The organism is Anaeromyxobacter oryzisoli, assembly GCF_022690765.1.
GTDB lineage: Bacteria > Myxococcota > Myxococcia > Myxococcales > Anaeromyxobacteraceae > Anaeromyxobacter > Anaeromyxobacter oryzisoli.
The window spans coordinates 1-57671 of the sequence record NZ_JALCZA010000017.1 but is presented as its reverse complement, the minus strand read 5'-3'; the positions used below and the strand labels follow the sequence as shown (position 1 = coordinate 57671).

The window sequence follows — 57671 nt, the reverse complement described above, 5'->3', positions numbered from 1 at the left end:
AAGGAGGCCGACGGCATCGTCCAGGCGCTCACCGCGGAGGCGGAGGCCGGGACGCGGCTCGTGGTCTGCGTGGACGACGCGTACTACGGGATGCTCTTCGACGAGGACGCCACGAACGAGTCGCTCTTCGGGCGGCTCGCGCAGGCCTCGAACAACCTCCTCGCGGTGAAGGTCGACGGCGCCACGAAGGAGGAGTTCGTCTGGGGGCTCCGCGTCGGGTTCATCACGTTCGGCGTCAAGAACGGCACCGCCGCGGCGTACAAGGCGCTCGAGGACAAGGCCGCCGGCATCATCCGGTCCTACATCTCGAACGTCTCGAACCCCGGCCAGTCCGTGGTGCTGAAGGCGCTCGGCGACCCCGAGTTCCGCAAGCAGCAGGCGGAGAAGATCGCGGTGCTCCGCGCCCGCGCCGCCGTCGTCGCGAAGGAGTGCCGCCGGCCCGAGTACGCCGACTGCTGGGACGTCTACCCGTTCAACAGCGGCTACTTCATGTGCCTGCGGCTCAAGGACGCCGACGCGGACACCGTGCGCGTGCGGCTCCTCGACGAGCACGGCGTCGGCACCATCGCGCTCGGCAAGCGCGAGCTCCGGATCGCCTTCTCCTGCCTCGCCGAGCCGCAGATCCCCGGCGTCTTCAGCGCGGCGGCGAAGGCCGTCCGGTCCGTGCGCGGCAAGTAGCCCCGCGGAACGTCACGCGGCACCCTGCGGCCCGGCGAGCGCGCTCTCGCCGGGCCGCTCGGCGTTTTTGCCGGGCCTCGAAGTCGGCGCGCGGTCCGCGGGGCCCGTCAGCGGTTGATCGCGTACACGCCGAGCTGCGGGGCGTGAATCTGATCCGTATTCACGCACACGATGACCGGGCCGAACGTCGGACCGGCGGCGAGAGAGTCGCCTTGGCACCAGAACCTATCGCTGAACGCGGAGTTCGTGGCGCCCACCTCGCTCCAGCCGGTGTCGGTTCGAAGCGCCGCATTGGTCATCCCGGGAGTGACGAACGCGGCCCAGAGTCCACCAGGGCCGGTGGCGAGCTCGGGGGCGTCGGGGAGATAGCCGGTCCCGGGCGACTCGTCGGCTCCCCAGCCGCTCGCGTCGAGGAGGCGCGCGTGGAGCGCGCGCGCGTCGTCCATCCAGGCGACGGCGAGGCGTCCATCCGGCGCGATGGCGATCGCGCGCCGGGAGGAGCCCTCAGGGCTGCTCAGGGTCGCCGGCGCCGCGCCGCCGGCGAGCGTCCAGGTCATGCCGTCCCAGCGCTTGACGATCAGGTCCATGCTAGGGAACACGGCGCTCTCCTGGAAGGCCACGACCGGACGATCGGCGGCGTCGAGCACGAGCGACGGCGTCCTGACGTTCTGGGCCGCGCTCTGGTTCAAGGAGCCGGCGCCGACCGCCTCCCAGGCCGCGCCGTTCCAGCGGCGGACGAGGAGCTGAAGCCCCTGGCCCACCGCGCCCGGCGCCGTGAAGGCGACGACCGGGTTCCCGCCGGACTCGATGGCGACCGCGAGCTCGAGGGCGCTGGCGCTGCCCGGGACGGTGCCTCCCAGCGGAGCGGACCAGCCGGCGGTCGCGCTCCAGGTGCGCACGACTGCGTGGTCTCCGGTGGTGCTCGTCTGCACGAACGCGCTCGCGACCGCGTTCCCGTTCGCCGCGATGCGGGGCCTCGTCGCCTGCAGGGTCGCGTCGACGTTCAGGAGGCCAAGATCATCCCAGGCCGTGCCGTCCCATCGCTTCGCGCGGAGCTGCTCGACGGACGTCGCGTCGGGCCAGGTCCACGCGACGACGACGTTCCCCGCGCCGTCAACGGCCACGTCGGCGCTGACAGCGGATGACGTCTGGGGGCTGGTGAGGTCCTGGGTGAGCGGCCACCACGCGCCGTACCGGACGGAGTAAGGGCTGGCGAGCCCCAGCGGACGGTTCCCGGAGAGGTCGGTGAGCTCCGTCACCCAGAGGAGACCCTCGAGAGGCGCGACCACGCCGGGGAACCGGAGCGTGAGCGTCTTCCCGTCGGGCGAGAGCTCTGGCACCGCGTCGTACCGCCGGAGCCCGAAGCCCTCGGCGATCGAGAATCCCGCGGGCGCGATCCGCATCGGCTCGTCGAACTCGAACCAGATCGGCTCCTGCACCCCGATGTCCTGCATTTGGCGCGGTCCGTACGCGACGAGGTGCGGGGAGGTGCCGTCGCGCTGGACAGTCTTGCAGAACCCTGCGTCGCAGATCTGCAGGGCGTGATCGCAGTCCGAGTCCGACACGCACGCGGCAGCGGAACCGGAACCATTCGTCGTCCCGCCGCTCCCGCTGGTGCTCCCGCCGCCACCACACGCCGCTGCCGCGAGCGCGAGGCCCGCCACGATCCAGATCGAGCGCATCGAGTCCCTCCTGGTCCGATGTCCGACGTACTCTCTCGGTAAACGCAGCGGATGGTCAAGGGCCGCGCACAGCGAACCGGCGCACGCGGCATCGGCGGCCGGTCCGCCGATGAGCGATCCACCAGGGTTACCCTAGGTGTCAGATGACTCATGGTGTGCGTCATTGCGCCGCACGTATACGAACAGTGTTGGCGACGGACGGTCCAGGTTGGCACGGTGCCACGCCGACACGGCAGGACAAGAGCGAACCCGACCGCGAGGCGGGGGAGCAAAAGCCCGGACCCCAGCGGTCCTAGGGCCTACCGAATGCCGGTGAGTGCAGCGCGTGCACCCTCCGGACGTGTTTCGAGGAGGGGCAGTGCGCACTCGTTCATCCCACGCGGCCCGCGCGGCGCTCGGGCTCTTGCTGCTGGCCGGCTGCGGCTCCTCGGCGAGCGGTCCCTCGCCGTATGCGCTCCAGGCTCGGCTCGGGACCTACGACGACGGCTCGGGCCGGCTCGGCACGGCGCTGGTGGCGACCCTCAGGGACGCGAACGGAGCGGGCCCGAGCGCGCCCTGGGACCTGACGCTGCGGAACCCCCAGGGCACCACGGTGGCCACGCTCCAGTCCACGGCCGGCACGGGCGCCTACCTGGCCTCGTGGTACGTGGACGAGGCGCCCAGCCCCGGCGAGTACGAGCTGGTCGCCGCGAGCGGTTCGGCCGTGGTGCGCACGAGCGTCTTCATCGCGGCGGGGGCCACCGGTCTGCCGGTCCCCGCGCCCGTCCTCGCGACCGACGGCTCACGCCTGGACTGGGCCCCCGTGCCCGGAGCGGTCGCCTATCTGTGTCGCGCGTACACCGGGGGTACGCTGCAGCTCGAGCAGATCGGAACCGCTACCGGCTGCGATCTGTCTGGACTGGCACCGGGCGCGTACGCCGTCTCGGTGCTCGCCCTGTCGGCCGACCTCGCTGCGCTCGCGTCGAGTACGGCGGCGGCTCCGGCGCTGCCGCCGACGATCGATGTGTCGGAGTCGCGCCTCGGGGTGGCGCGCTCGGACGGCGCGGCTGCCGTCGTGCTCCGCTCCGTGGGCGGCGCCTACGACGACGGCGTCGGTCCTCGATCCCTGGCGGTCTGGCTCTCGATCGCCAGCGCCGACGGCTCGGCCACGACGTCGACCTGGGATCTCCAGATCATCGGACCGAACCTGCCCGCGAGCGATCCGCTCACGCTCACGTATCACGCCAACTTCCCCCGAACGCTCGCGTGGGCGCCTGGCATACCCGCAGCACAGGGCACGTACACCGTGACGGCGCAGTCGGGAGGAGCTGTCGCCGTCGGGACGTTCACGGTGGGCGCTCCCGCGTGGCTCGACCAGCCACTTGGGCTCGTGGCGACCGCGGGTGCTCAGGGATCTGCGTCCGCCACCTGGAGCGCGGTCGTTGGTGCGCGGGCCTACCTGCTCAGCGCGTACGACTCGGTCAGCGGTGCGCTCGTCGCGAGCGCATGGTTCAGCGGGACGGACGGCGCGTTTCCGCAGGGGACGTTCACGCCGGGCAGCGCGTACGACGTGTACCTGGCCGCCAGCGACGCCGATCTGGTGCTCGGGACGGTCCCGACCCAGGTGTCGGTCGCGGAGAACGTCTTCGATTTCTCGCGGTTCGTCGCTTTGTGAAGGGGAGGGGAATGTCCATCATGCAGCGCCAGGCTCGAGCTTTCGTCCCCGTCGCCCTCCTCGCCGCTTCGCTCACCGCTTGCAGCGAGCGGTCGAGCGCCGTCAACGAACGGCCCACCATCCGCCTCTCGCCGATGTCGGTGACCGCAACCGGGCTCGACGCCAAGCGCCTCGTCGATCGCGACACGACCGAGGCGGTGCCCGTGGCCACCGCGACGTCGGTCGCGCTCCACTTCGGCCACCCAGTCGAGATCCGCAAGGTGAAGGTCCACGGCGCAACCGCCGTGCGCGTCGTCCTCGCCGGGCTCTCCCTTGGCGCCGCGGACGAGGCGGGGTGGGCCTCCGGGACGCTGCCCACACCGGTCACCACGAGCGATCTCGAGCTGACCCTCGAGCCCACCGGAGCGCCCGCGCGGCTCGACGAGGTCGAGGTCTGGGGCGCCGGTCGGGATGTCGGTTCGCGCGAGCCGGATGCGCTCGCGCGCCAGTCGCGCGCAGCGGATGCGCCTGCGTTCGAGAACGTCTGGGTGCTGCGGGCGAGCCCGGACACGGCGAAGCTCGTGCCGCCGGGTGCAGGCGACGGGAGCCCCTGCCTCCGTGCGCGGCTGCCGGAGGCGGACCCGCGGCAGGCCCGGCGCGCGTACCTCGTCTACGAGGCGAACGTCCCGCGGGCCGTCGCGCTGCAGCATGCCTTCGGTGGCGGCGCGCCGTCGAGCGGCATGTGGCTCGGCAACACCTCGGACGTCAGGACGCTGGTGACCGAGATCGATCCGGAGCGGCTCAGGGGAGCCGATGACGTCCTGCTCTGCCTGCCGGACGAGGCCGGTGGCTCGGCGGACGTGACCGGGCTCCGGGTCCTCTTTCTCCTCGACGACGGGAGCAGCCCGTTCGATCGCGACGCGGTGCTCCGGTACGGCGAAGCGCTCGACGGCCGCAAGGACACGGTGGGTGGGGTCCGGGGCACCGCAGAGGTCGGCCTCGACCGCGTGGTGGACGTCGAGTCGGCTCAGCTCGATCTCGGCCACGTCCCCACTCGCATCGAGCGCCTCGCCCGAAACGACGGCGCCGTGTGGCACGAGGAGCCCGGCTTCGACGCGAGCCAGCCCTCGATCGCGCTCCCGCTCCTCGGGCGAGCGACGGCGCTTCGTGTGGACTTCCCGGCCCCGTCCCGGGCCGACGTCCCGAGCGCGTCGATCGCCGAGCTGTCGGTCCTGGGGAGTGGCGTCGGCTCACGCGCTGGCGCTCCGCGCATCGTGATCACGTATCCGCCCATCTCGCTGCGCGACGGGAACGAGGTCGGCGAGCGGTTCGGGCCGAAGGCGTTCGTGGCCGGGTGGGCCGAGTCCGCCGCGGGCCGCGGCACCGTCGAGATCGACGGCGCGCGCGTGGACACGGACGGCGCCTTCTCGCTGCCGCTCAGCCGCGATCTGGCGGCGACCGGGAGCTGGCCCATCACCGTGCGGGCGCGCTTCCCCGACGGCAGCGAGGTCACCCGAACCCTCCAACTCGATGACGATCGCGAGCGCGAGCTCCTCGGCGAGGCAGCGGAGTCCACCTCCACCTCTCGCCGCTTCGGCAACGAGAACCAGACCGGCTCGGGCGTGTTCGACCCGGTCGCCGGCGGCAAGGTTTCGCTCGGAACGGACGTCTCGGTCGAGGGGCCGGCGGGAGCGGTGAGCGGCAGGACCACGATCGGCATCACGCGCAAGGGACCGGAGGTCATGCCGCACCTCGACGCGGGCATGATCAACGTCACCGCCCCGGCTCACTCCGCATATCGGTTCACGCCGAAGGGGCAGAAATTCGCGCAGCCGGTGAGGGTCACCATCCCGTACGACGCGGAGCTCCTGCCGGAGGGCGTCGCCCCGGAGGAGGTCCAGACCTACTACTTCGACGAAGAGAAGGATCGCTGGCTCACGCTGCCGCGGCGTGAAGTGCGTCGAGACACGCGCCAGATCGTGAGCGAGACGACGCACTTCACCTTCATGATCAACGCCGTGATGGTCCTGCCGGATCATCCGGGCCCGGTCTCGTTCAACCCGAACTCGATCAAGGATCTGAAGGCGGCCGACCCGAGCGCCGGGATCGATCTCATCGAGGCGCCGCAGGGGAACGGACAAGGTACGGCGCGCGTCTCGTTTCCGATCCGGCTGCCTAGGGCGCGCGGGGCGTACCAGCCCTCGCTGGCGCTCTCCTACGACTCCGGAAACGGCAATGGCTGGCTGGGAGTCGGCTGGGATCTGCCCGTGTCGCGGGTCCAGATCGACGGACGGTACGGCGTGGCGGAGTACAACGGGGAGGAGCGGTATCTCCTCGACGGCGAGCCGATCGTGCCGGTGGACCGGTCGCAATCGAGCTCGATGACGATCTCCACGCAGGTCCTCTCCTCGGCGCCGACCTCTTGCCTCGACGGCTCCGTCGCTCGTTTGTACCGCGCGCGCGTCGAGCGCGATTTTCGTCGTATCCTGCGCTGCGGCGGCGATCCGGCGCACTACTGGTTCCAGGTCGAGGACAAGGCGGGTACGCTGTTCGTCTACGGTCGAGGCGAGAACGCCCGCCTGACGAGCTACATCCCGCGTATCACGACCACGCCCGGCGCGGCTCCGGCGTACGACATCGCCGAGTGGGCGCTCGAGCGGGTCGTCGATGCGAACGGGAACCTGACGCAGTTCGGGTACCAGCTCGACAGCCGCGCCCCCGGTGACGAATTTCACAAGGAGAGCTACCGGCAGATCTACCTGCGGTCCATCACGTACACCGGTACCGTCGCGGATCGGCGGACCTCGAGCGCGCTCGCGCTGGGGCAGCCCGGACCGTATGTCGTCGAGTTCCATCACGAGCAGGGGTGGCGCCCCGACGAGATCGTGTCCGCTCGCGCTGGGTTCAAGACGGTGATGCGGCGACGGCTCGGATCCATCGAGGTGCGGCTCACCTCCGGAACGCCCTCCGGGCTCGTCCGGCGCTACGACCTGCACTACGTTCCGGGTGACCTGGGAAAGTCGCTGCTCAAGAAGATCGTCGTCCTGGGCGCTGACGAAAAGGTCTTCTACTCGCACTCCTTCGAGTACGTGAGCAAGGCGCCAGACCGCGACGGCGTGACGTTGTTCGGCTCGCCCATCCCGTGGGTGCCCGAGACCGATGCCGACTGGGGAATCGGCGGCACGCAGGAGAAGGCGTTCGGGTTTCATGGCTTCGTGGGGCTCGGCCTCAGTGCGATCAAGTCCAAGGGCACCGTCGGCGTGGGCTTCGGGTACGGGAAGCGCTACGGCGACACGCTCGTCTCGATGGTGGACCTGAACGGCGACGGGCTGCCGGACCGGATCTACGACGGCAAGCCCAACCACGGGTCCGATCGTTTTCTGTTCAACCAGGGGGCGGGACACGCCCTGAGCGCGGTCGCGCCCGCGGGCGATCCCGCGGCAGGCAGTGCCATCGCGGCCAACCTCTTCGGCAAGCGACTCGGGAAGGACACCGGGAGCTCGTTCGATGCGTCGCTCCAGGCGTTCTACGGGCGCGGCTCGCTCAACTTCGGGGCGAGCTACTCGATGTCGAAGTCGAGCGACTTCGTGATCGACGCGAACGGGGACGGGCTGCCGGACATCGTGAACGGCGGGACGGTGAGCTTCAACCAGCCGCGCTCCGCGTCGTGCGCGCCCGGCACGCCCGAGAGCCAGTGCTGCCCGGCCTCGGGCTTCTGCTTCCTGCCGTCGATGCCCGTGCCGGCGCTCCAGGACCTCGGCGACTCCGCCTCGCTCGTGAGCGACGACGCCACCCTCGCGGACGCGAACCAGGCGATGGCGGAGGTCCTCACGCCCGAGGACGCGGTCATCGAGTGGACGGCGCCGATCGAGGGCAACGTGGACGTCACGGCCGACCTCGCCTTCGTGAACCCGCCTGGGCAGGGCGGGAGGCGAGATGGCGTGCGCCTGCGCGTGTACCGATACGATCCGTTCGCGTCGAAGCCCGCACCGGAGCTCCAAGGGACGTACCTGAAGCCGCCGGATGACGCCACGGCGACGCCAGTGCGGCTCGCGAACGTGTCGGTGCACCCGGGGACGATCGTCTACTTCGTCCTCTCCACGCTCGCCGACTTCCCGATGAACGACGCCGCCGGCAACGTCGCGCCGCTCGAGCGGGTCCGCTTCGCGCCGGTCATCACCTACCGGGGCGCGAACGCCAAGGATCGCTCCCTGAAGGACGTGACGGGCGCCGACCTGTACCGATTCGACGCGGACAAGGATTTCGTGCTCGCGGGGAATCCGCAGGGCGCGGTGACGGTGCCGCGTTCCGGGCGCGTGAAGCTCGAGATGACCCTCAGCAAGCTCGAGACCTCCGACGGCGTTCGGCTCTGCGTCCAGTATCAGCCGCCGCCCGAGGGTGACGAGCAGCCGACGCCGTTCACCCGCTGCAGCTCGACGGACGCGGTCTACGTGAAGCTCGATCCGAGCAAGAAGAGCACGGACGAGACGCTCGCCGCGCAAGAGCTGACCGTCGCGGCGGGAGGAAAGCTCTACTTCCGCATCGACACCGACGTCGCGATCGATCCCAGGGCGGTCAAGTGGAGCGTTCACGGTTCGTACTCGTGCGTGCAGGGGCAGCAGGCGAGCTCGGCCTGCGTTCTCCCGGATCCGCTGGAGAGCTCGAGCCTGTCCTTCCAGGCCGTTCCGTTCTTCCCGCTCCACGAGGCGCTCGACGCGACCATCGGTGGAGCGTGGAAACCCCTCGGCTCGGTGCTGAAGCCGTTCGCCGCGCGCGTTCCGGGCAAGCTGCAGATCACCTCGGCGGCGCAGTACGCGAACCGAAGCACCCCCATCTTCTTCACGGTCCGCACCCTCGAGAAGAGCCTGTTGAAAATGGTGGGGAATCACGGGACGCGCGATCCGAACGGGGCGATCCTGAATCCGAAGTCGCTCGAGGTGGACCTCGACGCGGGCGAGCAGGTCTTCCTCGAGGCCCACACGGAGTCGCTCGAGTCGCTTCAGCCGATCACGATCCTCGGCGTGTCCTCGGCGCCGATCTGGACCCTCACCTGCAAGTTCGTTCCCAAAGACCCCAAGGTCCCCGCCGAGGACTGCTCCAAGTACAAGCTCTTCACCACGGACCGGACCGTCGAGGGGTTCGACGGCGGGAACCAGCCGGCGCTGTCCGGCGGCTTTCACGGTTGGCGATACGGTGCGTGGAACGGCAAGGACGGTGAGGAGTTCCAGCCCTGGGTGTACCGGGGCATGACGAAGGCCGAATCGCAGGCGGGCTGGAACAAGGACGACGGAGAGGCGACGGTCGGAAGACGGCAGAAGGACAAGATGAAGGGCGAGAAGGATACGCAGCGCGTTCGGCTGCGGCTCCTGGGGCTCGTCGTCCCGAGCGTCACCGGGACCCGGCTGCAGCCGGACCAGGATGCGCTCGAGTCCGAAGGGAACGTGTTCGTCACGCAGGACGGGAATACCTACTTCGCCGGCGGCGTGGTGCACGCGGGCCGCAAGGGGCAGAGCGCGTCGAACCAGATCAAGGACCCCGGCGCGAGCACACCGACGGACCTCTCCTTCCAGATCGGTCAGATCGGCCGGTCCAGCACCGCGGTCACCGTCTCGGCTGGCGTGGGCTTCGGGCTCCCGTTGGTCAGTGTAGGTGGGTCGCTGAGCGCGGGGCTCTCGGGCCAGAAGATCGACGTGCTCGACATGAACGGCGACGGCATCCTGGATGTCGTGGCCTCCCCCGGGCTCCCGAGCATCGCGGACCCGGCGTTCTGGAGCCCCGACAAGCTCGTGAATGGGCGGAGCCTCGGCGACGTCCGGGTGACGAGCCCGGTCACGCTCGCGACCGCTCGCAAGGTGCAGATGGATGGGTACCCACAGCTCAGCTATGACGTCTCGGGGCAGGTGAACCTTGGCGTCTCGCCGCCGATGCGGGACCTCGATCCAGTCGGCAACACCAAGGCGATGGTGTCCCGGTTCCCGGGGTTCGGGGGCGGGCTCGCGTTCTCGGCGGGGAACGTCGTCGAGCAGCTCGTGGACATCAACGGCGACGGGCTTCCGGACGCGGTCCGCCGCAGCACCACGGGCTGCCCGAGCGGGCTCGGGGTCCACCTCAACATGGGAACCTCCTTCGCCGCGGCGGAGGACTGCGTCAAGGCGGATGCCGCGGGGCTCCCGTCCAGCGGGCTCCTCGCGGCCATCGAGACGACCGGCGACACGACCGACACGGACACGAGCGGCGGCACGGCGCTGGTGTCCGACATGGGCAAGCTCCCCGGGCTCCGGCAGAGCACCACCGTGACGCTCCAGGGGACGAGCGGCGCCGACCTGTCTGCGGTCACGAAGCTCGAGGGCGGGCACGACATGTCCGAGGCGTTCGGCGTGTCGGTCGCGGTGGAGACGAGCCTCACGACGACGAACGTGGCGCTCGTCGACGTGACGGGTGATGGGCTCCCGGACTACGTGTACAAGGCGAACGCAGGGAACGACTTCTACGTTCGGGTGAACCGCGGCTTCGACTTCGCCATCGCGCGGAAGTGGCAGCCGGAGAATCCGTGGCCCACCGCCGGCTACTGTCCGCGCGAGCTCCAGGCTTACTGCCCGGCGAGGAAGCCGAGGGTGCACCTCGGGAAGATCCTCACGGACGTGCTGGATGTGGTCGCGCCCTCGGCGACCGAGGGGGTGGACCCCATCGAGGCGACCGGCTCGCACAGCGTCCGCCCCTCGACGAGCTTCTCGTTCGACTTCGCCTTTCCCATCGTGATCGTCGAGCCGTGGATGCACATCGGCGTGGGCTTCAGTGCGACGCCGAAGAAGGTCGGGGGCTTCGAGCTGGGCCTCCAGGACATCGACGGCGACGGGCTTCCGGATCACGTCCTCAAGACTTCCGACAACAAGCCGGTCTGGGCGCGGCTGAACCAGCTCGGTCAGTCGAATCTGCTGAAGAGCGTGGTGCGGCCGCTCGGCGGGAAGATCGACATCTCGTACGAGCAGCGCGTCGGCAACACCGTGGAGATGCCGCAGAGCCGCTGGGTGATGACGAGCGTTACCGTTCGCGACGGTCGGGCTGCGAAGCCGGGCGAGACCGGTCACGACCTGACGACCACGTTCGCCTACGCGCACGGTCGATACGACCGGATCGAGCGCGAGTTCCTGGGCTTCGAGAAGGTGACCCGCACGAACCCCGACGGCACATCGGTCGAGCAGATCTTCGACAACGAGACCGTCGTGACGAAGGGGCTGCTCAGGTCGGAGCGGCTCCTCGGTCCCGAGCGACCGGGTAGCGACCGGCAGGTTTGGGTCGAGACCGTGAACACCTGGTCGAAGCCGGTCCAGCTGAGCGTGCCCGCCGAGGGCTGCCTGCGCACGAAGCCCATCCTGCTCGACCCGGACACCTACTGCGGCTCGTTCTTCACGAAGCTCGAGGCGGTCCAGAAGTCGTTCTACGAGGGTGGGGCGCAGCCAGGGATCGTCACCCGGCAGGAGCTCGAGTACGACTGGAAGGGGGACGTCGTCGCGTTCCGCGACCTCGGGGACCTCGCCGATCCGTCCGACGACCTCTCCGCCTCCATCCTGTACGACGACACGAAGGCGATGGATCTCTACTCGATCTCTCGCCCGAGGACGGTCGAGGTCCGGGACCGGAGCGGGAAGCTGCTCCGCGCTCGTACGGCGGACTACGACGCGAACGGCAACCTGAAGACGTTCACGGCGGACCTTGGGAACGGACGATCAGCGATCACCGAGCTCTTCTGGAACACCTCGGGGCCCGCCCGCGGCTTGCTCGAGTGGGTGAAGGGCGCCGACAACGGGCAAGGGCAGCGCTATCAAACCTGGTACGGCTACGACGAGGTGGCGAGCACCTACGTCACCTCCATCCGCGACTCCCACGGGTACGCGTCGAGCGCCAAGTACGACCCGCGGTTCGGCGAGGTCATCAGGACCACCGACGTGAACGGGCGGGTGACCTTGCGCAGCCTGGACGCGTTCGGGCGACTGGAGCGGCTCGCGGCCCCCCGGGACACGCTCGACGCGCCGACCGTCTGGATCACCTATGCGCCGGACGCGAAGATCCCATACGCGTGGACGCATAATCGCTTGCCACGGAAGGAGGGGGATCGCCGCGGGGCGGTGGACACCGTCGTCGTGATGGACGGCCTCGGGCGCGTCATCCAGACCAAGAAGACCGCGGAGATCGCGACCTCCGAGACGACCAAGGGCGTGGGCTGGTCCGTCACCGGCCACCAGGTCTTCGACGTGATGGGCCGCGTTCACCTCCAGGGCCAGACCTTCGCGAGCTTCAGCTCTCGCCCGGAGTACGTGGAAGGCACGCCGCGGAACCCGACCCGGCTCCTGTACGACGACCTCGGCCGGATGATCGAGACCGTGGAGCCGGATGGCTCGTTGACCCGCGTCGCGTACGGGTTCGGCACGCCCGCCGGCGCGGCCGTCCGCCGGTTCCAGACGACCACCTGGGATGCCGAAGGGCGGGCGAAGGCGGCGTACAAGGACGCCTCCGATCGCGTCGTCGCGGTGGAGGAGCGGATCGAGGGGCGCACGCCGACGACCCAGTACGAGTACAGCCCGGTGGGCGATCTCCTCCGCGTCGTCGACGCGGCCGGGAACGTCACCCGGCTCGAGTACGACCTCCTCGGCCGCCGCACCAGGCTCGCGAACCCGGACGCGGGAGACGTCCGGTTCGAACTCGCGCCGGCGGGGAACGTGGTGCGCAAGTACGACCCGAACCTGGACGCCACGCGCGGTACGCAGCGGTGGATCCAATACGTGTACGACTTCGACCAGCTCGCGGGCGTCTCGTACCCGGACTCGAGCCGCGACGTCGCGTACACCTACGGCAAGCCCGGCGTGGACGAGGGCAAGAACGGGGTCGGCCGCGTCATCGAGGTGAAGGACGACGCGGGGCGCGAGCTGCGCACCTACGGCGAGCTCGGCGAGCTGGCCTCGACGACCCGGATCCTGCGCCCGCTCCGCCCCGGCGACCGGGAGCGGACGTTCAAGACGTCGTTCACCTACGACGCGTTCGGCCGGATGCTGACCATCACCTATCCGGACGACGAGCGGGTCGAGTACGAGTACGACGCGGGCGGCCTCCTCGAGAAGGCGACGGGCCACCGCGGCGCGGGCGCGGCGGTGCCCGGGGACGAGGTCTACCTCGCGTCGATGATGTACGACGAGTTCGGGCAGCGCGTTCGGATGGTGCTCGGGAACGGCGTCGTCTCGAGCTACACGTACGAGCCGCTCACCCGTCGGCTGCACACGCTCACCACGAACACCCCGCTCCAGCGGAAGCTCCAGGCGATCACCTACGGCTACGACCGCGTCGGCAACGTGAAGACGATGGTGAACGCGCTCGGCGAGCCGGTCGGCGATCGCTCCGGGGAAGTCCGGTTCGAGTACGGGTACGACGAGCTCTACCGGCTCACCTGGGCGAACGGCGAGGCGAAGTCGCGGCCGCACACCATCGATCGGTTCACGACGCGCTACGCCTACTCGGACGTCCACAACATGACGTCCAACGTGCAGGTCCACGAGATCCTGCACGGCGGGGCGGAGGTGTCGAACGACCGGCCGCCCAAGACGAACCACGAGTTCGCCTACGCCTACGATCCGGCGCACCCGCACCAGGCGACGAAGATCGGCGACACCTTCCTGGTCTACGACGGGAACGGGAACACCGTCCGCGAGTGCCGCGACCAGGGGGACCCGACCTGCCAGACGAGCTCCGACAAGCTGCGCCGCTACGTCTGGACCGAGGAGAACCGGCTCGACCAGGTGATCGACGGCGGCGGCCGGAACATCACCCGGTTCGTCTACGACGCCGCGGGCGATCGCGTCGTGAAGCTCGGCCGGGGCGGGGAGAGCATCACCATCGGCCAGTTCTGGTCGCTCAAGGGACGTCGCGCCGCGACGAAGCACATCTTCGCCGGGGCGACGCGCCTCGCGTCGAAGCTGCTCCCGCCGCCGGGGTGGGACGACCGGACCGCCGCCTCGGGCAACGTGTCAGCAACGACGGCTACCGCCACGAGCGTCACGAACACGAGCGGCTGCGACCCATCCGACTACCAGCCGCAGAAGTGCCCGGTGCTTCCGGGGGGCGAGCCGCAGATCAATCACCAGTACGACGACACCCGGGTCCGGCCGGAGACCTACTACTACCACCCCGACCACCTCGGCTCGACGAGCTGGGTCACCGACCAGCACGCCCGCGTGCACGAGCACGTCGAGTACTTCCCCTACGGCGAGGTTTGGCGCGATCCGCGGAGCGACGCGGACGGCGGGCCGGTGAAGGGGCAGCGGTTCCTCTTCACGGGGAAGGAGCTGGATGAGGAGACGGGGCTCGTTTACTTCGGGGCGCGGTACTACGACCCGGTTCACGGCCGCTGGATTAGCACCGATCCCGTCGTTCAAATGCTTCATCGGCTCGAGACAGATCCATCCCGTGCGTTTGAACTTGGTTTGTACTCGTACGCTGGAAATCGGCCGATTATCGGAAAGGATCCGGACGGCCGAGCAGTCTTCCTTCTCGCTGCATGCTTCTTCGGCGGGTGCGAATCGCTCGGTGCTGCTGTAGTGAGCGCAGCCGCTTGGACTGCGGCGATCGGGGCGACTGCATGGGCAGCGTACAGAGTCGCGCACGCGCGGCCACCGCCACAGATCCAGGCGAGCGACAACGCGAAGCCAAGCGACCGCGCGCCAGGCCCGAAACGCACGGGACCGCTTGTCGACGTCATACCCCCAACAGCGACCGATACCTCAACGCACCAGCGCCGGCGCGACCCAAACGTGATGAGGTTGCAACTCCAGACGGGGCACGAGGATCTTCCAGTCGGTAGCACCCTCGCGAACACAGAGGCAGTCGGTGTGACCAAGGCTCAGGCCTGGGGCGCGTTGGCAGACATGGCGGAGAAGACGACGGAGCGCAACCCCGGCCTGGGCAAGAGTAAGGAGTTTTCGGCAGCGGTAGTGAGGATCAGCGAGAAAATTAAGGCTGTGCAAGGCGGCGTTGGAAAGGCTGGCGACACTTCCCTGAGAGAGGAATTCACGTACCGTGGAGTGGAATATCGAATTGATCTGGAAAATATCAAAGGACATAACCTCAGGCAGTGAGTGGACTTGATATGAGCCTGATTGTGAAGGATGTCGTAGATGGCGTTCGAACTGCCGGAGCCGAGACTCCGCTTGACACGATTACCTGCCTGGGGCTTTTGCTGGAACGCGCTTCTATGAGCAGGTACGACGACCCGAGCTATGCGCAACTCGGCCTCCCGCCGGACTGGCTTGCGGTGAGACTCACGCGCTCCGAATTCGATGACATCATCGATGTGCTCGCTGATGTGCTGGACGCGTATCCGACTCTCGCCTCGACCGCCGCGTGGGCGCTCGGGAAGTCGTTCTCGGATCGTGCCACCCCGCGCCTGATTTCTGCGTTGGAGAGGTACTGGTCATCCGAAGATCACGTCGCACATCAGCTGCTGATCGCCCTGGAGAATCACGGCCTAGAGCGTGCTGAGAGCCTTGTCGAGCAGATTGCGCAGACCGGTTTAGACGAGTCGCGAGAGCTCGCCATCAGACTCAAGGCGAAGATCCAGAGGCGACGGGCAATCAGATCAGAGGGGGAATGATGCATCGGCGCCTGCATCCGAACCCGAGCCTCGGATGGTGCGAAACTGCTGGGCAAGAGTGCCCGCGAGACGCGATGAGCGCGAAGCACGGCGCGACGAGAGCTGTTGGAATGTCCAGCGCGCACCAAACGCCTGCGACGGCGTGCACGATTCTTCGCCGCCTCAACCGCGAGAGCTGGTTGGAGCGGAATCGTGGACAGAGTTGATGAAGCGCTACCCACGATGCGGTATCGAATGAACACGAGCCACGAACCGGGGCGCTTCATGAGCGCGGATCGTCAAAAGGCAAACATGAACCGGAGGCTGTTAATTGCGATGGGCCTCGCCGGAATACTGGGCGCGTTTGCTGTAGGCCGTGCAACTGCGCCCTCTGGCCTGCTTCTCCGCGCGGACGCGGCGGACGCCATTTCGGCGCGATTCGACGGCGGCACCCTCGGCGCCGATGACGTTCGCCCGGCGGTGGCGGGCATCGCCGATCCGGCCCAGCGCCGCGCCGCGGTCGAGCAAATGGTCCGCACCCGGCTGCTCGCGCTCGACGCCGAGGAGGCCCGCCTCCACCGCAGTCCGGAGTTCCTGCGCCGCTACGCCGACGAGCTTGCGCGGCTGCAGCTCGAGAAGGCGTTCGAGGAGCCGTTCAAGAAGCAGCTCCCGACCGCCGATGAGGTCCGGAAGTTCTTCGACGAAAACAAGGCGCGGCTCGGCCGCCCCGAGCGCGTCCGCGTCGCGCACCTCGCGCTGCTCGCGCCCGCGGGAGATCTCGCCGCCCGGGAGAGCAAGCGCGCCGAGGCGCACAAGGTGCTCCCGGTCGTGCTGCGCGACGCGAAGGACGAATACGCCTTCGGCCGCCTCGCCCTCACGCTCTCCGACGACCTTCGCAGCCGGCCTGCCGCGGGCGAGCTCCCCTTCGCGACGCGCGAGGAGCTCGCGGCGCGGCTCGGGCACGCGGTCGCCGAGGCGGCGTTCGCGGCGAAGCCGGGACAGGTCGTGGACCGCGTGATCGAGACGGAACATGGCTTCCAGCTCCTGAAGGTCCTCGCCCATGAGGAAGGGCAGGAGGCGCGCTTCGAGGACCTGCGCGAGGGGATCCGCGCGCGGCTCACCGCGGAGCGGCACGAGAAGGCGCTGAAGGAGTTCCTGGACGCGCGGTGGGCCCGGGCGGACGTGAAGATCGACGACGAGGCGCTCGCGCAGATCCAGGCCGAGAAGTCGAAGCAGGCCGCCCGCTAGGGCGAAGAACAGACGGCGGGAGGGGGCCGGCCGAACCGGTCCGCGCCGCGCAGAGGAGCGTCATGCGCATCCGACAGGCCATCCTCGTGCTCGCGATCGCCGCGAGCGCGTGCCAGGGGAGCCACGGCACCTCGGTGCAGTCCCCCGAGCGGACCGACAAGCTCGTCCGTGCCGCAGAGCCGATCGCCGGTCAGTACGTCGCCACCCTGGTGGACGGGCTCGGCGAGGCGGAGGCGCGCGCGCTCGTGGCGCGCCACGGCGGGACGTTCCTCGCCTACGTGCCCGCGCCGGTGAACGCGGTCGCGCTCCAGCTCGCGCCGGAGCGCGCGATCGCGCTCGCGGAGGACGCGGCGGTGCGCGTCGCCGAGGAGGACGGGCGCGTCCATGCGGCGTCCGCCACCTGGAACCTGGACCGGATCGACCAGCGGAGCGCGACCCTCGATGGTGCGTATCGGGCCGCGACGACTGGCGCGGGCGTGAACGTCTATGTGGTGGACACGGGCGTCCTCCTCGCCCACCCCGACCTCGCGGGCCGCGCCGACGCGCCGGCGTCGTTCGCGGAGGGGCCGTCCGACGGCGACTGCAACGGCCACGGCACGCACCTCGCCGGCGTCGCGGCGGGCGCCACGATCGGCGTCGCACCGGGGGCGAAGGTGCACTCCGTTCGCGCCCTCGACTGCGCCGGGGTGGGCTCGGTCTCGACGCTGATCCAGGCGCTCGACTGGATCCGGCAGCACCACGCGGCGCCGGCCGTCGCGCTGGTCGGGGTCACCGCGGGGCTGTCGCCCAGCCTGGAGGCGGTGGTCCGGGAGCTGGTGAAGAGTGGGGTGACGGTGGTCGCGCCAGCGGGGAATGACGCGGTGGACGCTTGCGGGCACCTGCCCGCGGCGGTGCCGGAGGCCCTGACGGTCGGCGCGACCACCTACCAGGACGCGGCGCTCGCGCCCTCCGCGCAGGGACGCTGCGTGGACCTGTTCGCTCCGGGGGCGCAGGTGTATTCCTCGTGGAACGACGGGACGCACCGGTTCGCGACGGGGACGTCGCAGGCCGCCGCGCACGTCGCCGGCGCGGCCGCGCTCTTCCTCGAGGCGCGCCCGGACGCCGCCCCCGCGACCGTCTCGGCCGCCCTCGTCGGCAACGCCACGCTGGGAGTCCTCGCGGGTGTGAGCGACGTGACGCCGAACCGGCTCCTCCACGTCGGCTTCATCGCGCCCGGTCTCTCGGCGGATACGACCGCGCCCGGCGTCCGCATCGCCGCGCCGGCCGACGGCGCGGTCGCCTCGGGGACTGCGACCGTCTCCGTCACCGCGGACCCGACGGGCGTCAGCCAGGTGGCGGTGTTCGTGGACGGCGTCTACCTCGGCGGGGACGCAGATGGGGCGGACGGGTACGCGGTGAGCTGGCCGACGGCGCGGTTCGCGAATGGACCGCACACGGTCCTCGCGCGCGCCTACGACGCCGCCGGCAACGTCGGCGAGCACGCGATCACGATCACGGTCACGAACCCCGGCAACGCGGCGTACGACCCGGAGCTGAAGGCGCCCGCTTGCGCGGACCCGGGGCAGCGCTGCGCCTCGGGCGCGCTCCTCGCCGGCCGGGGCCCGCTGGGCCCGGAGGCGAATGCACCGAACACGATCCGGTCGCTGTGCGCGGACGGCCTCGCCGGCACCTACCGCCAGGACGAATCCGTCGAGGCGATCGAGGTCCAGACCTCCGTCCCGGGGGCCGACCTCGCGGAGGGGGAGTGGGTCGACGTGGACGTGCGGGTGTGGGCCTATCCGGATCACGAGACTGACCGGGTGGACCTGTACTTCGCGGCCGACGCCGGCGCCCCGGTGTGGCAGTACTTCGGGACGCACAAGCCCGCCATCGCCGGCGAGCAGACGGTCCGATTCACGTATCGTCTCCCTGCACTTCCGAGCACGGCCTCGCGCAAGCAGCAGGCGGTCCGCGCCGCCATCCACTACGGCGGTGCGCCGGCGGAGTGCTCGAGCGGCCCGTACGACGATCACGACGACCTCGCCTTCGCCGTTCGGCCCGGGACGCCGGACACCACCCGGCCGTTCGTCCGGATCGACGCGCCGGTCGCCGGCCCGGTGGAGAACCAGGTCCAGATCCGGGCGACGGCCTGGGACGACGCCGGCGGGGCGATCGCGCGGGTGGACTTCCTCGCGGACGGCGTGGTGATCGGGACGGCGACGGAGCTGATCGGAGGCGGCTACGCGGCGAACTGGGACGCGAACGCCGCGAGCGCGATGCCGCACACGCTCCGCGCGGTCGCGTACGACAAGAGCGGGAACTCCTTCACGAGCGATCCGGTGGTGGTCACCCCGGTGGACACGACGCCGCCGTCGGTGGCCATCGATCTACCCGCGAAGGACGCCGTGGTCGGCGGGTTCGTGCACCTCGAGGCGCTCGCCTCGGATGGCCGCGGGGTGGCGACGGTCCAGTTCTTCTCCGGCGGCGAGCTCCTCGGCACCGCCGTCACGCCGCCCTGGGCGATCGACTGGGATACGAGGGCTCTCGCCGGCGGCGCCGTCGAGGTGGTCGCGGTCGCGGTGGACGCGAGCGGCAACCAGGCGCAGAGCACGCCGCTGCCGCTCGTCCTCGACAACGTGCCCCCCACGGCTTCGATCGTCGCACCGGCCCCCGGAGCCACGGCCAGCGGCCGGGAGGTGGCGATCCAGGTGTCCGCCGCAGACGACCAGGCCGTCGATCGGGTCGAGGTCTTCGCCGCCGGTGCGTTCGTGGGCAACGCGGCCCTCGTCGGCGGTAGGTGGACCCTGACCTGGAACGCCGGCCTGCTCCCGAACGGCGAGGTGACCCTCGAGGCGCGGGCGTACGACCGGTCCGGGAACGTGTCGCCGCCCGCCGCGATCACGGTGCAGGTCCTGGACACCACCCGCCCGGTCGTCGCGTTCCTCGAGCCCGCGGCGGGCGCGATCGTGCACGGCATCATCCCAGTCGGCGCGAGCGCGACCGACGACGGCGTGATCGATCTCGTGGCGTTCGACGCGGGGGCCCTGCCGCTCGGGACGAGCTCCGCGGCGCCTTACCAGATCGCCTGGAACACCGCGGGGACACCGGACGGGAAGGTGACGCTCGGCGCGGTAGCCCGCGACCGCGCGGGGCTCGAGGGCTCGGCCTCGATCGAGGTCACGGTGGACAACTCGGGCCCCGTGGTGGGGGTCGACGCGCCGGCCGCGGGCCCGGTGACCGGCGATGTCTCGATCCAGCTCCACGCGAGTGACCCGACCGGGGTCGAACGCGTGGACGTCTGGGCCGGCGACGTCTTTCTCGGCAAGGCTGCGGCCACCGGCGACGGTGCCTACGCGCTGCAGTGGACGACGACGGGGGTGGACAACCGGGCCTACTCGCTCGTGGCGGTCGCGTTCGACCTGGTGGGCAACTCCACCGCGAGCGCGGCCGTGCCGGTCACCGTGAAGAACCTCACCACCGCGGAGTACGACGCCGCCCTCGGCGCGCCGGCGTGCGCCTCCTCGGCGGCGTGGTGCTGGTCCGGAACCCTCCTCGACGGCGCCGCGAGCCACGAGGCGAACCCGCCGAGCACGCTCGGCGGCGCCTGCGGAGACGGCGCGGGCAGCGCGTACCACGTCACCGAGTCCATCGACTCCCTACGGGTCGAGGCCTACCAGGGGGCGCTCGCCTCGAACGGGACCGTGCAGGTCTCGGTCCGCTACTGGGCCTACGTGGGGAACGAGGCGGATCAGATCGACGTCTGGCACGCGGCGGATGCCCGGAACCCCACCTGGACACTCCTCCGGACCATCACCCCCGCCGCTGCGGGCGCGGGTGAGGACGTGTTCGACCTCACGCTCCCTGCGGGGCCGCTGCAGGTCATCCGCGCCAATTTCCGGTTCGCCCAGCCCGGGCCGAGCACGTGCAGCGGCGGCGAAGTGGGCGATCGCGACGACCTCGTCTTCGCGGTGGACAGCCCGGCGGACACGGTGGCACCGGTGGTCGCGCTCCAGGCGCCGCTCGACGGGGGCACGGTGGGCGGCTTGGTGCACCTCCGCGCCACCGCCCAGGACGCGCAGGGCGTCACCCGGGTGGAGTTCCGCGTCGACGGCGCGCTCGTGGCGGCGCCCGTGCAGCCGCTCCCGGGCGGAGGGGCCACGCCGCTCTACGAGGCGCTGTGGGACGCCAGCGCCGTCGCGGACGGCCGGCACACGCTCGCCGCCACCGCGTACGACACCTCGGGGAACGCCACCGCGACGTCCACGATCCGGTTCACCGTGCAGAACGCCGCGAACGCGGCGCTCGACGCGAGCCTCGGCGTCCCGGCGTGCAGCGCCGGGGAGAGCTTCTGCGACACCGGCGCCCTCATCGACGGCCGCGGGATCCCGGTCGAGCCGAACGCGCCCAACACGATCCACGCGAGCTGCACCGACGGTGATCAGGGCGTCTATCACCAGGACGAGTCGCTCGACTGGCTCAAGGTGTCGTCGGTGGACGGCCTCGCGCTCACCGCCGGGAAGCGCGCTCGCGTCGAGTCGCGGGTCTGGTCCTACACCGGCTGGAGCGACGACGCGCTCGACCTGTTCTACACGACCACGCCGGATGCCCCGAGCTGGGTCTGGTTCGCGACGCTGAAGCCATCCGCGCCCGGCGCGCAGCTCCTCACGGCGGAGTACGTCCTCCCGTCGGGCGCGCGACAGGCGATCCGGGGGCGCTTCCGCTACGGCGGCGCGGTGGCGGCGTGCGGCACCGGAACCGTGATCGAGCCGGGCACCAACAAGGTGATCGAGACCGGCCTCTACGACGATCACGACGACCTCGTGTTCGCCGTGGCGCCGTGAGGTGACGGCACCGAAGCGCCGATGATCGGAGTGGCTGCGCGGGGCGGGGGCGGCTGGAGCCCGCGGCGCGCGCTTCGACTCCGATGCGGTGGAGCTCGTCGCAGGTGCTTCGCGATGGACACGCGGCGGCGCGCGGCGCCCATCGTCTTGAGCGACGAGCGCCAGGCGGGACCTCGGCAATAGCGCCCAGAGGGCCGGCTGCTCATCATCCGCCCGGTGTGCCGACGAGCCGCTGGGCTGCAGGCCGCTGGGCTGCAGGCCGCGCGTTCGGGCGCTCCGGAGGGCTCGCGATCGCTCCCGGCCGCGTCCCAGACGTGTCGCATCCCAGGAAAGGGGGAGTAGGGGACGGGGCTGCGTCGTTGACCTGGGCTGACGAGGTTGTCGGCGCTGACGGGGATCGTTTGGTCCCCGAACCGCTTCGGAGGCGCTTGACTCACATCAGGTGCGAAGCGCGTCATCCGCAGCGCCTGTGCCACCTGCGCATGGGGCACCAGCTCGCCTGGCCCCAGGAAGGCTCCCGTGAAGAACTCCCGGATGTGGATGCTCGGCGTGGTCGGCTCGGCCGTGTTCCTGTTCGCCTGCGGCGGAGGAGGAGGCGGCGGCGGCACGACGACGACCCCGGCGGCAGGGACCGTCAGCGGCACCGTGGTGAAAGGGCCGGTGAGCGGGGCGACCGTCCAGGCGTTCGGGATGAGCGGCGGGGCGAAGGGCGCCCAGCTCGGGGCGGGGACCACCGACTCGAACGGCAACTTCACGATCCCGATCGGCGACTATGCGGGGCCGGTGATGCTGCAGGCGGGCGGCGGCACCTTCACCGACGAGGCCACCGGCAACCCGATGACCATGCAGGCGGCCGACGTGATGACCGCCGCCATCCCCGCGGTCGCGGCGGGCGGCGCGACCAGCGGCATCCAGGTCACGCCGATGACCGCGATGGCGCAGGCGCGGGCGCAGAACATGACGGGCGGGATGACGGCCGCGAACATCGCGACCGCCAACTCGGCGATGGGCGCGTACTTCTCCGTGAGTGACGTCCTCCACGTCGCGCCCATGAACCCGCTCGTCGCGGGCTCCGGCAACGGCGCGACGCAGGATCAGAAGAACTACGGGATGGCGATCGCCGCCATGTCGCAGTACGCGAGGACGCTCGGGATGACCGCCTCGTCCGGCATCGTCACCGCGATGAGGACGGACGCGTCCGACGGGGTGATGAACGGCATGATGGGCTCGACGCCCATCTCCATGACGGGCATGGGCGGGATGATGGGCGGGACCATGCAGGCCACCGCCGGGACCACGGGGCTCGCCACCGCGATGCGCGACTTCGTCGGGTCCGCGATGAACAGGTCCGGCGTGGCGCTGGCGGACATGCAGTCCCTCGTCGATCGGCTCGCCGGCTCGAACGGGCAGCTCCCCGGCGCCGGCGGCGGCACCACCGGCGGGAGCGGGACGATGAGCGGCACGGCGTTCATGGGGACGATGAGCGCCGGCACGGTGACGGCGTTCGCCATCGACGGCGGGACGCTCGGCGCGCAGCTGGGCAGCGCCCCCGTGGACTCCTCCGGCAACTTCAGCCTCCCGCTCGGGTCGTTCGCCGGACCGGTCATGCTGCGGATGACCGGCGGCGCCTTCGTGGACGAGGCCACGGGTGCCACGATGACGATGCTGTCCGGCGACGAGTTGACCGCCGGCGTCCCGTCCGTCGCTGCGGGCGCGACGACGAGCGGGGTGCAGATCACGCCGCTCACGTCGATGGCGCAGGCGCGGGCGCAGGCGATGTCGGGCGGGATGACGGCGGCGAACCTCGCGGCCGCCAACGCCGCGGTCGCCAGCTTCTTCATGGTGGACGACCTCCTCACCACGCCGCCGATGGACCCGGCGAAGAGCGGCTCGGGGACGGGCGCGGATCAGAGCCGCAGGAACTACGGCATGACCATCGGGGCCATGTCGCAGTACGCGAAGACCATCGGGATGACGGACTCCTCGAGCCTCGTCACGGTGATGATGTCGGACGCGTCCGACGGGGTGATGAACGGCATGATGGGCTCGACGCCCATCGCGATGGGCGGCATGGGCGGGATGATGGGCGGCACCATGATGCAGCCGAACGCGGGCACCGTGGGCCTCGCCACTGCCATGACCACGTTCGTCGGGTCGTCGGCGAACCGGTCCGGCGTCACGATCTCGGACATGCAGGCTCTCATCGACCGGCTGAGCACCTCGAGCGGCACGCTCCAGTGACGACGCCGGGCGCCGTAGCCCGGGTGGAAGAGCGGCGGGGCGAGCGCAAATGGGGCCGCCCCCCGTTCGTCCTCCCGGGTGCGCGTTCCCCCCAGGTAGGGTAGAACACGCCGCTCGGGGGGCGAGCGACGTCGGGGGGGAGCGCCCGGCAATCTCGCGAATTCTCGGAAGGTGGAGAACCCTTGAACAACGGCAGCAAGAAGCTGAACCCGCACCACGATTTCCCTCTTCGACGCATCGTTCGCAGGGAGATGCAGAACGGCCACCCGGCCGTGGTGATGGCCTGCGGGCACACGGTCCTCGGTCGGCCCGAGTCGCGGTACTCCCGCTTCTTCCCGTGCTCGCGCTGCTACGAGGTCGTCGTCCGCTTCCGCGCGGAGCAGGCGACCGCGAAGGCGGCGACCGGGCCGTGGCCGGCCGCGCCGAGGGGCGTGAGCTTCCCCCAGCGCGTGCGCTCGGCGGGCTAGACGGAAACGCTTGACGGTCCGGTGACCCGTAACTAGTACAGTTGCGAGTCATGAGGCCGAGCAGCCGCTTCACGGTCGCGATCCACGTCCTCACGCTGCTCGCCTACGGCGCGGGCGGCGAGCCGATGACGTCCGAGTACATCGCGGGGAGCGTGAACACGAACCCGGTGGTGATCCGGCGCCTGCTCGCGCTGCTCAGGAGGGCGAAGCTGGTCCGCTCCCAGGGGGGGCCGGGGGGAGGGTGGCGGCTCGTGCCGGCCGCGCGCGACATCACGCTCCGGCAGGTGTTCCGGGCGGTGGAGAGCGGCGACCTCTTCCCGCTGCACGGCAGCGCCCCCAACCCGCGCTGTCCCGTCGGCCGCACCATCCGCGCGGCGCTGAGCGGTCACTACGAACAGGCGCGGCGCGCGCTCGAGCGCGACCTCGAGCGGACCACGATCGACGACCTGCTCCAGGAGGTGAGGGCGGTCGCGCGCTGAGCGGCCGGGAGACGGACGAGCCTCCATTTTTTTTGCGGCAATTCGTAGCTATAGCGGTTACGGAAGCACCAACCACGCAGCATCACACCACGCAGCACCAGCACATCGGAGGAGAAGGACTCATGATCGTCGTCACCGGAGCCACGGGTCACCTCGGCCACCTCGTCGTCGAGGGGCTCCTCGAGAAGGTCCCCGCCCGCGAGATCGCGGCCGTCGCGCGGAACCCCGACAAGGCGAGGGACCTCGCCGCGCGGGGCGTCGAGGTCCGCCAGGCGGACTACTCGAAGCCGGAGACGCTCGGGCGCGCGCTGGCAGGGGGCGAGAAGGTGCTGCTCATCTCGTCGAGCGAGGTCGGGAAGCGGGCGGCCCAGCACGCGGCGGTGATCGACGCCGCGAAGCGCGCGGGGGTCCGTCTCCTCGCGTACACGAGCCTGCTGCGCGCCCAGACCTCGAGGATGGCGCTCGCCGAGGAGCACAAGGCGACCGAGGCGGCGATCCGCGCGTCGGGGCTGCCGCACGTCTTCCTCAGGAACGGCTGGTACCTGGAGAACTACACGGAGAACCTCGCGCCCGCGCTCCAGCACGGGGCGATCGTGGGAAGCGCCGGGACGGGGCGCGTCGCCGCCGCCGCCCGCGCCGACTACGCCGCAGCGGCCGTGGCGGTGCTCACCGGCGCCGGGCAGCCGAAGGAGATCTACGAGCTCGCGGGGGACGTTCCCTTCACGATGGCCGAGCTCGCCGCGGAGGTGTCGCGCCAGGCCGGCAAGCCCGTCCGTTACCAGGACCTCCCGCCCGCCCAGTACGAGGCGGTGCTCACCGGCGCCGGCCTGCCGGGGCCGTTCGCGAAGATCCTCGCGGACTCGGACGTCTGGGCGGCGCAGGGCGATCTCGACGACTCGACCGGCGAGCTGCGGCGCCTGATCGGGCGGCCCACCACGACCCTCGCCGCCGCCGTGGCCGCGGCGCTCCGGCGCTGACGGGCACCGCGCGAGCCGGGGCCTCGTCCGCAGGCCACCGGCTCGCGCGGGGGCGCTCACGTCACGAGCGCCGCGGCAGTGCGAGCGGGTGCCGCCGTCAGTAGTGCACGCCCTTCACGTAGCTGCGCGTCGCGCCCGGCAGCGGCACGATGACGTCGGGCCGCATCATCTCGTTGTCCTCGTGATCGATGATGTGGCAGTGCCAGACGTAGCCGTGGCTGTCGTTCACGCTGCCCGTCGGGCTGTCGTTGGGCGAGAACGGATAGCCCTCCTGGCTGCCTGCGGGGGTCTCCTGCGGCGCGAAGCGGACGACGATCCGGTTCACCATGCCCGGATACGTGATGAAGGTGTCCTTCCACCCGATCTCGTCCGGGTCGGGAGGACGGATCGGCCCGAGGAGGAACGGCGTGACGTCCGGGTTGCCGCCGAGCTTCCAGCCGGAGGCGGCCGAGGGCGAGTAGTCGAGCGGCGGCCCGAAGCCGGGGCACCACACGCCGGTCCCGCAGGTGGCGCCGCTGACGCCCGGGAACGCGGCCGCGTAGGCGGCGCCGAACGCCTTCGCCTTGAACCTCTGGCGGTTCAGGATCTGGAACGTGGCGAGGTGGGTGTGGATCGGGTGGGCGTCCATCGTGGTGTTCACGATCTCCCAGACCTCCGTCGTGCCCTCCGCCGGCGTCTCGGAGACGAACTCGGTCACCCCGCCGACGGTGACCTCCTCGAAGTCGGGGCGGTCCTTCCCCGCCCAGAGGCTGTTGTTCACGAGGATCTCGACCGGGCCTCCAGGGTACGCGGTCGGGACGCCGGTGACCGGATCGACCGCCGTCTGCGGCGGGAGCAGCACCTCATTGAGCGTGAGCTCCCGCGTCTTCGCGACGACGACGCCCGGTGCGACCTCGCCGGTGGCCGGGTCGGTGAGGCGGACGATGGGCTGCGGACGGAGCGCGATCCCGGAGCTCGGGTCGTAGCTCGTGTCCGTGACGGGGCCCGCGCTCACGCGGAACTGCATGAGCTGACCGGTGGTCGCGCCGTTGGGGGGATGTCCGCCCGGGTACGGAGCCTTCGCGATGTTCCTGAGGACGAGCGTCTGGTTCGCCACGCTCGTGAAGTCGATGATGACCTCGTAACGCTCACCGGGCTGGATGACGAGGTGCGGCTCGATCGGGTAGCCCGCGTTCGGATCGACGATCGAGGGCACGTCGAGGAAGCCGCCGTCGTTCCCGATGACCCACATCGGGGGGCCCATCTGCTCGGTCACCGGGTTCGCGAGGAACATCTCGTAGGTGCGAGCGTTCGAGCCGTTCAAGAAGAGGAAGCGGTAGCGACGCGGCTCGACGGCGAGGTACGGCCACGCCTTGCCGTTCACGACGATGGTGTCGCCCAGGAACTCGGGGATCCAGTAGGGGTGCTGCGGGTTCGGCGGCGGGCCGTTGGGGCCTCCCGGGAAGCCGCTGGGGAAGTAGAGCTGACCGTTCATGTCGAACATCCGATCCTGGAGGACGAGCGGGATCACGTCTCCGACCGGGAGCATCCCGATCCGCTGGAAGCGGTCCTCCTGGGCCGGGTCCAGCAGGTAGTACCCACCCGCGATCCCCGCGTACACGTTGAGCCGCGTCGCGCCGAGCGTGTGATCGTGGAACCAGAGCGGCGCCGCGCCCTGGGTGTTCGGATAGCTGTAGACCGCCTGGTTCCCTGCCGCCTCCACGTTCGGGTTCGTGTAGTAGTCGTGGCCCTGCACGAGCCCGTCGCTCGTGAACCAGGCGTCCGGGCCGCCGTCGAGCACCGGCGGGACCTCTCCGCCGTGGAGGTGTGGCACCGCGGGGATGCCCGCGGCGCCGAAGCCGCCTCTCCCCGTCTCCGGGTCGAACCACTCGCCGAAGTTGAGCGAGCAGGCGGAGTGATACGGTGGAATGCCCGCCCCGGCCTGAGGGGGATCACCGCTCATCATGTGGCACTCGTTCAGCTCTCCGCCGAGCGGGTCGGCCCAGTGCACGGTCTGATCGGTGCCGAACTTGTACGCGAGGAGGTTCGTCCGATCGACGGTGGGGAGGGCGTTCGTGTACTGGATGGTCGTCGGCGTGCCGCGGACGTTCACGAGGACGGGCCCGAGGTACGTGTCCCGCTCGGTGTCGGGGCAGGTCGTGCCGGCGACGTATCCCCAGACCCAGGTGTACCCCTGATACTGGCTGCCCGGCGGTGGCACGAACGTCGAGGGGAGGATCCGGGCCTTGAACTCGCACATCCTGAGCTGCAGCGGGGCCGCGAACGAGGTGCCGGTGGCGTCGATCGTCGCGAGGGTCCCCCCGGGCTGAACGCTCGGCCGTGGCAGGGGATCGACGAAGCGCGGGATGGAGCTCCCGGGGATCGGGACCTGTGGAGACGGCGCGGCCTGGGCGGTGCTCGCCAGGGCCGCGGACAGCGACACCAAGAGCCACCGAACGGATTTCACTTCTCCTCCTCCCGCCTTGGGATCGACGGCACCCGCGGCGGCGATCGGCCAAAGGGCCGGTCGGCGGCGAGCACCACGGAAAATGCTTCCGGCGCTCGGATCGAGGCCGGGGACTCGTTGGGTCGCTCGCTGGACCGTCGCTTCGGCCCTCGCCGGTCCGTCTCGCGAAATCCGCGTGGCCGGACGCGGTGATGCCGGGCGAAGTGCTGCGAACGATCCAGATCCGCAGAGATCGATCGCGCGCCCTCGATCTTCGGGGGTGGCCCGAACGCTTACTGATCGCGATCAATCAATCGAGATTGACAGGTGGCCGAGGCCTCTTCACCGAGGGCTCGGTACCGAGACACCCAAATCCGGTTGCGCGCGGGCCACGCGGATCGCGCAAGTGTCCGGTCTGGAAGGGATCACCCCTCTGGCAGGCCCATTGCTTGGCGTTCCAGTCATCGCGGCGACGCGGTGGTTCACGCACCGTCGCCGGAGGAGCGCGCATGGACGCCTTCGAGGCGCTGTCGATGATGGACGAGGACCGGGTGGAGCGGACGCTCCAGGCCTTCCTGGCGTTCGCCGGCGAGCTTCGTCGCCGGGCGCCGGCCCGGACGCGGACGCGGCGCGCTCGCAGCGGCGCGTCCTCGCCGGTCACGTCCGTCCGGGCGACGTTGCCCCGGGGGACGCCGCGAGTGAGGCCGGCGCGCCGCGCATCGGTCGGCTCGCGGTCGCCGGTCGCCGCGCCACGCAACAGCCGCGCCTTCGTCTGACCGACGGTCCGTGATCACCGGTGGGCCGAATTCGCGAAGCGATCCCCTCCCAGCCCGCAGCCCTCATCGCCTTCGGAGTCCCCGCATGCACGCACGTCACGTCGCGCTCCTCGCAGCCCTGTGCCTCGCCCCGGTCGCCTTCGCCGCGACCCGGGGCGGGACGCGCAAGGCGTCCGCCGCCACCTCCTCGGCGTCCGCGCCGGCCCGCTCCCGAGGGTGCGTGGACTGCCACTCCAGCACGAACCCCGGCATCGTCGAGCAGTGGCACGACAGCGGGCACGCCCGGAAGGGCGTCGGCTGCCTCGACTGCCATCAGGCGTCGAAGGGCGACGCGGACGCGTTCGAGCACGGAGGCGAGCTCGTCGCGACGGTGGTCACGCCGCGCGACTGCGGCCGCTGCCATCGGCAGGAGGCGGAGGAGTTCGGCCGGAGCCACCACGCCAAGGCGGGGAACATCCTCGCCTCGCTGGACAACGGCCTCGCGGAGACGGTGGAGGGCGCGCGGCTGCCGTTCGCTCCGCACGGCACGGCGGCCGGGCGCGGCATGGACCCGCAGGTGAACGGGATGGCCAGCGCGCAGGCCGGCTGCCAGCAGTGCCACGGCAACAAGACGGCGCTCAAGGCGAAGTCGGGCGCCCCGATCACGGTGGACGACCTGAAGCCCGGCCCCGACGGGAGGCCCACCCAGCCGGGCGTCCTGGATCGGATCCTGCGCGATGGGGAGGGGAAGCCCGTGTTCGTGGAGGCCACCTGGCCGAACGCCGGCATCGGCCGGATCAACCTGGATGGCTCCCTCGGCTCCTGCTCGGCCTGCCACAGCCGGCACGACTTCTCCCGGCGGCGCGCCCGGCAGCCCGAGAACTGCGGCACCTGCCACCTCGGCCCCGACCACCCGCAGAAGGAGATCTACGAAGAGTCCAAGCACGGCATCGCCTACCGCGACGCGCGCGACCGGATGAACCTCGACGGGAAGAGCTGGGTGCTCGGGAAGGACTACTCCGCCGCCCCCACCTGCGCGACGTGCCACATGTCCGCCAACGTGAACGGCGGGAAGGTGACGCACGATCCGGGCGAGCGGCTCTCCTGGACGAACCGCCCGCCGGTCTCCCAGCCGATGGACACCGACGCGGAGCACCGGGTCGTCACCGAGACCGACCCGGCGAAGCGGAAGGCGGCGGTGGTGGACACCGCGCTCCAGAAGCGCGAGCGGATGAAGGAGGTGTGCACGACGTGCCACGCGTCCTCGACGGTGGACGCGGCCTACAAGCAGTACGACGACCTCGTCGTGCTCTACGACGAGAAGTTCGCCAAGCCGGGGCAGGCGCTCATGAAGGCGCTCTACGACCAGGGGCTCCTCACCAAGGCGCCGTTCGACGAGCAGATCGAGTGGGACTGGTTCGAGCTCCACCATCACCAGGGCCGGCGCGCGCGCCATGGCGCCGCGATGATGGCGCCCGACTACGCGCACTGGCACGGGATGTACGAGGTCGCCCAGACCTTCTACGAGAAGGTGGTCCCGGAGGCGCGTGAGATCGTCGCCCACGCCGCCGCCCGGGGCCAGGTCGCGCAGGCCAAGGCCGTGCAGGCGGTGCTCGACGAGATCCTCGCGCGCCCCGAGCACGCCTGGTACCTGCAGGAGCGGGCGAAGGAGGAGCGGAAGTAGCCCCGGCCGCGCTCGCGCGGACGCTCACGGCGCGAGTCGCTTCACCATGCAGACCGCCGACGCGGGGCAGAGGGAGCGGAACTCCAGGCTCGACGCCACCGCGGCCGGGACCGCGGCGCGCGCGATCCGCGAGAACCCGAAGCGGCTGAAGAGCCCCTCGGCGGTGTTCGTGAGGAGGTAGAGCGCCGCGACGCCGCCGCGCCGCGCCTCCGCGAGCGCCTCCGCGTAAAGGCCCTTGCCGAAGCCCGCCCCCCGGCGCGACGGGGCTACGACGAGCGAGCGCAGCAGCGCGTCGTCGCCGTAGCGCTCGAGCCCGATGCACCCGACGACATTGGCGCCCTCGCGGGCGACGATGAAGTGCTGGTGGGAGAGGCCGAGGTCCTCGACGGGGAGGTGCGCCTCCGCGAGCAGGGCGCGGATGGCGGCGAGGTCTGCGGCGGTCGCCGGCGCGTAGCTGAACGTCATGGCGGTCCTCCGCTGTCCGGCCGTGGGGCGCGGGACGATCCGCTCGCGAGGTCTATCAGAACGAAGCCGCGTTTGGCTGTCCGCGAGCCCGTCCACCTTCTTCCGCCGGGCGAAGGACCGGAAGCCATCGGTGGAAACGGCCAAGCCATCGCTCGTCGCGGGAAGATCGTCCCGTTCGAGGCGGCCCGGCCGGCTCTTCCGTCGTGGCGAACTGCCGCTCCTGCCCGGACCCGTCACCGGGTTCGCCGTCCGGGCGATGACGGCCCTCGGGCGGCCTCACCGTGATTACCGTCACCTCGGCACCGGGGCCGCAGCTGCCGCGGAGGGGGGCGCGATGAAGGCGATCCGTATCCACGAGTTCGGCGGCCCGGACCAGGTCCGGATCGACGACGTCCCGCTGCCCCGGGTGACCGCGGGCAAGGTCCTGGTCCACGTCCACGCCGCGGCGGTGAACCCGGTCGACTGGATGATCCGCGAGCACATCTACAACCCCGCGGGCGCGGATCGCGTGCCGCTCACGCTCGGACAGGACTTCTCGGGGGTCGTCGCGAAGATCGGAGCGAGGTCCGGGACCTCCTTCCACGAAGGCGACGAGGTCTTCGGCGAAACCTGGGGCAGCTTCGCCGAGTACGCGCGCGTCCCCGCGTCGGATCTCGTCCACAAGCCGAAGAACCTCGACTTCGTCACCGCCGCGTCGATCCCCATGCCGTCACTGACCGCGTGGCAGGCCGTCGTGGACACCGCAGGCGCGCGGCCCGGGATGAGGTTCCTCGTCCACGGCGCGAGCGGCGGCGTCGGAGCGTTCGCGGTCCAGTTCGCGAAGCTGAAGGGGGCGGAGGTGTTCGCCACCGCGAGCGCGCCGAGCTTCGAGTACCTGCGCGGCCTCGGCGTCTCCCGGATCGTCGATTACCAGCACGAGCGGTTCGAGCAGGAGGTGCACGACATGGACGTCGTGCTCGACCCGCTCGGCGGCGACGTCCAGGCTCGCTCGTGGTCGATCCTGAAACCCGGGGGCATGCTCATCAACCTCGTCGGCGAGATCGACGACGACGCGGCCCGGCAAGCCGGCGTCCGCGGCGTGATGTTCGGGATGAGGTACGACACCGAGGACCTGCGCGAGATCGCGGCGCTCGTCGAGCGCGGCGCCGTGAAGCCTCACGTCACGCAGGTGCTCCCCCTCGAGCGGGCGCGCGAGGCGCTGGACCTCAACCAGCAGGGGAGGTCGCACGGCAAGATCGTGCTTGAGGTTGCGTGGGGCGAGGCGGGGGCCTGAAGCCGTCGCGCAGCGGAACGAGAAACGGGCTCCTGGTCGGGAGCCCGTCTGTCTTGAATCGCTCGATGTTTCGGGGAGTTGAGAGCCGACACCCAGACTTGAACTGGGGACCTACTGATTACGAATCAGTTGCTCTACCATCTGAGCTATGTCGGCGGGTGCTGCAGAAGCGCGCGTTTTCTAGCATCGGTCGGGGCAGCCCGCAAGCACGTACGCACGGGGCTGGAGGGCGGTCGCCGCCGCAGTGCGGCGAGCCTAGCTTCCCTACATGGCGAAGCACCGGTCCGGATCTTCGAAGGACGCGATGTCGATGCAGGTGGCGGACCTCCGGCGCGGGGCCCCGGGGGGGAAGCGGTTCGTCGGCGAGACGGCGGCGCAGAGCCAGCAAGCGCGCCGGAACCAGCGGGAGAAGGTCGAGCGCATGGCCGAGATCTCTGCGGCAGAGCGCCGCGCCACCGAGATCGAGGTGCCGGTCTCGGCGATCCTGGCCGAGCTGGTGCAGGACGCCCTGCGGCTCGCCCGCACGCTGGTGCTCGCGCCTTTCCGCATCGCCCAGGCGATCCGCCGGCCGCGCGAGGCGTAGGTCGTCTGCGCGCGCAGCGGCTGCCGGGCCGAGCTCCGTCTGCCTGCGCGGGGCAGACTCCTCCTGCGCTGCTCGCCCTTCGACTCCGGCGCGCTTCCCGCTCCGGAGCCTGCCCTGAGCGGAGCTGCCGCAAGCAGCGGAGTCGAAGGGCTCAGGGCGAACGGAGCTTTCGAACGGCCTCCGCTGCTCGCTCGTAAGCCCCCGCTCGGCTAGCCCTAGGCATCGTGTGCCTCGCCAAGCGGGCGGCGCTCATCAGAACGCCGGCCCGACCGTCAGGTACACCGTCAGCGGATCGACGCCGGCCTCCCGGGACTCACCACGGAACACCCGCCCGAACGCATGGGCGAGGCCGAGGTGGACGTCCGCGGGCAGCCAGTAGCCGAGGACGACCTCGGCGCGCAGCTCGGCGCCGGCGCCGAGCCGGAGCTCCTGCCACGAGAACCCGTGCCCGGCGAAGGGCAGCTCTCCGGGGAGATCGAAGGCGTCGCCCAGGTCCGCGAACGCCGCCCCGTGCAGCCGCCGCAGGAACAGCGGCCAGGTCGAGTGGCCCCACCCCGGGGAGGCGATGGGGAAGCGGAGCTCGAGGCTCGCGGCGTCGAAGCCGGTCCCGAGGAGCCAGCCGTACGGGTACCCGCGGAGCTGGTCGGTGGGCGCGGCGACGGTGCCGAGGAGGAGGGAGAGCGGGTCGGCGGTGGTCGCGCCGCCGAGCTTGTACGGCGCCCGCCCGCCGATGGAGCCGTGCGCGACCCCGCCGCCGAGCCGGGCTGCGATCACGGCGTGCTCGGTGCCGGGGACGCGGAGGTACCCGGCGTAGGCGCCCCGCGCTCGCGCGAGCTGGAAGTCGCTCCCGATCTCCGGCCCGGCGGCGCCGAAGGCGAGGGCGACCGTGCGCCCCTCCTCCGGCGAGATGGACCGCGCGAACCGCCGCGCGTCGGAGTAGCCGACCCGCAGCGAGAGCTCGGCGAGGAACCCGTCGCCCCACCCGAGGCCGTCGCTGGTCGTCGCGCGCCGGCGCTCGCCCATGACGTCGTAGCGCGTCCCGTCCCACCCGAGGCGCAGGCTGAGCCCGGAGGTGAGGCGCGAGAAGGTGAACGTCGCGCCCGCGCCGAAGCTCGTGTCCGTCTGGAGGCCGCGCGTCCCGCCCGGCGCGGTGTCCACCCAGCGTGACGAGGAGAGGTCGAGCCGGGGCCACGACCAGCCGCCCAGGTACGCCGCCGAGTACCCGGGCTCGCGCCCGATCGCGCTCCACCACGCCTGGAGGGCGTAGGCATGGCGGCCGAGCACGTCGCTCCCGCCGGTCACCGCGCCGAAGGTGGACCCGGCCCCGTCGGCGCCCCAGATCGGGAACCACCACCGCGGCGTGAGGGTGGCCCACGGAGAGTACGGGCGGGAGGGGAGGGGCGCGGGCGCGGCCGCGGCAGGGAGGGCGACGGGCGGCGGGGCCGGCTCGGGCTCGAGCCAGGTCTCCGGATCGAAGGGGATGGTCGCGAGGTCGAACCCGGCGCGCGAGTAGGTGAGGAAGGCGATGGTCTTGCCGTCGGGCGAGACGGCGGGCTGGAACGCGCCGGACTCGACGTTCGTGACCTGACGGATCGCGCCGGTGGCCGCCTCCCACGCGTAGAGGTCGTAGATGCCCCCGCGGTCGGAGGAGAAGAGCACGAACCGGCCGTCGGGCGTCCAGGCCGGGCTCGCGTCGAGGGCGTCGTCGTCGGTGATCCGCGTGACCTTCCCGTCCTCCCAGAGCGCGAGGTCGCGGTGGCCGTCCTCCTGGAGGACGAACGCCACGCGGCGGCCGTCGGGCGAGGGGGCGGGGGCGAAGAGCTGGGCGCCGGGGCGCGAGACGAGCAGCTCCTCGGGGCCACCGGCGAGCGGGCGCCGGACGAGGCGCAGCCCCCCGCCGTCCTCGCGCCGGACGTAGACCACCGCCGCGCCGTCGGGCGTGAGGGCCGGCTCGGTGGCCCGGGCGCCGTCGGTGAGGCGGCGGCGCCCGCCGGTCTCGAGGTCCACGAGCCAGAGGTCGTCGTACAGGCGGTGCTCCCGCCAGACCTCCGTGATCGCCACCACCGCCTCGCGTGGCGAGCGGAGCGCCAGCGCGCCGTTCGCGTCGATCGTCGCGGCCCGCCCCAGGTCGCGGCCGTCGGGGGTGATCCGGAAGACGCCCGGGCGGCGGTCGAGGGTGCGCCGGTAGTACGCGATGAAGGCGCCGTCCGGGGACCAGCGCGGCGTCGTCGCCTCGCCGCCGTGGGCGGTGAGCCGCCGCGGCCGGGTCACCGGCCGCCCCCGCACGCGAACGAGCTGAGCGGCGAAGCGCGCCTCCTCGGACGCGCGGTAGTCCGCCCAGAGCGCGAGGAAGTCCTTCCCGAACCAGCGCTCCGCGACCCAGCCCGGCGCGTACGGCCAGAGCTGCGACCCCTGATCGCGGAGGTAGCCGGCCAGCGCGGCGCGGCCGTACCGCGCCTCGAGGAACGCCATGAACCGGCCGCCGAGGAGGTACGGCACGCTGCCGCTCGGCCACTCGACCATCGGGCTCGAGACCGCGTCGAGGGCGGGGAAGCCGGGCGGCTCGGTGGCGAGGGCGCGCGCGTACATGTCGAAGAGCGCGCTCCGGTTCCGGCCGGCGCCGGGCGGCTCCCCGTCGCCTTCATGCAGCACCGCCATGCCCTCGACCATCCACCCGGGGACGAGCCCGTTCGGGAAGAGGAGCCGCCCGAAGAGCCGGTTCGCGAGCCCGGGGATCCCGCCCACCTCGCCGAGGTGGAGGACGTGGACGTACTCGTGGAACACCAGCGCCGGCACCCAGTCCCGGTACGCGTTCAGCTCCGACAGCTCGGTCGGCGGGACCGCGTAGAGCCGGATCGTGTCGTAGGGGAGGGGCGTCGCCGAGCCGTTCGCCTGGTCGGTGTCGTCGGAGAGGACCACCTCGGTCCGGTCGCGCGGCGCGTGGCCGAGCGCCGGGACGAGCAGGTCGTGGGCGCGCTCGGCGGCGCGGACCACCTCCTGCGCGAGCGCCTCCTCGCCCTGGTGGTAGTGCACGCGGAAGTGGTCGCTCTCGATGGTGCGGAAGCGGTAGCGGGGATCGTAGAGCTGGCCGCGCGCGGGCGCGGGGACGGCGGCGAGGGCCGCGAGCGCCGCGGCGAGGGCGAAGGCGGAGCGCAGGGATCACCTCGAGGTGCGGCGGGTCCGGCGGCGGCGCGCGGCGGCGGGCCGGGGCGGACGGCGGGCCGCGCGGCGGGCCGGGACACGGCCGGCGAGGAACGCGAGCACGTGCTCCGCGACCAGGTCAGGCGCCTCGAGCGGCGCGACGTGGGTGCCGCCCGGGACGACGAGCAGCTCGCTGCCGGGGATCGCCTCGTGCATCCGCCGCGAGAGGCGGACCGGCGTGAAGGAGTCGTGCTCGCCGGCGACGACCAGGGTCGGGACGTCCACCTCGGGGAGGTGGTCGGTCGTGTCGTGGACGCCGGCCGAGGCGAGCAGGCGGACGAAGAGGGTGGGATCCACCCGGGCGAGGTCCCGGAAGTACCGCTCGAGATCGACGCGCTCGACGCGGGACCGGTCCACCTCGAAGGCGAGGGCGTACTCGACGGCGAGGTCGGTCGAGACCACGGTGCGGAACGCGGTCCGGGCCAGGTCGGGCCAGCGCTCGACGAGCGCCCGCGCGAACGGGAACGCGAGCCGGAGCACCGGGGAGTCGTGGAACGTGTCGATGGGCCGCCCGGGCGCGCCGCAGACGAGGACGAGGCCCCGGACCCGCCGCGGGGCCCGCCGGTGCGTCTCGAGCGCGACCTGCACGCCCATCGAGTGCCCGGCGAGGACCGCCGCCTCCTCGCCGGCGTCGTCGAGCACCGCGAGGAGGTCGTCCACGCACTCCTCGAGCCCGACGCGCCCGGGATCGCGGGGCGACTCGCTCTCGCCGTGGCCGCGCCACTGCACGTGAAGGACGCGGTGCTCGCGGGCCAGGGCGGGCTCGAGGTGGCGCCACACGTACCCGGCGCACCCGATCCCGTCGAGGAGGACGACGGTCGGGTTGCCCGCGCCGAGACGGGTCCAGTGGATCCGCGTCCCGTCGGGCGCGCGCGTGTAGTGGTCGGTGGGCTTCATCGAGGTCCTCGGCCCGCGCGGGCTCCGTCCGGACGGGCGCCGCGCGCGCCGCCCGCGATGTCGGTCGCGCGCTGCATGGCGTAGACTATCCCGAGACGGAGGCTCGAGCGGAATGTCGCACGGCCACTCCCACCTGGAGGACGCGCCCGGGCGCGCCCACGCCCACCCGGGCGGCGACGGCGCCACGCCGCTCCACCAGCACGTGCACGATCACGCGACCGCCCACGCCCTCGGCGCGCACGGCGGCGGGGCGAGCCTGCGCCGGCTCGGCGCCTCCATGGTCGTCACCGGGACCGTCATGCTCGCCGAGGCGGTGGGCGGCTGGCTGTCCGGGTCTCTCGCCCTGGTCTCCGACGCGGGTCACATGCTCACCGACGCGGGCGCGCTCGGGCTCGCCCTGTTCGCCTCCTGGCTCGCCGCCCGCCCGGCCGACGACAAGCGGACCTTCGGCTTCCGTCGCGCGGAGGTGCTCGGGGCGCAGATCAACGTCGGCGCGCTCCTCCTGCTCTCGATCTGGATCGCCTGGGAGGCGGTGGAGCGGCTCCGGACGCCGCACGCGCCCATCAAGCTCGGGCTCATGGCGGTGATCGCCGCCATCGGCCTCGTGGCGAACCTGGCGATCCTGGGGTTCCTGCACGGCGAGCACTCGCTCAACGCGCGCTCCGCGTTCCTGCACGTCCTCGCCGACACGTTCTCGTCGGTCGCGATCCTGCTCGGCGCGGGCGCGATGGCGCTCCGCCCCGGCATCGAGTGGCTCGACCCGCTGCTCTCGGTCGTGATCGCGTGCCTCATCCTCTGGGGCGCCGTGCGGATGATCCTCGAGATCACGGACATCCTCATGGAGAGCGTCCCCCGCCACCTCGACGTGGCGGCGGTCTGCAAGGAGATGGAGTGCTGCCCCGGCGTGGTCGCCGTCCACGATCTCCACATCTGGACGATCTCGAGCAACCTCCACGCCCTCTCGGCGCACCTCGTCGTCCGCCTCGACTCGATGGGGCGCAACGACGAGATCCTGAACGCGGTGAAGCTCGAGCTGCGGCGCCGCTTCGGGATCGACCACACCACGCTGCAGATCGAGTCGGCCGAGTACGCGCACGTGAACGACTACCAGCACTGAAGGCGCGACCCGCTCGCGCCGAGCGTCGCCGCCGCGGCGCGATGCGAGCGGGGGGCGCCACGAGACCGCGCCCTCATGCCCGCCGCGCGCGGCGCGCCCCGTGCTATATCCGCCCGTGATGCTCTCGCGGATCCTCGCGTTCCGGCCGGCGAGCGTCGTCGAGCGGCTCGCGCCGCGGAGCGACGCGTGCCCGATCTCGCTCCGCGACCTGCTCGGCCCCGCGGCCGCCCTCCGCCTCGTCCTCCCGGTCGTGGGGGGGCCCCCCGCCGGCGGGGGGCGCGCGGCGGGGGGCCGGGCCCACGGGCCCGCCCCCCGCCGCGCCCGCGCGGTCGGGCGCGCCCCCTGCGCGGGGGGGGCCCCCGCGGCGCTCGTCGCGGCCAAGGAGCACCGCTCCGCGATCGGCCTCGCGCTGCCGCACGGCGCGCTCCCGGAGCCCTGGTTCGAGGCGGTGACGCGCGCGGCGGACGAGGTCGCGGCCGGCCTTCCGATCTTCCTCTCCGCCGACGTGGTCGTGGAGGGGGAGGGCGCGGCCGAGGTCGAGCGCGCGTCGCACGAGGCGTGGCGGCTGGTGGACGCGGGGATGACGCACCTCGCCGTGGACGCGGGCGCGGTGGCGCCGGCGGAGCGGGGGCGCGTGCTCGCCGAGGTGGCCGCCGGCCCGGTGGAGCGCGGGCTCGGCCTCGAGTGCGTGCTGCCGCTCGAGGAGGGGCCGGACGGCGCGGCCCGCGCGGGAGCGCTCGTCGAGGAGCTGACCCGGCGGGGCGCGCCGCCGGACGTCGTGAGCGTCCGCTGTCCGGAGCCGTCGAGCGCCGGCGAGGCGCGGCTGCAGGCGGCGGCGCTCGCCCGCGTCTGCGCGGCGGCGGCGGGGGTGCCGGTGATGCGCCGGGGACCGGTGACGCCCGCGCTGCTCGAGCTCCTGCGCGGCTCGCCGGTGAAGGCGTGCGACGACGGCGGGCGGGCGGCGGCGAACGCGCTGAGCCTCATCCCGTGGGCGCTGATCTCCTCCGGCGCCGGCCCGGCCGGCGCGGGTCCCGAGGACCATGAAACGACGACGCGCGCGAGCCGGCTCGAGCGGGCCGCGGCCGAGCTGTCGGACGGCGCCGCGGAGCGGCTCGAGGCGCGGGCGTACGTCGAGGTGAGCGGGTTCCTCGAGGCGCTCGGCGCGCCGGGGAGCGCGGTCCGCATGGCGCGGGCGCTCGAGCGCCAGCTCGAGGCGCGATGACGCGGATCATCGCCGGCACCGCGCGCGGGCGGCGGCTCGCGGCGCCCCGCGGGATGCGGACGCGGCCCACCAGCGAGAAGGTGCGCGGGGCGGTGTTCAACCTGCTCGGGCAGTTCTTCGAGGGCGGCGACGTCCTCGACCTCTACGCCGGGACCGGCGCGCTCGCCCTCGAGGCGCTCTCCCGCGGCTGCGACCGGGCCGTCTGCGTCGAGGCCGACCGCGTCGCGGCCGAGACGATCGCGCGGAACGCCGCGGCGCTCGGCTTCGGCGACCGGCTGGAGGTGCTCCGGGGGCGCGTCCCGGAGGCGCTCGCCCGCCTGCCGCGCGGGCGGTTCCTCCTCGCCTTCGCCGACCCGCCCTACGCCGAAGGGCCGGACGCCGCCCTCGCCGCGCTGGAGCCGCTCCTCGCGCGCGGCGGCCGCGCGGTCGCCGAGCACGACGCCCGCCGCCCCCCGCCCGACCGCTCCGGCGGGCTGGTGCTGGTGGATCGGCGCGCCTACGGCGGGACGGGAATCTCGATCTACCGGCGCGACTGAGCCATACTCCGCGCCCGACATGGCCCGCACCGCCATCTACCCCGGCTCGTTCGACCCGCTCACCAACGGGCACCTCGCGATCATCCAGCGCGGGCTCAAGCTCTTCGACCGGCTCGTGGTCGCGGTCGCCAACAACCCCCAGAAGTCGCCGCTCTTCACCGCGGACGAGCGCAGGGCGCTCATCCGCGAGGTGGTCGGCGAGGACCCGCGCGTGGAGGTGGACTCGTTCGACGGGCTCCTCGTGGACTACGCGCGCCGGCGCGGCATCCCCACCGTGCTGCGCGGGCTCCGGGCGGTGTCGGACTTCGAGTACGAGTTCCAGCTCGCCAACATGAACAACCGCCTCCTGCCCGATTTCGAGTCGGTGTTCGTGATGACGGGCGAGGACTACTTCTTCGTCTCGGCGCGGCTGGTCCGGGAGGTGGCGACCTTCGGCGGCGACGTCAGCGCGTTCGTGCCGCCCGCCGTCATCGTCGCGCTGCAGCGGAAGCTCGGGCGCGCGCCGGCCGCACCTCGCGGCTGAGCCGCCGCGGAGCTCCGCGGCCGAGAAACTTCTCTCGGTCGGGGCCGCGCGGCGAACTTCTCTCGGTCGGGGCCGCGAAACTTCTCTCGGTCGAGGCCGCCGGCGGCGCCGGGTCGGATCGCGGACGTTCTCCGCGTCCGCGCCCGGGAAATCGCTCCCGGGCCGGCGAGCCTGTGCTAGCTTGCCCGCCCATGGCCAGCGCGCCCCGGGAGGTCCTGGGAGACCTCGCGACCACCGCCTTCGTCGAGTCGAGCCTGCTCTTCCGGTCGCTCGACCCCGAGGCGCGGCACGACCTGCTCCAGCTCGCGCAGCAGGCGACCTGGGCCGCGGGCGAGGCGATCTCCGGCGAGGGGGACGAGGGCTTCTACCTCGTCCTCGACGGCCGCGCGGTCGCGACCGCCGGCGGGGTCGAGGTCGCCCAGCTCGAGCGCGGCGCGTTCTTCGGGGAGGGGCGGGTCCTCGGCACGGGCCGGAGCGCCGCCCTCGTCGCGGGGACGGACGTCTCGGCGGTGATCTTCCCGGCGCCGGTGGTGGCCGCCCTGGGCGCGCGGTTCCCGAAGGTCCGCAAGCTCCTCGAGGCGGTGCACGCCGCCCGCGAGAAGGACGCCTCGGGGCAGCGCGTTCCCTGAGCCCCCGGTCCCCGGCCGGGCGGCCGCGTCGCCGTCGCTTCGTGGGCGGATTTTCTCCATGATGCGGGTTACATGGGCGCACGCCCGTGTGCTAGTTTCCCCGCCCCATGCCGCGTCGTACCGACATCAAGAAGATCATGATCGTGGGCTCCGGGCCCATCGTCATCGGGCAGGCCTGCGAGTTCGACTATTCGGGCACGCAGGCATGCAAGGCCTTGAAGGAGGAGGGGTACGAGATCGTCCTCCTCAACTCCAACCCGGCCACCATCATGACCGACCCCGGGCTGGCCGACCGGACCTACGTCGAGCCCATCACCCCGGAGTTCGCGGAGCAGATCCTCGCCCGCGAGAAGCCGGACGTCCTGCTCCCGACCCTCGGCGGCCAGACGGCGCTGAACCTCGCGGTCGCCCTCTCGAAGAACGGCGCGCTGAAGCGGCACGGCGTGGAGCTCATCGGCGCGCAGCTCGAGGCCATCGAGAAGGCCGAGGACCGGCTCCTCTTCAAGGAGGCGATGGAGCGGATCCACGTGGAGCTGCCCAAGTCCGGGTACGCCAGGAGCTGGGAGGAGGCGCGGGCCATCGCCCGCGACATCGGCTTCCCGATCATCATCCGCCCGAGCTTCACCATGGGCGGCGAGGGGGGCGGCGTCGCCTACAACCTCGCGGAGTTCGAGCCGCTCGCGCGGCGCGCGCTGTCGCTCTCCCCCACCCACACGATCCTCTGCGAGGAGTCGATCATCGGGTGGAAGGAGTACGAGCTCGAGGTGATGCGCGACAAGCGGGACAACGTCGTCGTCATCTGCTCGATCGAGAACTTCGACCCGATGGGCGTCCACACCGGCGACTCCATCACCGTCGCCCCGGCGCAGACGCTCACCGACAAGGAGTACCAGCGGATGCGCGACGTGGGCATCCGCATCATCCGCGAGATCGGCGTCGAGACCGGCGGGTCGAACATCCAGTTCGGCGTCCACCCGACCACCGGCCGGATGGTGGTCATCGAGATGAACCCGCGCGTGTCGCGCTCCTCCGCGCTCGCCTCCAAGGCGACCGGGTTCCCCATCGCGAAGATCGCCGCGAAGCTCGCGGTGGGCTACACGCTCGACGAGCTCAAGAACGACATCACCCGCGTCACGCCGGCGTCGTTCGAGCCGACCATCGACTACGTCGTCACGAAGGTCCCGCGCTTCGCCTTCGAGAAGTTCAAGGGCGCGGACGACACCCTCACCACGCAGATGAAGTCCGTCGGCGAGGTGATGGCCATCGGCCGGACCTTCCAGGAGAGCCTCCAGAAGGCGATCCGCGGGCTGGAGACCGACCGCGCCGGCCTCGAGTCGCCGCTCGGGAAGCGGCCGGGCGACGCCTACTCGCCGGACGAGCTCGAGAAGGTGAAGGCCGGCGCCCGCGAGCCGCGCGCGCAGCGGCTCTTCTGGCTCGCCGAGGGCTTCCGCGCGGGGCTCTCCGTCGAGGACCTGTACGCGCTCACCTACGTGGACCGCTGGTTCCTCCGCGAGATCGAGGAGCTCGTGGCGGTGGAGCGGGAGCTCGCGCGCGGCGTGCCGCAGGGCGCCGCGGCGATGCGCGCCGTGAAGCGGCGGGGCTTCTCCGACAAGCGGATCGCCCAGCTCGCCGGGACGACCGAGAAGGCCGTGCGCGAGGTCCGTCACGCCGCCGGCGTCCGCCCCGTGTTCAAGCGGGTGGACACCTGCGCCGCCGAGTTCGAGGCGTTCACGCCCTACCTCTACTCGACGTACGAAGAGGAGTGCGAGGCGGCGCCCACCGACCGGCCCAAGGTGATGATCCTCGGCGGCGGGCCGAACCGGATCGGGCAGGGCATCGAGTTCGACTACTGCTGCGTCCACGCGTCCTTCGCGCTCCAGGCGGCCGGGTTCGAGACCATCATGGTCAACTGCAACCCGGAGACGGTCTCGACCGACTACGACACCTCGGATCGCCTCTACTTCGAGCCGCTCACGCTCGAGGACGTGCTCGAGATCGTCCACGTCGAGAAGCCGAAGGGGCTCATCGTGCAGTACGGCGGCCAGACGCCGCTCAAGCTCGCGGTGCCGCTCAGCGAGGCGGGCGTGCCGATCTTCGGCACCACCCCGGACGCGATCGACCGGGCCGAGGATCGCGAGCGGTTCTCCGCGCTCATCGAGAAGCTCCAGCTCCGCCAGCCGAAGAACGGCGTGGCCCGCAGCGCCGAGGAGGCGTTCGCGGTCGCCCACCGCATCGGCTACCCCACGATGGTCCGGCCCTCGTACGTGCTCGGCGGCCGGGCGATGGAGGTCGTCTTCGACGACAACGACCTCCGCACCTACCTGCGCGAGGCGGTCCAGGCGTCCAACGATCGGCCGGTCCTCATCGACCGCTTCCTCCGCGACGCCGCCGAGGTGGACGTGGACGTGGTCTCCGACGGCAAGGACGTGGTCGTCGGCGGCGTGATGGAGCACATCGAGGAGGCCGGCATCCACTCCGGCGACTCGGCGTGCGCGCTCCCGCCGTACAGCCTCCAGCCGGAGGTGGTCGCCGAGATCGAGCGCCAGTCCGTCGAGCTGGCGAAGGAGCTCGGCGTCATCGGCCTGATGAACGTCCAGTTCGCCATCCAGGGGAAGGACATCTACATCCTCGAGGTGAACCCGCGCGCCAGCCGCACGGTCCCCTTCGTCGGCAAGGCGACGGGGCTCCCGCTCGCGAAGGCGGGCGCGCTCTGCATGGTGGGCAAGTCGCTCGCCGAGGCGGGCGCGCTCGGGGTGGGGCGCCCGCGCCACGTCTCCGTGAAGGAGGCGGTGTTCCCGTTCGCGCGCTTCCGCGGGGTGGACACCGTGCTCGGCCCGGAGATGAAGTCCACCGGCGAGGTGATGGGCGTCGCGGACGACTTCTACCACGCGTTCTTCAAGGCCCAGGCGGCGGCGGGCAACACGCTGCCGGCGACGGGCGAGGGGAAGCGCGCCTTCGTCTCGGTGAAGGACGCCGACAAGGAGGGGGTGGTGGACATCGCCCGCCGCCTGGTCGCCCTCGGGTTCGAGGTGCTCTCCACCGCGGGTACGAGCGCCTACCTCGGCGAGCGGGGGATCGCCACCACGCTCGTGAAGAAGGTGGTGGAGGGGCGGCCCTCCATCGTGGACCGCATCATCGACGGCGACGTCCACTTCGTGGTGAACACCACCGCCGGGAAGAAGGAGATCGCCGACAGCTTCGCGATCCGGCGCGAGACGCTCATGAAGGGGCTGCCGTACTTCACGACGCTCACCGGGGCCCGCGCCGCGGTGGGGGCGATCGAGGTCGCCCAGGGCGGAAAGCCGACCGTCCGTTCGCTCCAAGAGTACCACGCCGGGAGCTCGGCCGGCCGTCCTGGACGTTGACAGGGGCCCCGGCCCGGCCTATTCGAAGACGGAGAGGAAGCGGCCGCCCGGGCTTCTCGGGTCGGCCGCCCTTCGTTTTTTTTGAGAGGTGAAGAGATGTCCGATCGCGTTCCGATGACCAAGGGCGGTCTCCTCCGACTGAAGGAGGAGCTCAAGCGCCTCAAGTCCATCGAGCGTCCCAAGATCGTGAAGGAGATCTCCGAGGCGCTCGCGCACGGGGACCTCTCCGAGAACGCCGAGTACCACGCCGCGAAGGAGAAGCAGTCGCACGTCGAGGGGCGGATCCAGCAGGTCGAGCACTGGATCGCCAGCGCGGAGGTGATCGACGTCGCCCGGCTCGCGGGCGACCGCGTGGTCTTCGGCGCGACGGTGACCCTCGAGGACGGGGAGTCCGGCGACCAGGTGAGGTATCGGATCGTGGGCGAGATCGAGGCCGACCTGAAGCAGGGCAAGATCTCGGTCACGAGCCCGATCGCCCGCGCGCTCATCGGGCGCAGCGAGGGCGACGAGGTGACCGTCCGGACGCCCGGCGGCCCGAAGGAGTACGAGATCCAGGCGGTCGAGTTCGTCGAGGAGGAGCTCTCGGTCGAGTCCGAGTAGACGTCGGACCCGGCGGATAGCGTCGGCCCGTGGAGCGGAGGGACGGCGGCTGCGGCGGGGAGGGAGCGGGGGCGGGGGAGCTCCCCGGCCTCGCCGCCGCGCGCGCGCTCGAGGCGCTCATCCCGCCGCTCCGGTTCGCCGCCGCGAACGGCTTCGCCGGCGCGAGCCGGCTCGTCGCGTTCGGCGACACGCTCCGGGAGGCCGTCGCGCGCGCCCGCGGCCTCGGCGCGGCGGACACGCCCGCGCTGCGCCGGCTCGAGGCGGAGGCGGCGGGCTTCGATGCGCTGGCCGGGGCGGCGCGCAAGCAGGCGATCGCCCGCATCACCGCCGACGTCGCCGCGCTCGTGCCGGTCCCGGAGGAGCTGCGGGCCGTGGCGCGGGCGGGGAGGGTCGTGGTCGGCGGCTCGCGGGCGAGCAGGGAGCAGGTCTCGGAGAAGGGGCCTCGAGCGCCGGGCGGCGGGCGTCAGGGGGAGCACGCGGCCGGCGGCGCGAGCGCGACCGTCCCTCCGGTCGCGGCGAGCAGACCTCCCGCGCGTGGGGGCGAATCTCGGGGGCAGCACGGTGCCTCGCCCTTCGACTCCGCGCCGCGCCCAGGGCGCGGCGCTACGCTCAGGGCGAGCGGGGCGACCGCGACGATGGGGGCGAGCGCGCCCGCGGCCCCGACCGAAACCTTCGCCGCGAGGAGCGGGCGTCGTGCCTCCGGCGGCGACGGGCCCGAGGGGGAGACCGCCGACCCGGGCACGGAGCTCGGGCCCCCTCGCAAGCCTTGGCAGCCGCTCCCGGACGCGCAGACGGCCGAGGAGCGCGCCCGGCGTCGCGCCCTGCTCGCGACGCGGCTCGCGGACCTCCCGCGCGCCCACCCCGCGCCCCGGGCCCAGCTCGAGGAGCGCGGCTACCTCACGGCGGAGGACGCGCTCGAGTTCTGGCCGAAGGCGTACCAGGACCGGACCCGGGTCCGCCGGATCTCCGAGCTCACGCTCGGCGACGAGGCGAGCGTGCTCGGCACCGTCACCCACGTCCGCGTCCAGCGGATGCGCAACGGTCGCCCGCTCCTCAAGGTCGGCGTCGCCGAGGCCGGCTCCGCCCTCGAGCTCGTCTTCTTCAACCCGCCGCCCTGGCGCCTCAAGCAGTTCCAGGCGGGCGAGTCGCTCCTGTGCTCGGGCAAGGTCACCGAGGGCTTCGGGGCACGGCGGCAGATGAGCCAGCCCGAGGTGGAGAAGGTCCAGGCCGGCGACTCGGCGAACTTCGGCCTGATCGTCCCGGTGTACGCGGGGCCCGCCGACTACCAGCACCCCGCGCTCCGCAAGCTCGTGAAGCGGCTGGTGGACGACGTGGCGCCCGCCGCGGTGGACGACGTGCCGCCGGCGATCCGGGAGCGCCGCGGCCTCCTCGGCCGCGCCCGGGCGCTCCGCGAGGCACACTTCCCGCCCCCCGGCACGGACGTCGCCCTCGCCGCCGAGCGCGCCACGCCGGCGTTCCGACGGCTCGTCTTCGAGGAGCTGTTCTTCCTCCAGCTCGCGCTGGCGCTCCGCCGCCGGGGCGTGCGCGCCGAGCCGGGGATCGCCTTCGACGCCTCGCCGGAGGCGCTCGCCCGCGCCGTCGCGCCGCTCCCGTTCCGGCTCACGGGCGCGCAGGAGCGGGCGCTCGCCGAGATCGCCCGCGACATGGCGCGGCCCGAGCCGATGAACCGGCTCCTCCAGGGCGACGTGGGCAGCGGCAAGACCGCCGTCGCCTTCGCCGCGATGATGCTGGCGGTCCAGTCCGGCTATCAGGCGGCCCTGATGGTGCCCACCGAGATCCTGGCGGAGCAGCACGCGCGGACGCTCGCGGGCTGGCTCGCGGGGAGCGGGATCGAGATCGCGCTGGTCGGCGCGGCGGCGCGCGGGAAGGGGCAGCGCGAGGCCCGGGCGGCGGTGGCGGCGGGCCGGGCGCGGATCGCGGTGGGGACCCACGCGCTCCTCGAGGAGGACGTCGAGTTCGAGCGGCTCGGCCTCGCGGTGGTGGACGAGCAGCACCGGTTCGGCGTGCGGCAGCGCGCGTCGCTCATCTCGAAGGGCCGGCGCCCGGACGTGCTCGTGATGACGGCGACCCCCATCCCGCGCACCCTCGCCCTGGCGTTCTACGGCGACCTCGACCAGTCGAAGATCGGCGAGCTCCCCCCGGGCCGGACGCCGGTCGCGACGAAGCTCTTCGGCGACTCGCAGCGCAGGGCCGCCTACGACCTCGCGCGGAGGGAGCTCGAGGCCGGGCGCCAGGCGTACGTCGTGTACCCGCTCGTCGAGGAGTCGGAGAAGAGCGACCTCGCCGACGCGACCACCGGCGCGGCGGACCTCGCGAAGGTCTTCGCCGGGCACGCGGTGGGGCTCCTCCACGGGCGGATGAAGACGGAGGAGAAGCAGGCGGTGATGGCGCGGTTCCGCGCCGGCGAGCTGGCCGTGCTGGTCGCGACCACGGTGATCGAGGTGGGGGTGGACGTCCCGAACGCGACGGTGATGATCGTCGAGCACGCCGAGCGGTTCGGGCTCTCCCAGCTCCACCAGCTCCGCGGCCGGGTCGGGCGCGGCGCGGAGCGCAGCCACTGCCTCCTCGTGGCGCACTTCAAGCGGGCCGGCGACGAGGCCCGCGAGCGGCTCCGGGCGATGGAGCGGACGCAGGACGGCTTCGAGATCGCCCGGGTCGATCTCCGGATCCGCGGCCCCGGCGAGCTGCTCGGCACTCGCCAGTCGGGGCAGCGGCTCCTCGAGATCGCAGACCTCTATCGCGACGAGGCGATCCTCGAGGAGGCGCGCGAGGAGGCGTTCGCGCTCGTCGAGGCCGATCCCGACCTCGGCCGGCCCGAGCACGCGCCGGCCCGCGAGGCGCTCGCCGGGCGCTGGGCCGGGCGGCTGTCCCTCGCACGCATCGGGTGACCGCCCGGCCGCCGCGCTCGCAGACGGTCCGTGCAGCGCGCACGTGGTTCCGGTCCTGACCGCGGCCGCCGGGTGCGGTACACTCCGTCCCGATGATCGTCTGCCCCGTCTGCGAGCACGCCCAGGCCCAGGGCGCCGAGTGCGAGGTCTGCGGGCGCAGCTTCGGCCGCGCCGCCGTCCGCCCGCTCGTCACCCCGCTCGAGGGGATGGAGACCAGCCGGCTGCCCGCCGGCGCGGACGTGGCCACGTCGCCGCTCCTCGGGCTCGAGTCCACGGCGATGGCGCCCGTGGACGCCGACGCGCCGGCGTTCCCCGACCTCGAGCGGACCGCCGCCGGGATCCCCGGCGACGGCCCGACGCCGTTCCCGGCCCAGGTCGTCTGCCGGTACTGCCGGACGCCCGCCGCTCCCGGACAGCGCCTGTGCGGGCGCTGCGGCATGCGCCTCCCGGTCATCGCGAGCGCGGCGCCGGCCCCCGAGGCCGAGTCGCCGCGCCTCTGCAGCTGCGGCGCCCCCGTCTCCGGAGCCCTGTGCCCATCCTGCGGCGCCCGGCTCGCTCGCTAGCACCTCCTCCGCTCTTGCCAAGCGCCCTCGCACCCGGCAAATTGGCCAGTCCCGTCATGAAAACTTTCAACGACCCCGAGGTCTTCGCGCGCGTCAAGCGCCTGCCGCTGTACGTGTTCACCATCACGGATCGCTTCCGCGACGAGGCGATCGCCCGCGGCGTGGACGTGGTGGACTTCTCGATGGGAAACCCGGACACCCCGACGCCGCAGCGGATCGTGGACCGGCTCGAGGCGGCCGCCCGGGAGCCGCGCTACCACCGGTACCTGAACCCGCGCGGTCTCCCCGAGCTGCGCGCGGCCGCGGCCCGCTGGTTCAAGCGCCGCCACGGCGTCGAGCTGGACCCGGAGCGCGAGGTGCTCATCTCGATCGGGTCCAAGGAGGGGATCGGGCACGCGCTCATGGCGATGCTCTCCGAGGGCGACACCGTGCTCGCCCCGTCGCCGACGTACCCGATCCACGCCTTCGGCGCGGTCCTCGCCGGCGCCGAGTCGGTCCCGGTGACCGTCGGCCCGGGCGTGGACTTCTTCGAGTCGCTCGTCGAGGCCACCGAGAAGGCCGAGCGGCGGCCGAAGGGCATCGTGGTGAACTTCCCGGCGAACCCCACCGCCGCGGTGGCGACGCCCGAGCTCTTCGAGAAGATCGTCCGGTTCGCCGAGGCGCGGGATCTGTTCATCGTCTCCGACCTCGCCTACAGCGACATCGTGTTCGACGGGCAGAAGACCCCGTCGATGCTCGCCGTCCCCGGCGCGCGGGAGCGGACGCTCGAGTTCATGTCGCTCTCGAAGAGCTACAGCATGCCGGGCTGGCGCGTCGGCTTCTGCGGCGGCAGCGCCACCCTGGTCGCCGCCGCGGCCCGCGTGAAGAGCTACCTCGACTACGGGCTCTTCGGCGCCGTGCAGCAGGCGGCCGTCACCGCGCTCGACGAGTGCGACGACGAGGTGGTGCAGATCCGCGACCGGTACCACCGGCGGCGCGACGCGCTGGTCCGGCACTTCGGCGAGGCCGGCTGGAAGATCCCGCCCCCCGCCGCGAGCATGTTCGCCTGGGCGCCGATCCCGGAGCCCTTCCGGCACCTCGGCTCGCTCGAGTTCGCGAAGCGGCTCATCGACGAGGCGGGCGTCGCCGTCGCGCCGGGCATCGGCTTCGGCAAGGCGGGCGACGGCTTCGTCCGGATCGCGCTCATCGTGGACGAGCCGCGGGTTCAGCTCGCCGCCGAGCGCATCCAGCGGTTCCTCCAGAAGGGCCCGGGCGGGAAGTAGCGATGGCGGAGCCCGTCTTCTCGGCCTGGTTCCGCTGCGCCGGCGGCTGCGACTTCCGCGCCGCGCTCACCGACGTCGTCTACTCGTGCCCCCGCTGCGGCGGGCTCCTCGAGGTCGAGCACGATCGCGCCGCCTTGGCGGGCCGTTCGGCGGACGAGTGGAAGGCCCTCTTCGACGGCCGCTTCAAGCTGGGGCGCTGGCCGTACGGCTCGGGGGTGTGGGGCAAGAAGGAGTGGGTCTACCCCCAGCTCGCCGACGAGAACGTCGTGTCGATGTTCGAGGGCGGCAGCCCGCTGCTCCGGATCGATCGGTACGCCCGCGAGCTCGGCCTCGACGACGTGTGGCTGAAGGAGTGCGGCGTCACGCACACCGGGTCCTTCAAGGACCTCGGGATGACCGTGCTCGTCTCCGCCGTGAAGGAGATGCGCGCGCGCGGCGGCACGGTCCGGGCGGTCGCGTGCGCGTCCACGGGCGACACCTCGGCGGCGCTCTCCGCGTACTGCGCGGCGGCCGGGATCCCCAGCGTGGTCCTGCTGCCGCGCGGCAAGATCTCGACGGCGCAGCTCGTCCAGCCGATCTCGAACGGCGCGCTCGTCCTCGAGCTCGACACCGACTTCGACGGCTGCATGGCCGTCGTGCGGCAGCTCGCCGAGACGAAGGACATCTACCTCGCGAACTCGATGAACTCGCTCCGCATCGAGGGGCAGAAGACCGCCTCGATCGAGATCGCGCAGCAGCTCGGCTGGACGTCGCCGGACTGGATCGTCATCCCGGGCGGGAACCTCGGGAACGCGAGCGCGGTGGGGAAGGGCTTCCAGCTCCTGAAGCAGCTCGGCCTCGTCGAGCGGCTGCCGCGGCTCGTCGTCGCCCAGGCGGAGAACGCGAACCCGCTCTGGCGGGCGACCACCGGCGCGCACGTGCGGCCGACGCCCTCGGTCGAGGTGGAGCCGGTGACGGCGCGGCGGACGCTCGCGTCGGCGATCCAGATCGGCGCGCCGGTCTCCGCGAAGCGGGCGCTCCGCGCCCTCGAGGCGCTCGACGGGATCGTCGAGCAGGCGACCGAGCAGGAGCTCGCGGACGCGGCGGCGCGCGCGGACCGGGCCGGGATGTTCACCTGCCCGCACACCGGCGTGGCGCTCGCCGCCCTCGAGAAGCTCGCCGCGCGCGGCGTCGTGAAGAAGGGGGAGCGGGTGGTGGTGATCTCCACCGCCCACGGCCTCAAGTTCTCCGACTTCAAGGTCGGCTACCACGAGGGCACGCTCGCGGGCGTCACCCCGGCGCTGCGCAACCCGGGCGTGAAGCTCCCCGCGTCCCTCGGCGCGGTCCAGGACGCGATTGCCGCCCGGTTCGGGCGAGGATAGAAACGGCCTCCCATGAGCACCCCCTCGCAGCCCACCGTGCAGCCCGCCGGCGACCCCGTCGCGCTCCGCGCTGAGTACGACGTCCTCGCGAAGCAGCTCGAGACGCGCCGCTCCATCGACTCCGTGCGGCGCAGCCTGTACCTCTTCTTCGCGGGGTTGATCGGGGCCGGGACGAGCTTCAAGCTCGCGTGGGACCGCTGGGGGAAGCTCAAGCCGGGCGCCGTCCGCAAGGTGATCGGCAAGCGCCCGCTCTTCTTCATCGTCGCGGTCGTCGTGACGGTGATCATCCTCTTCTTCGCGATCCGCGCGCTGCTGCAGGCGCGGCGGCTCATGCGCGAGGAGGACGCCCGCTTCGCCCGCCTCCGCGCGCTGCGCGAGACCCTGAGGCTCGATCCGTGAAGCACCGGGGGCGGGGGGCCTCCGGCGCGAGGCGGCGGAGGACCGCCGCCGGCCGCTTCGTCGTCCTCGAGGGGCTGGACGGGGCGGGCACCACCACGCAGGCGAGGCTCCTCGGCGAGCGGCTCCGCGCCGCCGGGCGCCGCGTCCACGTCACCGCGGAGCCGTCCGGCGGGCCCGCGGGGGCGCTCGTCCGGCAGGTGCTCTCGGGCCGGGTCGCCGGCCGCGACGGCCGCGCCTTCGATCCCCGGGCCCTCGCGCTGCTCTTCGCCGCGGACCGGCTCGATCACCACGCCGACGAGATCGCGCCCAAGCTCGCCGCCGGCGTCCAGGTGATCTCGGACCGGTACACGCTCTCGTCCCTCGCGTACCAGGGCGCGGCGTTCGGGGACATGGACTGGGTCGCGGAGATCAACCGGGCCGCCCCCGCGCCGGACCTGACCGTCTTCCTGCGCGTGTCGCCCCGGGTCGCGCTGCCACGCCGGCGGGCCGCCAGCCTCGACCGCGAGATCTTCGAGGTGGACGGGTTCCAGCGGCGGGTCGCCGCGAGCTACGAGCGGGCGCTGGAGGCCCGCCGTGCCGCCGGCGACCGGATCGTCGAGGTGGACGGCGCGCTCGCGGTGGACGCGGTGGCCGAGGCGATCTGGGCGGCGGTCGCGGCGCTCGATTAGGTCCGGAGGAGCGCGCCGCCGGCGCGCGGAGGGAGCATGGCCGACACCCCCACCGCCGCCCTCGTCGTGATCGGGAGCGAGGTCCTCTCGGCGAAGGTGCAGGACGAGAACGGGCCGTATGCCGCCCGACGCCTGCGGGAGCTCGGCGTCCAGCTCCTCGCCGTCCACACCGTGCCGGACCGCGAGGAGGACATCGTCGGGTCGCTCGACCTGCTCCGGCGGCGCGCGGACTGGTGCTTCACCTCCGGCGGGGTCGGCCCGACGCACGACGACCTCACGCCCCGCGCCGTCGCCCGCGCTTTCGGCCGCCGCGTCGGTCGGTCCGCGGCGCTCGCGGACGGCATCCGGGCGATGTACCGGGCGCACCACGGCGGCGCCGAGCCGCCCGACGCCGCCCTCCGGATGGCGGACGTGCCCGAGGGGACGCGCCTGCTCGGCGACCCCGGGTACCCGACGCTCGCGGTGGAGAACGTCGTGATGCTCCCCGGCGTGCCGCGCTTCTTCCGGTACCAGCTCGACGCCATCGCGCCGCTGCTGCAGGCCCCGCCCTGGCGCCTCGCCTCGGTGTTCCTCTCGATCGGCGAGGAGGTCTTCGCGCCCGCCCTCGACGCCGTCGTCGCCGCGCACCCCGCGGTCGAGATCGGGAGCTACCCCCGGTTCGACGGCGCCGACCACAAGGTGAAGCTCACCGTCGAGTCGAAGGACCTCGCCGCCGTCCAGGCCGCGCTCGCCGCGCTCCTCGCTGCACTCCCCGCCGACGGGGTCGTGCGGGTCGAGGGACCGTGACGCCCCGCCCCCCGCCCCGACCGAGAGTAGTGCGGGGAAGGATGACGAAGGGACCGCGCACGACGGGCCAGATCAGTCCCCGCCCCGACCGAGAGTAGTGCGGGGAAGGAGGACGAAGGGACTGCACAAACGATGGCCCGGATCGGGGTCCGGGAGCGGAATGGCGAGGCAAGACTCCCTAACGAGACGCAATGAGCGCCGGGAATAGCGCACAACGAGAGCCCGAACGCCATCCAAGGTGCTCGAACGCTGGTGTGGCGATGTGCGCTATCCCGCGGCGGCTCATCGGGAGAGTCGGCGGGGCCTGCGTTGACTGGTGGAGCGATGGAGCTATCCGCATGCCTCGCCGCACAGCGCGGCGTGCTGGACGCGCATGAGCCACGTGCCGGGGGGAAAGAGGACGTTGCGTACGCCCGCCCTCCAGAACTCGAGCGCCTTCCGGTAGGCCCATCCGAACTCCTCGAGCCGCTGGAGGGCCTCGATCCGCTTCCACTTGGTTCGGCACGCGACTCGAGGATTGAGCCCCCGCCGCGGCTCGCCGGGAGCGGGGCGCGCGTAGGGCTTCTGGGCGAGGACGCGGGCTGCGCCGAGGAAGGAGCGGCCTTCACCCGCGAGCTCCGCCGCTGCGCGGTCCTCGGCGTCGCGCAGTTCCTTGCCCAGCCGCTCGGGGAAGGCGGCGTCCGACTCGAACCCGGGAGGCCTGTGGAGCTGGAGGCTCACCGAGGCCGGCATGCGGCCCATCTTGCGGAAGAACTCTGTCGGCCGCTCGGCGATGATCGGCTCTCCGCCGATCAGGGCGGGATCGGACCAGAGCCCCGGCCACTCCAGGCCGCGGCGAACGAGACCGGCGGCGACGGGATTCGCGAGGACGTAGACCAACTTCTCGATGACCGCGTTGTCGTTCTCGAGCCGGACGGCGCTGTAGCTGTCTCGCTCCCAGAAGCCGTCCCACCGGCCGAGGGAGCAGTTCATCGCCCGGGCGACCAGGCCGTCGAGGTAGCGGTGGAACTCGGGGAGCCGGGCGTGCGGGTCGGTTACGACCAGGTGGAAGTGGGTCGAGAGCACGCAGAACGCGTGCACCTGGATCTCGTACCGGTTCGCGGCGAGTGCGAGGACGTACAGGAAGATGGCGTCGGTCTTCCTCGACGGCCGGAGGAAGAAGCGGCGTTCCGAGCAACGGCGCGTGACGAGATAGGTGGTGCCCTCGAAAAGTTGCCTGGGCGCGGTCATGCCCGAGGCCCAGGGCAACCGGCGTGCCGAGGAGGAATCGCCGGAAGTCCGGACTTGGGCAGGCGGCGGCCGTCCGCGCGGCGGACGCGTGGTCCGCGAAAGCTTCTCTCGGTCGGGCGTCGCGGGGCAACCGGCGTGCCGAGGAGGAATCGCCGGAAGTCCGGACTTGGGCAGGCGGCGGCCGTCCGCGCGGCGGACGCGTGGTCCGCGAAAACTTCTCTCGGTCGGGCGCGGGCGTGGTCGTGCACGCGCGACGCTCGAGCCCGGGAAGCCGATCTGCCTCGCGGTGACGGGCGGAAAGCCGGGGGTGATCCTCCCGGGCTTGTCCACCTCGACGATGTTCACCTTCAACGAGTGCGACGCGCGGGTAACCCGCACCTTCGCCGGGTTGCAGCCGGGCGCCGCGCGAAACCGTCGCGGCGCGCACGCATGGTCCCTCGGGCGAGGACGTCTAGACAGTTGTCCGGCTCGGCCGCGCGGGCGGCGCGGCGCGGCCCGACGCGCTACACCTCGAAGCGGTCGATCTTCCCGACCTTCTGGAGGATCTCCAGCGCCCCCTTCGTCGCCTTCTCCTTGTCGTTGCCCTGGAGCTTGACGATGAGTGGCGCCGCGGAGGGGACGATCACGGCGACGGCCCAGTTTCCGCCGAGATCCTTGTCGACGGTCACCCGGCATTCCATGCTTCCGATGAAGGCGCGTGCCATGCTGGATCGCTCCACGGTGAAGGGGACCGGGAACATAGCCCAAAGACCGCTCATGAAAAAGGCCATCGCAACGCTCCTCCTCGGCTTCGCCGGCTGCTCCGCCGGACCCCGGCTGCCGGCCGGCCCGCCTCGCGGCGAGACGGTCCTCGAGGTCCGCGGGGCCGTGAAGGGCGGCCCGTTCCGGCTCGGGAAGGCCGACCTCGACGCGCTGCCGCACCGGAAGGTGGAGGGGATGGATCCGGCCACCTCGCGGACGGCGGTCTGGGAGGGGCCGGAGCTGGCGCAGCTCGCGATCGAGCGGGTCGAGCTGGTCAAGGGGGCCGACACCGCCGTGATCCGCACCGCCGATCGGCGGGCGGTCCCGATCCCGCTCACCTTCGTGCGCATGCTGCGCCCGGTGCTGGCGGACCGCGCCGACGGGGTCCCCATCCCGGACACGGTCGTGGCGTGGCCGGGGGCGGACCAGCGGGCGCTGCTCACGGATCCCCGCGCCCGGCAGTGGTGGGCGCACGACGTGGTCGCGATCGAGATCGTGAACGGGTACACCACGTTCGGTCGGGCGCTGGCGGTCCCGTACGGCGCCCCCGAGGGCGCGCGCCCCGGGGCGGACCACTTCGGCGCCCGCTGCACCGCCTGTCACCGGCTGCGGAAGGCGGGGGGAGAGGTCGGGCCCGACCTGACCCGGGTCGCGGATCGCATCGCGCCGACGACCTTCACGGCGCTGCTCGCCAGCCACCCGGGCTGGGCGGACACGCCGGAGAACCCGCCCGGCGAGCTCGCGGCGCGCCAGGTCTGGGCGTTCCTGCGGTCGGTGGCGGCGGTGGAGGCCGGCAAGGCCGACCTGCCCGAGGCGCCGCCCGAGAAGGAGCCGGAGCGGCGGGGGCGGGCAGGGTACTGAAGGAAGGAAGCGTTGGCGACCAGGGCCCGATCCGTCAGACCGCCCAGATGTACCCGATGTGCACCCCGACGAGCTCCGCGATCTGCTTCGCGATCGTCCGCCCGTCGCGCCCGGCGATCCACCGCGGGAGCACGACGTGGAACTCGCCGCCGGTGAGCTCGGCGGCGGAGGCGAAGAGCTGCCACCGGCTCGCCACCTCCTCGAGCGCCACCGGTCCGGGCGAGAGCACGTCCAGGAACGTCGGCTTGGGGGCCTCGCACGAGAGGCTGGGCCGGTGATCGCGCATCGCGCCGTGGATCACCTCGGGGACCTCCCACCCAGGGAGATCCGCGCGGACGCCCCGGTAGCCGGCGAGCGGGAGGGTCTCGGCCATGAGGCGGATGAACGCCTCCTTGTGGACGTCCGCCGCGGCCGTGGGCTCGAAGGTCGTCGTCTCGAGCATCTTCCCCTCCCTCCTCCGGGCACCCTGCGCTGGCCCGGCCCCTCGCCGTCGTTCCTCCCTTTCATGAGGGTGGTGCTCGCCGTCGCGGCACGCATCCCCTGCCGCGGCGTGCGTTCGCGTCGAGCGGACCGACGAGATGACGCACCCGGTCGCGCTCGCTACGCGCTCCGGCGCGCAGGCGGCGGTCGTGGCGGGGGTCGCCGGATCGCGCCCCTCATCACAGGAACACGGAGGTGCGCGCCGCGACGTCCTCGTCGAGCATCGCCTGGAGCGCCGCGCGGACCTGCTCGGTGAGCGCGTTCACGACGGCGGGGTCCTCGGCGGCCGCGGTCCCACGACCGCTGAGGTCGAGCGGAGCGCCGAAGCGGAGCGACCACCGGGCGGGGAGCGGGAGCACCGCCGCGGCGCCGAGGCGGAGCGCGGGGTTCGCCGCGAGGAGCGGCAGGCCCAGCCGCTCGGCGAGCCAGCCGGTCCGGGAGATCCCGGGCGCAGCCTCCTCGCTCCCGACCACGGCGCAGGGCACGATCGTGGCCCCGGCCCGCAGGGCGATCTTCACGAACCCTCCGCGCCCGAAGCGCTGGATGCGGTAGCGGTCGCGCCAGGCCTTCCGGGCCCCGGCGCTCCCCTCCGGGAAGACGCCGAGGACCGCGCCGCCGGAGAGCAGGCGCAGCGCCGCCTCCGGGCGCGAGCGCACCGCGCCGAGCCGGACCGCGAGGCCGCCGATCACGGGCGCGTCCACCTCCCGATCCTCGAGCAGCGGACGGAGCTCCCGGTGCGCCGGATGGTCGCGCCGCAGGGCGTGGCGCAGCACGAGCGCGTCCCAGGGCACGACACCGGCGTGGTTCGCGACGACGATCGCCGGACCGGTCGCGGGGACGTTCTCGATGCCGCGCACCGTGGTGCGCCACCAGCTCGCGTACAGCAGCTCGACCAGCGGGGCCGCCCGCTCGACGAGCAGCGGATCCATCCCGTCGCGGTCGAGCCGCTCCGGCGGCTCGAGCAGCCGCCCCAGGTCCGCGGGGGCGCTCCCGAGCCGGTCCCGGAGCGCCGGCAGGAGCCGCGCCATCGCAGCGCGAAGCTCGTGGGCGCCGGCGGAGACGCCGGCCCGGGCGGCGAGCTCGGCGACGCGCGCCTCGACGCCGTCGAACGCCTCCTCGACCTTGCGCTCGACCTCCACGAGCCGGTCGCGGGCGGCGCCCTGGCCGCGGGGCTCGCCGGCGGCGGTCGCGCTCGCGGCCGGGGCGGCGAGCGGCCTCGCGGCCGGAGCGGGCGCGGCGGGCGTCGCATGCATCGCGGCAGGGCGCGGGGGCTCCTCGGTCCGCGTGGCTGAGC

General features: G+C 72.3%; 38 protein-coding genes and 1 tRNA gene (1 of these 39 running past the window's edge). 29 read left to right on the top strand and 10 right to left on the bottom strand.

Going from position 1 to position 57671, the window contains the following annotated elements:
• Window positions 1–678, top strand: partial view of an aminotransferase class I/II-fold pyridoxal phosphate-dependent enzyme gene (locus MNZ27_RS08240; RefSeq protein WP_242393565.1) — the 3' portion only. It extends 645 nt beyond the left edge of the window; 678 of the gene's 1323 nt are visible here — the last part of the coding sequence; its start codon lies beyond the left edge, outside the window; its stop codon occupies window positions 676–678.
• 107 nt (window positions 679–785) lie between these two features.
• Here MNZ27_RS08240 and MNZ27_RS08235 read toward each other — a convergent pair whose 3' ends face one another.
• On the bottom strand, window positions 786–2243 hold the full coding sequence (locus tag MNZ27_RS08235) for a BNR repeat-containing protein (protein WP_242393564.1): 1458 nt from the start codon (window positions 2241–2243) through the stop codon (window positions 786–788).
• 475 nt (window positions 2244–2718) lie between these two features.
• Here MNZ27_RS08235 and MNZ27_RS08230 point away from each other — a divergent pair, with 475 nt between their 5' ends.
• The 9 genes from MNZ27_RS08230 (at window position 2719) to MNZ27_RS08190 (ending at window position 25842) form a co-directional block, all read left to right on the top strand.
• Entirely contained in the window at window positions 2719–4014 is a 1296-nt protein-coding gene (locus MNZ27_RS08230) for a hypothetical protein (RefSeq protein WP_242393563.1), read from the top strand.
• 11 nt (window positions 4015–4025) lie between these two features.
• On the top strand, window positions 4026–15116 hold the full coding sequence (locus MNZ27_RS08225; RefSeq protein ID WP_242393562.1) for a SpvB/TcaC N-terminal domain-containing protein: 11091 nt from the start codon (window positions 4026–4028) through the stop codon (window positions 15114–15116).
• 116 nt (window positions 15117–15232) lie between these two features.
• Window positions 15233–15631: a HEAT repeat domain-containing protein gene (locus MNZ27_RS08220; protein ID WP_242393561.1), complete on the top strand. Its 399-nt coding sequence runs from the start codon at window positions 15233–15235 to the stop codon at window positions 15629–15631.
• A gap of 459 nt (window positions 15632–16090) precedes the next feature.
• Window positions 16091–16858, top strand: a complete 768-nt coding sequence (locus MNZ27_RS08215) for a peptidylprolyl isomerase (RefSeq protein WP_242393560.1) — start codon at window positions 16091–16093, stop codon at window positions 16856–16858.
• A gap of 62 nt (window positions 16859–16920) precedes the next feature.
• A complete protein-coding gene (locus tag MNZ27_RS08210; protein ID WP_242393559.1) occupies window positions 16921–21678 on the top strand; it encodes an Ig-like domain-containing protein in 4758 nt (1585 codons plus the stop codon).
• A gap of 519 nt (window positions 21679–22197) precedes the next feature.
• On the top strand, window positions 22198–23919 hold the full coding sequence (locus tag MNZ27_RS08205) for a carboxypeptidase-like regulatory domain-containing protein (RefSeq protein ID WP_242393558.1): 1722 nt from the start codon (window positions 22198–22200) through the stop codon (window positions 23917–23919).
• 182 nt (window positions 23920–24101) lie between these two features.
• Window positions 24102–24386, top strand: a complete 285-nt coding sequence (locus MNZ27_RS08200; RefSeq protein WP_242393557.1) for a hypothetical protein — start codon at window positions 24102–24104, stop codon at window positions 24384–24386.
• Window positions 24387–24436: 50 nt separating this feature from the next.
• Window positions 24437–24865 carry an RrF2 family transcriptional regulator gene (locus MNZ27_RS08195; protein WP_242393556.1) on the top strand — a complete coding sequence of 143 codons (429 nt, stop codon included), beginning with the start codon at window positions 24437–24439 and terminating at the stop codon, window positions 24863–24865.
• A gap of 122 nt (window positions 24866–24987) precedes the next feature.
• A complete protein-coding gene (locus tag MNZ27_RS08190) occupies window positions 24988–25842 on the top strand; it encodes an SDR family oxidoreductase (protein ID WP_242393555.1) in 855 nt (284 codons plus the stop codon).
• A 97-nt stretch (window positions 25843–25939) separates the two neighbouring features.
• On the opposite strand, the gene MNZ27_RS08185 is transcribed toward MNZ27_RS08190, so the two are convergent.
• Window positions 25940–28288: a multicopper oxidase domain-containing protein gene (locus MNZ27_RS08185; RefSeq protein WP_242393554.1), complete on the bottom strand. Its 2349-nt coding sequence runs from the start codon at window positions 28286–28288 to the stop codon at window positions 25940–25942.
• A 488-nt stretch (window positions 28289–28776) separates the two neighbouring features.
• Between MNZ27_RS08185 and MNZ27_RS08180 the strand changes: the two genes are divergently transcribed.
• Window positions 28777–29043 carry a hypothetical protein gene (locus tag MNZ27_RS08180; RefSeq protein WP_242393553.1) on the top strand — a complete coding sequence of 89 codons (267 nt, stop codon included), beginning with the start codon at window positions 28777–28779 and terminating at the stop codon, window positions 29041–29043.
• An 85-nt stretch (window positions 29044–29128) separates the two neighbouring features.
• Window positions 29129–30706 (top strand): multiheme c-type cytochrome, encoded by a 1578-nt coding sequence (locus tag MNZ27_RS08175; protein WP_242393552.1) that lies wholly within the window; start codon window positions 29129–29131, stop codon window positions 30704–30706.
• 24 nt (window positions 30707–30730) lie between these two features.
• Here the strand turns inward: MNZ27_RS08175 and arsN2 are convergent, their stop codons facing one another.
• Window positions 30731–31171 carry an arsenic resistance N-acetyltransferase ArsN2 gene (gene arsN2, locus MNZ27_RS08170; RefSeq protein WP_242393551.1) on the bottom strand — a complete coding sequence of 147 codons (441 nt, stop codon included), beginning with the start codon at window positions 31169–31171 and terminating at the stop codon, window positions 30731–30733.
• Between the two features lie 334 nt (window positions 31172–31505).
• Between arsN2 and MNZ27_RS08165 the strand changes: the two genes are divergently transcribed.
• A complete protein-coding gene (locus MNZ27_RS08165) occupies window positions 31506–32444 on the top strand; it encodes an NADP-dependent oxidoreductase (protein WP_242393550.1) in 939 nt (312 codons plus the stop codon).
• An 83-nt stretch (window positions 32445–32527) separates the two neighbouring features.
• Here MNZ27_RS08165 and MNZ27_RS08160 read toward each other — a convergent pair.
• Window positions 32528–32600: transfer RNA gene (locus MNZ27_RS08160), tRNA-Thr, on the bottom strand.
• Between the two features lie 112 nt (window positions 32601–32712).
• On the opposite strand from MNZ27_RS08160, the gene MNZ27_RS08155 reads away from it, so the two are divergent.
• Window positions 32713–33027: a translation initiation factor IF-2 gene (locus tag MNZ27_RS08155; protein WP_242393549.1), complete on the top strand. Its 315-nt coding sequence runs from the start codon at window positions 32713–32715 to the stop codon at window positions 33025–33027.
• 252 nt (window positions 33028–33279) lie between these two features.
• Here the strand turns inward: MNZ27_RS08155 and MNZ27_RS08150 are convergent, their stop codons facing one another.
• Together MNZ27_RS08150 and MNZ27_RS08145 are read right to left on the bottom strand one after the other, a co-directional pair.
• Window positions 33280–36060 carry a BamA/TamA family outer membrane protein gene (locus tag MNZ27_RS08150; protein ID WP_242393548.1) on the bottom strand — a complete coding sequence of 927 codons (2781 nt, stop codon included), beginning with the start codon at window positions 36058–36060 and terminating at the stop codon, window positions 33280–33282.
• A gap of 126 nt (window positions 36061–36186) precedes the next feature.
• Window positions 36187–37125 carry an alpha/beta fold hydrolase gene (locus MNZ27_RS08145; protein WP_242393547.1) on the bottom strand — a complete coding sequence of 313 codons (939 nt, stop codon included), beginning with the start codon at window positions 37123–37125 and terminating at the stop codon, window positions 36187–36189.
• Between the two features lie 112 nt (window positions 37126–37237).
• Here MNZ27_RS08145 and MNZ27_RS08140 point away from each other — a divergent pair, with 112 nt between their 5' ends.
• The 14 genes from MNZ27_RS08140 to MNZ27_RS08075 all read left to right on the top strand — a co-directional run bounded on the left by MNZ27_RS08140 (window position 37238) and on the right by MNZ27_RS08075 (window position 53065).
• Complete coding sequence (locus MNZ27_RS08140) at window positions 37238–38242, top strand: cation diffusion facilitator family transporter (RefSeq protein WP_242393546.1); 1005 nt, start codon at window positions 37238–37240, stop codon at window positions 38240–38242.
• 118 nt (window positions 38243–38360) lie between these two features.
• Window positions 38361–39464 (top strand): hypothetical protein, encoded by a 1104-nt coding sequence (locus MNZ27_RS08135; protein WP_242393545.1) that lies wholly within the window; start codon window positions 38361–38363, stop codon window positions 39462–39464.
• Window positions 39461–40000 (top strand): RsmD family RNA methyltransferase, encoded by a 540-nt coding sequence (locus MNZ27_RS08130; protein WP_242393544.1) that lies wholly within the window; start codon window positions 39461–39463, stop codon window positions 39998–40000. The genes MNZ27_RS08135 and MNZ27_RS08130 overlap by 4 nt, the downstream gene beginning before the upstream one ends.
• 19 nt (window positions 40001–40019) lie before the next feature.
• Window positions 40020–40523 (top strand): pantetheine-phosphate adenylyltransferase, encoded by a 504-nt coding sequence (gene coaD / locus MNZ27_RS08125; RefSeq protein ID WP_242393543.1) that lies wholly within the window; start codon window positions 40020–40022, stop codon window positions 40521–40523.
• Window positions 40524–40714: 191 nt separating this feature from the next.
• Window positions 40715–41152, top strand: coding sequence for a Crp/Fnr family transcriptional regulator (locus tag MNZ27_RS08120; protein ID WP_242393542.1), 438 nt, complete (start codon window positions 40715–40717; stop codon window positions 41150–41152).
• Window positions 41153–41259: 107 nt separating this feature from the next.
• Window positions 41260–44517, top strand: a complete 3258-nt coding sequence (gene carB, locus MNZ27_RS08115; protein WP_242393541.1) for a carbamoyl-phosphate synthase large subunit — start codon at window positions 41260–41262, stop codon at window positions 44515–44517.
• A gap of 96 nt (window positions 44518–44613) precedes the next feature.
• A complete protein-coding gene (greA, locus tag MNZ27_RS08110) occupies window positions 44614–45117 on the top strand; it encodes a transcription elongation factor GreA (RefSeq protein ID WP_242393540.1) in 504 nt (167 codons plus the stop codon).
• Window positions 45118–45146: 29 nt separating this feature from the next.
• Entirely contained in the window at window positions 45147–48026 is a 2880-nt protein-coding gene (gene recG, locus MNZ27_RS08105; protein ID WP_242393539.1) for an ATP-dependent DNA helicase RecG, read from the top strand.
• A gap of 92 nt (window positions 48027–48118) precedes the next feature.
• Window positions 48119–48589, top strand: coding sequence for a hypothetical protein (locus MNZ27_RS08100; RefSeq protein WP_242393538.1), 471 nt, complete (start codon window positions 48119–48121; stop codon window positions 48587–48589).
• Window positions 48590–48645: 56 nt separating this feature from the next.
• The gene (locus MNZ27_RS08095) at window positions 48646–49851 is read left to right on the top strand and encodes an aminotransferase class I/II-fold pyridoxal phosphate-dependent enzyme (protein WP_242393537.1); all 1206 of its coding nucleotides are present in this window, start codon (window positions 48646–48648) and stop codon (window positions 49849–49851) included.
• Between the two features lie 2 nt (window positions 49852–49853).
• Window positions 49854–51212: a threonine synthase gene (thrC, locus tag MNZ27_RS08090; RefSeq protein WP_242393536.1), complete on the top strand. Its 1359-nt coding sequence runs from the start codon at window positions 49854–49856 to the stop codon at window positions 51210–51212.
• Between the two features lie 12 nt (window positions 51213–51224).
• Complete coding sequence (locus tag MNZ27_RS08085; RefSeq protein WP_242393535.1) at window positions 51225–51611, top strand: hypothetical protein; 387 nt, start codon at window positions 51225–51227, stop codon at window positions 51609–51611.
• Complete coding sequence (gene tmk, locus MNZ27_RS08080) at window positions 51608–52279, top strand: dTMP kinase (RefSeq protein WP_242393534.1); 672 nt, start codon at window positions 51608–51610, stop codon at window positions 52277–52279. Before MNZ27_RS08085 ends, tmk begins: the two co-directional genes overlap by 4 nt.
• A gap of 36 nt (window positions 52280–52315) precedes the next feature.
• Window positions 52316–53065 carry a competence/damage-inducible protein A gene (locus MNZ27_RS08075; protein WP_242393533.1) on the top strand — a complete coding sequence of 250 codons (750 nt, stop codon included), beginning with the start codon at window positions 52316–52318 and terminating at the stop codon, window positions 53063–53065.
• Between the two features lie 330 nt (window positions 53066–53395).
• On the opposite strand, the gene MNZ27_RS08070 is transcribed toward MNZ27_RS08075, so the two are convergent.
• Together MNZ27_RS08070 and MNZ27_RS08065 are read right to left on the bottom strand one after the other, a co-directional pair.
• A complete protein-coding gene (locus MNZ27_RS08070) occupies window positions 53396–54295 on the bottom strand; it encodes a hypothetical protein (protein WP_242393532.1) in 900 nt (299 codons plus the stop codon).
• Window positions 54296–54798: 503 nt separating this feature from the next.
• Window positions 54799–54963, bottom strand: a complete 165-nt coding sequence (locus tag MNZ27_RS08065; RefSeq protein WP_242393531.1) for a hypothetical protein — start codon at window positions 54961–54963, stop codon at window positions 54799–54801.
• Window positions 54964–55051: 88 nt separating this feature from the next.
• On the opposite strand from MNZ27_RS08065, the gene MNZ27_RS08060 reads away from it, so the two are divergent.
• The gene (locus MNZ27_RS08060; RefSeq protein ID WP_242393530.1) at window positions 55052–55897 is read left to right on the top strand and encodes a cytochrome c; all 846 of its coding nucleotides are present in this window, start codon (window positions 55052–55054) and stop codon (window positions 55895–55897) included.
• Window positions 55898–55931: 34 nt separating this feature from the next.
• Here the strand turns inward: MNZ27_RS08060 and MNZ27_RS08055 are convergent, their stop codons facing one another.
• Both MNZ27_RS08055 and MNZ27_RS08050 read right to left on the bottom strand, forming a co-directional pair.
• Window positions 55932–56339 (bottom strand): hypothetical protein, encoded by a 408-nt coding sequence (locus MNZ27_RS08055; RefSeq protein WP_242393529.1) that lies wholly within the window; start codon window positions 56337–56339, stop codon window positions 55932–55934.
• A 217-nt stretch (window positions 56340–56556) separates the two neighbouring features.
• The coding region (locus MNZ27_RS08050) for a lysophospholipid acyltransferase family protein (RefSeq protein ID WP_242393528.1) at window positions 56557–57671 on the bottom strand (1115 nt) is incomplete at its 5' end.

Bases quoted from the DNA above. Each gene is read 5' to 3' on its own strand.
- MNZ27_RS08095 (WP_242393537.1), top strand. From the start codon at position 48,646: ATGAAAACTTTCAACGACCCCGAGGTCTTCGCGCGCGTCAAGCGCCTG.
- MNZ27_RS08220 (WP_242393561.1), top strand. From the start codon at position 15,233: ATGAGCAGGTACGACGACCCGAGCTATGCGCAACTCGGCCTCCCGCCG.
- MNZ27_RS08055 (WP_242393529.1), bottom strand. From the start codon at position 56,339: ATGCTCGAGACGACGACCTTCGAGCCCACGGCCGCGGCGGACGTCCAC.
- MNZ27_RS08190 (WP_242393555.1), top strand. From the start codon at position 24,988: ATGATCGTCGTCACCGGAGCCACGGGTCACCTCGGCCACCTCGTCGTC.
- MNZ27_RS08155 (WP_242393549.1), top strand. From the start codon at position 32,713: ATGGCGAAGCACCGGTCCGGATCTTCGAAGGACGCGATGTCGATGCAG.
- MNZ27_RS08195 (WP_242393556.1), top strand. From the start codon at position 24,437: ATGAGGCCGAGCAGCCGCTTCACGGTCGCGATCCACGTCCTCACGCTG.
- MNZ27_RS08225 (WP_242393562.1), top strand. From the start codon at position 4,026: ATGTCCATCATGCAGCGCCAGGCTCGAGCTTTCGTCCCCGTCGCCCTC.
- MNZ27_RS08085 (WP_242393535.1), top strand. From the start codon at position 51,225: ATGAGCACCCCCTCGCAGCCCACCGTGCAGCCCGCCGGCGACCCCGTC.
- MNZ27_RS08145 (WP_242393547.1), bottom strand. From the start codon at position 37,125: ATGAAGCCCACCGACCACTACACGCGCGCGCCCGACGGGACGCGGATC.
- MNZ27_RS08140 (WP_242393546.1), top strand. From the start codon at position 37,238: ATGTCGCACGGCCACTCCCACCTGGAGGACGCGCCCGGGCGCGCCCAC.
- MNZ27_RS08210 (WP_242393559.1), top strand. From the start codon at position 16,921: ATGCGCATCCGACAGGCCATCCTCGTGCTCGCGATCGCCGCGAGCGCG.
- MNZ27_RS08100 (WP_242393538.1), top strand. From the start codon at position 48,119: ATGATCGTCTGCCCCGTCTGCGAGCACGCCCAGGCCCAGGGCGCCGAG.
- carB (WP_242393541.1), top strand. From the start codon at position 41,260: ATGCCGCGTCGTACCGACATCAAGAAGATCATGATCGTGGGCTCCGGG.
- MNZ27_RS08060 (WP_242393530.1), top strand. From the start codon at position 55,052: ATGAAAAAGGCCATCGCAACGCTCCTCCTCGGCTTCGCCGGCTGCTCC.
- coaD (WP_242393543.1), top strand. From the start codon at position 40,020: ATGGCCCGCACCGCCATCTACCCCGGCTCGTTCGACCCGCTCACCAAC.
- MNZ27_RS08130 (WP_242393544.1), top strand. From the start codon at position 39,461: ATGACGCGGATCATCGCCGGCACCGCGCGCGGGCGGCGGCTCGCGGCG.
- MNZ27_RS08165 (WP_242393550.1), top strand. From the start codon at position 31,506: ATGAAGGCGATCCGTATCCACGAGTTCGGCGGCCCGGACCAGGTCCGG.
- MNZ27_RS08075 (WP_242393533.1), top strand. From the start codon at position 52,316: ATGGCCGACACCCCCACCGCCGCCCTCGTCGTGATCGGGAGCGAGGTC.
- MNZ27_RS08120 (WP_242393542.1), top strand. From the start codon at position 40,715: ATGGCCAGCGCGCCCCGGGAGGTCCTGGGAGACCTCGCGACCACCGCC.
- greA (WP_242393540.1), top strand. From the start codon at position 44,614: ATGTCCGATCGCGTTCCGATGACCAAGGGCGGTCTCCTCCGACTGAAG.
- MNZ27_RS08175 (WP_242393552.1), top strand. From the start codon at position 29,129: ATGCACGCACGTCACGTCGCGCTCCTCGCAGCCCTGTGCCTCGCCCCG.
- arsN2 (WP_242393551.1), bottom strand. From the start codon at position 31,171: ATGACGTTCAGCTACGCGCCGGCGACCGCCGCAGACCTCGCCGCCATC.
- MNZ27_RS08180 (WP_242393553.1), top strand. From the start codon at position 28,777: ATGGACGCCTTCGAGGCGCTGTCGATGATGGACGAGGACCGGGTGGAG.
- MNZ27_RS08135 (WP_242393545.1), top strand. From the start codon at position 38,361: ATGCTCTCGCGGATCCTCGCGTTCCGGCCGGCGAGCGTCGTCGAGCGG.
- MNZ27_RS08070 (WP_242393532.1), bottom strand. From the start codon at position 54,295: ATGACCGCGCCCAGGCAACTTTTCGAGGGCACCACCTATCTCGTCACG.
- thrC (WP_242393536.1), top strand. From the start codon at position 49,854: ATGGCGGAGCCCGTCTTCTCGGCCTGGTTCCGCTGCGCCGGCGGCTGC.